Annotated in this window: 53 protein-coding genes and 1 riboswitch (1 of these 54 running past the window's edge); of the genes, 19 read left to right on the top strand and 34 right to left on the bottom strand. The window is 69.5% G+C overall.

The window, feature by feature from the left end; genetic code table 11:
* The 4 genes from NFT33_RS05305 to yajC form a co-directional block, all read right to left on the bottom strand.
* Positions 1-2,163 carry the 5' portion of a DUF1631 family protein gene (locus NFT33_RS05305; protein ID WP_251673695.1) on the bottom strand. 531 nt of this gene lie to the left of the window's left edge, so 2,163 of the gene's 2,694 nt are visible here — the first part of the coding sequence; it begins with the start codon at positions 2,161-2,163; the stop codon falls past the left edge of the window.
* A gap of 81 nt (positions 2,164-2,244) precedes the next feature.
* Positions 2,245-3,291: a protein translocase subunit SecF gene (secF, locus tag NFT33_RS05300; RefSeq protein WP_251673693.1), complete on the bottom strand. Its 1,047-nt coding sequence runs from the start codon at positions 3,289-3,291 to the stop codon at positions 2,245-2,247.
* A gap of 13 nt (positions 3,292-3,304) precedes the next feature.
* Entirely contained in the window at positions 3,305-5,209 is a 1,905-nt protein-coding gene (gene secD, locus NFT33_RS05295) for a protein translocase subunit SecD (protein WP_251673692.1), read from the bottom strand.
* Between the two features lie 51 nt (positions 5,210-5,260).
* Entirely contained in the window at positions 5,261-5,584 is a 324-nt protein-coding gene (gene yajC, locus NFT33_RS05290; protein WP_149504887.1) for a preprotein translocase subunit YajC, read from the bottom strand.
* Between the two features lie 136 nt (positions 5,585-5,720).
* On the opposite strand from yajC, the gene NFT33_RS05285 reads away from it, so the two are divergent.
* Positions 5,721-7,130, top strand: coding sequence for a bifunctional diguanylate cyclase/phosphodiesterase (locus NFT33_RS05285; RefSeq protein WP_251673690.1), 1,410 nt, complete (start codon positions 5,721-5,723; stop codon positions 7,128-7,130).
* Here NFT33_RS05285 and NFT33_RS05280 read toward each other — a convergent pair.
* The 7 genes from NFT33_RS05280 to NFT33_RS05250 form a co-directional block, all read right to left on the bottom strand.
* Entirely contained in the window at positions 7,111-8,862 is a 1,752-nt protein-coding gene (locus tag NFT33_RS05280) for a S8 family peptidase (protein ID WP_251673688.1), read from the bottom strand. The two genes, NFT33_RS05285 and NFT33_RS05280, sit on opposite strands and share 20 nt — an antisense overlap.
* A 143-nt stretch (positions 8,863-9,005) precedes the next feature.
* Positions 9,006-11,075: an ATP-dependent helicase gene (locus NFT33_RS05275; RefSeq protein WP_251673686.1), complete on the bottom strand. Its 2,070-nt coding sequence runs from the start codon at positions 11,073-11,075 to the stop codon at positions 9,006-9,008.
* A 105-nt stretch (positions 11,076-11,180) separates the two neighbouring features.
* Positions 11,181-11,624 (bottom strand): cyanase, encoded by a 444-nt coding sequence (cynS, locus tag NFT33_RS05270; protein WP_251673684.1) that lies wholly within the window; start codon positions 11,622-11,624, stop codon positions 11,181-11,183.
* A gap of 166 nt (positions 11,625-11,790) precedes the next feature.
* A complete protein-coding gene (gene gndA / locus NFT33_RS05265; protein WP_251673682.1) occupies positions 11,791-13,212 on the bottom strand; it encodes an NADP-dependent phosphogluconate dehydrogenase in 1,422 nt (473 codons plus the stop codon).
* Positions 13,213-13,435: 223 nt separating this feature from the next.
* Positions 13,436-14,428: a DUF3616 domain-containing protein gene (locus NFT33_RS05260; protein ID WP_251673680.1), complete on the bottom strand. Its 993-nt coding sequence runs from the start codon at positions 14,426-14,428 to the stop codon at positions 13,436-13,438.
* A gap of 19 nt (positions 14,429-14,447) precedes the next feature.
* Positions 14,448-14,930, bottom strand: a complete 483-nt coding sequence (locus tag NFT33_RS05255; RefSeq protein WP_251674080.1) for a GreA/GreB family elongation factor — start codon at positions 14,928-14,930, stop codon at positions 14,448-14,450.
* 300 nt (positions 14,931-15,230) lie between these two features.
* Positions 15,231-16,187, bottom strand: a complete 957-nt coding sequence (locus NFT33_RS05250) for an Abi family protein (RefSeq protein WP_473964563.1) — start codon at positions 16,185-16,187, stop codon at positions 15,231-15,233.
* Here NFT33_RS05250 and NFT33_RS05245 point away from each other — a divergent pair.
* Complete coding sequence (locus NFT33_RS05245; protein ID WP_251673675.1) at positions 16,150-17,097, top strand: IS5 family transposase; 948 nt, start codon at positions 16,150-16,152, stop codon at positions 17,095-17,097. The genes NFT33_RS05250 and NFT33_RS05245 overlap by 38 nt on opposite strands.
* A gap of 18 nt (positions 17,098-17,115) precedes the next feature.
* Here NFT33_RS05245 and NFT33_RS05240 read toward each other — a convergent pair whose 3' ends face one another.
* Entirely contained in the window at positions 17,116-17,292 is a 177-nt protein-coding gene (locus NFT33_RS05240; protein ID WP_251673674.1) for a hypothetical protein, read from the bottom strand.
* A gap of 340 nt (positions 17,293-17,632) precedes the next feature.
* On the opposite strand from NFT33_RS05240, the gene NFT33_RS05235 reads away from it, so the two are divergent.
* Complete coding sequence (locus NFT33_RS05235; protein WP_251673672.1) at positions 17,633-18,337, top strand: hypothetical protein; 705 nt, start codon at positions 17,633-17,635, stop codon at positions 18,335-18,337.
* Positions 18,315-19,262 (top strand): hypothetical protein, encoded by a 948-nt coding sequence (locus NFT33_RS05230; protein WP_251673670.1) that lies wholly within the window; start codon positions 18,315-18,317, stop codon positions 19,260-19,262. The genes NFT33_RS05235 and NFT33_RS05230 overlap by 23 nt, the downstream gene beginning before the upstream one ends.
* A gap of 51 nt (positions 19,263-19,313) precedes the next feature.
* Here the strand turns inward: NFT33_RS05230 and glmS are convergent, their stop codons facing one another.
* Positions 19,314-21,176, bottom strand: a complete 1,863-nt coding sequence (gene glmS / locus NFT33_RS05225) for a glutamine--fructose-6-phosphate transaminase (isomerizing) (RefSeq protein WP_251673668.1) — start codon at positions 21,174-21,176, stop codon at positions 19,314-19,316.
* A gap of 156 nt (positions 21,177-21,332) precedes the next feature.
* On the opposite strand from glmS, the gene NFT33_RS05220 reads away from it, so the two are divergent.
* A complete protein-coding gene (locus NFT33_RS05220) occupies positions 21,333-21,821 on the top strand; it encodes an Lrp/AsnC family transcriptional regulator (RefSeq protein ID WP_251673666.1) in 489 nt (162 codons plus the stop codon).
* Between the two features lie 20 nt (positions 21,822-21,841).
* Here the strand turns inward: NFT33_RS05220 and NFT33_RS05215 are convergent, their stop codons facing one another.
* Together NFT33_RS05215 and glmU are read right to left on the bottom strand one after the other, a co-directional pair.
* Positions 21,842-22,279 (bottom strand): hypothetical protein, encoded by a 438-nt coding sequence (locus NFT33_RS05215; protein ID WP_251673664.1) that lies wholly within the window; start codon positions 22,277-22,279, stop codon positions 21,842-21,844.
* Positions 22,276-23,664, bottom strand: coding sequence for a bifunctional UDP-N-acetylglucosamine diphosphorylase/glucosamine-1-phosphate N-acetyltransferase GlmU (gene glmU, locus NFT33_RS05210; RefSeq protein WP_251673662.1), 1,389 nt, complete (start codon positions 23,662-23,664; stop codon positions 22,276-22,278). Before glmU ends, NFT33_RS05215 begins: the two co-directional genes overlap by 4 nt.
* 130 nt (positions 23,665-23,794) lie before the next feature.
* Here glmU and NFT33_RS05205 point away from each other — a divergent pair, with 130 nt between their 5' ends.
* Positions 23,795-24,658, top strand: a complete 864-nt coding sequence (locus NFT33_RS05205) for a DUF6279 family lipoprotein (protein WP_251673660.1) — start codon at positions 23,795-23,797, stop codon at positions 24,656-24,658.
* On the opposite strand, the gene NFT33_RS05200 is transcribed toward NFT33_RS05205, so the two are convergent.
* Together NFT33_RS05200 and ttcA are read right to left on the bottom strand one after the other, a co-directional pair.
* The gene (locus NFT33_RS05200) at positions 24,639-25,301 is read right to left on the bottom strand and encodes a DUF4136 domain-containing protein (protein WP_220784757.1); all 663 of its coding nucleotides are present in this window, start codon (positions 25,299-25,301) and stop codon (positions 24,639-24,641) included. The genes NFT33_RS05205 and NFT33_RS05200 overlap by 20 nt on opposite strands.
* A gap of 16 nt (positions 25,302-25,317) precedes the next feature.
* Positions 25,318-26,334 carry a tRNA 2-thiocytidine(32) synthetase TtcA gene (gene ttcA, locus NFT33_RS05195; RefSeq protein WP_251673658.1) on the bottom strand — a complete coding sequence of 339 codons (1,017 nt, stop codon included), beginning with the start codon at positions 26,332-26,334 and terminating at the stop codon, positions 25,318-25,320.
* 122 nt (positions 26,335-26,456) lie between these two features.
* Here ttcA and ppk2 point away from each other — a divergent pair, with 122 nt between their 5' ends.
* Complete coding sequence (gene ppk2 / locus NFT33_RS05190) at positions 26,457-27,380, top strand: polyphosphate kinase 2 (RefSeq protein WP_149504904.1); 924 nt, start codon at positions 26,457-26,459, stop codon at positions 27,378-27,380.
* A 19-nt stretch (positions 27,381-27,399) separates the two neighbouring features.
* Here the strand turns inward: ppk2 and NFT33_RS05185 are convergent, their stop codons facing one another.
* Positions 27,400-27,771, bottom strand: a complete 372-nt coding sequence (locus NFT33_RS05185; protein ID WP_149504905.1) for a dihydroneopterin aldolase — start codon at positions 27,769-27,771, stop codon at positions 27,400-27,402.
* A 30-nt stretch (positions 27,772-27,801) separates the two neighbouring features.
* Between NFT33_RS05185 and NFT33_RS05180 the strand changes: the two genes are divergently transcribed.
* Both NFT33_RS05180 and NFT33_RS05175 read left to right on the top strand, forming a co-directional pair.
* Positions 27,802-28,920, top strand: coding sequence for a class I SAM-dependent methyltransferase (locus NFT33_RS05180; RefSeq protein WP_376744126.1), 1,119 nt, complete (start codon positions 27,802-27,804; stop codon positions 28,918-28,920).
* A 13-nt stretch (positions 28,921-28,933) separates the two neighbouring features.
* Complete coding sequence (locus tag NFT33_RS05175; RefSeq protein ID WP_251673656.1) at positions 28,934-29,125, top strand: DUF2905 domain-containing protein; 192 nt, start codon at positions 28,934-28,936, stop codon at positions 29,123-29,125.
* A 12-nt stretch (positions 29,126-29,137) separates the two neighbouring features.
* On the opposite strand, the gene NFT33_RS05170 is transcribed toward NFT33_RS05175, so the two are convergent.
* A complete protein-coding gene (locus tag NFT33_RS05170; RefSeq protein WP_251673654.1) occupies positions 29,138-30,370 on the bottom strand; it encodes a multifunctional CCA addition/repair protein in 1,233 nt (410 codons plus the stop codon).
* A 258-nt stretch (positions 30,371-30,628) separates the two neighbouring features.
* Here NFT33_RS05170 and NFT33_RS05165 point away from each other — a divergent pair, with 258 nt between their 5' ends.
* Entirely contained in the window at positions 30,629-31,249 is a 621-nt protein-coding gene (locus tag NFT33_RS05165; RefSeq protein ID WP_251673652.1) for a PEP-CTERM sorting domain-containing protein, read from the top strand.
* 19 nt (positions 31,250-31,268) lie between these two features.
* Here the strand turns inward: NFT33_RS05165 and NFT33_RS05160 are convergent, their stop codons facing one another.
* Both NFT33_RS05160 and NFT33_RS05155 read right to left on the bottom strand, forming a co-directional pair.
* The gene (locus tag NFT33_RS05160; protein ID WP_251673650.1) at positions 31,269-32,234 is read right to left on the bottom strand and encodes a complex I NDUFA9 subunit family protein; all 966 of its coding nucleotides are present in this window, start codon (positions 32,232-32,234) and stop codon (positions 31,269-31,271) included.
* A gap of 26 nt (positions 32,235-32,260) precedes the next feature.
* Complete coding sequence (locus NFT33_RS05155) at positions 32,261-34,309, bottom strand: lytic transglycosylase domain-containing protein (RefSeq protein WP_251673648.1); 2,049 nt, start codon at positions 34,307-34,309, stop codon at positions 32,261-32,263.
* A gap of 126 nt (positions 34,310-34,435) precedes the next feature.
* On the opposite strand from NFT33_RS05155, the gene NFT33_RS05150 reads away from it, so the two are divergent.
* Entirely contained in the window at positions 34,436-35,026 is a 591-nt protein-coding gene (locus tag NFT33_RS05150; RefSeq protein WP_251673645.1) for a 5-formyltetrahydrofolate cyclo-ligase, read from the top strand.
* 161 nt (positions 35,027-35,187) lie between these two features.
* Here NFT33_RS05150 and NFT33_RS05145 read toward each other — a convergent pair whose 3' ends face one another.
* The 6 genes from NFT33_RS05145 to NFT33_RS05120 all read right to left on the bottom strand — a co-directional run bounded on the left by NFT33_RS05145 (position 35,188) and on the right by NFT33_RS05120 (position 40,720).
* Positions 35,188-35,793, bottom strand: coding sequence for an OmpW/AlkL family protein (locus NFT33_RS05145; protein WP_251673643.1), 606 nt, complete (start codon positions 35,791-35,793; stop codon positions 35,188-35,190).
* Between the two features lie 179 nt (positions 35,794-35,972).
* Complete coding sequence (gene metF / locus NFT33_RS05140; protein ID WP_251673641.1) at positions 35,973-36,830, bottom strand: methylenetetrahydrofolate reductase [NAD(P)H]; 858 nt, start codon at positions 36,828-36,830, stop codon at positions 35,973-35,975.
* A gap of 52 nt (positions 36,831-36,882) precedes the next feature.
* Entirely contained in the window at positions 36,883-37,641 is a 759-nt protein-coding gene (locus NFT33_RS05135) for a TlyA family RNA methyltransferase (protein WP_251673639.1), read from the bottom strand.
* Between the two features lie 22 nt (positions 37,642-37,663).
* Positions 37,664-39,097 carry an adenosylhomocysteinase gene (ahcY, locus tag NFT33_RS05130; protein ID WP_251673637.1) on the bottom strand — a complete coding sequence of 478 codons (1,434 nt, stop codon included), beginning with the start codon at positions 39,095-39,097 and terminating at the stop codon, positions 37,664-37,666.
* Positions 39,098-39,246: 149 nt separating this feature from the next.
* Positions 39,247-39,333, bottom strand: a riboswitch (S-adenosyl-L-homocysteine riboswitch).
* Between the two features lie 104 nt (positions 39,334-39,437).
* Positions 39,438-40,301, bottom strand: a complete 864-nt coding sequence (locus NFT33_RS05125; RefSeq protein WP_251673635.1) for an HDOD domain-containing protein — start codon at positions 40,299-40,301, stop codon at positions 39,438-39,440.
* Positions 40,302-40,441: 140 nt separating this feature from the next.
* Positions 40,442-40,720: a hypothetical protein gene (locus NFT33_RS05120; protein ID WP_149504917.1), complete on the bottom strand. Its 279-nt coding sequence runs from the start codon at positions 40,718-40,720 to the stop codon at positions 40,442-40,444.
* 380 nt (positions 40,721-41,100) lie between these two features.
* Between NFT33_RS05120 and NFT33_RS05115 the strand changes: the two genes are divergently transcribed.
* Positions 41,101-41,862 (top strand): DUF2189 domain-containing protein, encoded by a 762-nt coding sequence (locus NFT33_RS05115; RefSeq protein WP_251673633.1) that lies wholly within the window; start codon positions 41,101-41,103, stop codon positions 41,860-41,862.
* 247 nt (positions 41,863-42,109) lie between these two features.
* The gene (locus tag NFT33_RS05110) at positions 42,110-42,319 is read left to right on the top strand and encodes a DUF2788 domain-containing protein (RefSeq protein ID WP_251673631.1); all 210 of its coding nucleotides are present in this window, start codon (positions 42,110-42,112) and stop codon (positions 42,317-42,319) included.
* A 26-nt stretch (positions 42,320-42,345) separates the two neighbouring features.
* Here NFT33_RS05110 and NFT33_RS05105 read toward each other — a convergent pair whose 3' ends face one another.
* The 7 genes from NFT33_RS05105 to NFT33_RS05075 form a co-directional block, all read right to left on the bottom strand.
* A complete protein-coding gene (locus NFT33_RS05105; RefSeq protein WP_149504920.1) occupies positions 42,346-42,630 on the bottom strand; it encodes a YbeD family protein in 285 nt (94 codons plus the stop codon).
* A gap of 17 nt (positions 42,631-42,647) precedes the next feature.
* Positions 42,648-43,799 carry a D-alanyl-D-alanine carboxypeptidase family protein gene (locus NFT33_RS05100; RefSeq protein WP_251673629.1) on the bottom strand — a complete coding sequence of 384 codons (1,152 nt, stop codon included), beginning with the start codon at positions 43,797-43,799 and terminating at the stop codon, positions 42,648-42,650.
* Positions 43,800-43,885: 86 nt separating this feature from the next.
* The gene (locus tag NFT33_RS05095) at positions 43,886-44,503 is read right to left on the bottom strand and encodes an alpha/beta hydrolase (protein WP_149504922.1); all 618 of its coding nucleotides are present in this window, start codon (positions 44,501-44,503) and stop codon (positions 43,886-43,888) included.
* Positions 44,500-44,829, bottom strand: coding sequence for a (2Fe-2S) ferredoxin domain-containing protein (locus NFT33_RS05090; RefSeq protein ID WP_251673627.1), 330 nt, complete (start codon positions 44,827-44,829; stop codon positions 44,500-44,502). The genes NFT33_RS05095 and NFT33_RS05090 overlap by 4 nt, the downstream gene beginning before the upstream one ends.
* A gap of 17 nt (positions 44,830-44,846) precedes the next feature.
* On the bottom strand, positions 44,847-46,019 hold the full coding sequence (locus NFT33_RS05085; protein WP_251673625.1) for a VanZ family protein: 1,173 nt from the start codon (positions 46,017-46,019) through the stop codon (positions 44,847-44,849).
* 12 nt (positions 46,020-46,031) lie between these two features.
* The gene (locus tag NFT33_RS05080) at positions 46,032-46,472 is read right to left on the bottom strand and encodes a CopD family protein (RefSeq protein WP_149504925.1); all 441 of its coding nucleotides are present in this window, start codon (positions 46,470-46,472) and stop codon (positions 46,032-46,034) included.
* Between the two features lie 49 nt (positions 46,473-46,521).
* Positions 46,522-47,865: a serine/threonine-protein kinase gene (locus tag NFT33_RS05075; protein ID WP_251673623.1), complete on the bottom strand. Its 1,344-nt coding sequence runs from the start codon at positions 47,863-47,865 to the stop codon at positions 46,522-46,524.
* Between the two features lie 97 nt (positions 47,866-47,962).
* On the opposite strand from NFT33_RS05075, the gene argS reads away from it, so the two are divergent.
* From argS to rpoN, 6 genes are all read left to right on the top strand, one after another.
* Positions 47,963-50,062, top strand: coding sequence for an arginine--tRNA ligase (argS, locus tag NFT33_RS05070; protein WP_251673621.1), 2,100 nt, complete (start codon positions 47,963-47,965; stop codon positions 50,060-50,062).
* Positions 50,063-50,096: 34 nt separating this feature from the next.
* Positions 50,097-50,768, top strand: a complete 672-nt coding sequence (locus tag NFT33_RS05065) for an SPOR domain-containing protein (protein WP_220784782.1) — start codon at positions 50,097-50,099, stop codon at positions 50,766-50,768.
* 60 nt (positions 50,769-50,828) lie between these two features.
* Positions 50,829-51,497 carry a thiol:disulfide interchange protein DsbA/DsbL gene (locus NFT33_RS05060; protein ID WP_251673619.1) on the top strand — a complete coding sequence of 223 codons (669 nt, stop codon included), beginning with the start codon at positions 50,829-50,831 and terminating at the stop codon, positions 51,495-51,497.
* A gap of 103 nt (positions 51,498-51,600) precedes the next feature.
* Positions 51,601-52,248, top strand: a complete 648-nt coding sequence (gene lptA / locus NFT33_RS05055) for a lipopolysaccharide transport periplasmic protein LptA (protein ID WP_251673617.1) — start codon at positions 51,601-51,603, stop codon at positions 52,246-52,248.
* The gene (gene lptB / locus NFT33_RS05050) at positions 52,245-53,000 is read left to right on the top strand and encodes an LPS export ABC transporter ATP-binding protein (RefSeq protein WP_149504930.1); all 756 of its coding nucleotides are present in this window, start codon (positions 52,245-52,247) and stop codon (positions 52,998-53,000) included. The genes lptA and lptB overlap by 4 nt, the downstream gene beginning before the upstream one ends.
* A gap of 7 nt (positions 53,001-53,007) precedes the next feature.
* A complete protein-coding gene (gene rpoN / locus NFT33_RS05045) occupies positions 53,008-54,678 on the top strand; it encodes an RNA polymerase factor sigma-54 (RefSeq protein ID WP_251673615.1) in 1,671 nt (556 codons plus the stop codon).
* Positions 54,679-54,965: the final 287 nt, after the last annotated feature.

Below are 54,965 nucleotides of genomic sequence, written 5' to 3'. Positions count from 1 at the left end.
GCCGGCCGAGCCCATGCCCTCGCGCAACCGCTTGAGCAGCGGCGGCAGCCGGCGGATCGCCTCGGCCCGCTCCTCGCGCGAGACCTTGGCGCTGGCCAGCCAGATCAGGTCGGAGGCGACCTTGCTCATCGCCCGGGTCTGCTCGCTGCTGGCGCTGGTCTTGACCGCGGTGGTCGCCAGCACGTCGGCCCAGACATGGAAGAGGAACTGGCGCACGCTGTCGTGCACCGGCACCTTGTCGAGCATCTTGCGCATCTCGATGGTGTACTGGATCGCCATCGTCTCGCGCTGCTCGATCTGCTGCGCCAGCGACACGCCCTTGCTCGCGGCGACATGCTCGGTCTTGAAATACTCCTCGATGAAGCGCTCGAACTCGGTCAGCACCGTCTGGAAGACCCGCCGGCCGGTGTCCGGATAGGCCTCGACGACCTGGACGACACGCTTGATCTCGCGCTCCATCGGCTCGCTGACACCGGCCGCACCCACCTCGAAGCCCATCACGCAGCCGCCCATGCGGTCGATCAGCTTGCGCGCCGGATGGTCGATGGTGGCGAAGAAGTCGGGCTCGGCGATCGCCACCCGCAGCACCGGCATCTGCAGCCGCGCGAACCACACCCGCACGCTGGCCGGAATGCGCTCCTCGGTCAGCAGGCTCTGGAACATCAGCGCGACGATCTCGATGGTGGCGCGCTCGACCGGCGTGGTCGCGGCCTGCTTGAGCGCGACCTTGCGGCTCTGCAGTTCCTGCAGCAGTCCCGGCGTCGACACCGCGACCGCCTGCGACAGCACCGGCACGCCCGAAGCCGCACCGGCCGCGGAGGCACCACCGTCGAAGCGGCGGCGCACCGCCTGCTCGGCATCGCTGATCGCGGCGCTCAGCCCGGGCGAGGGCTGCACATGCGGATGCGCGATGGTCGAGCTGTAGAAGTCGGGCACCTGCCGCGCGACCAGGCGATTGAGCCGGCCCAGCACCGCCTCGGCCTGCTCGATGCTGCGCAGCAGGCCCGGCGAGTGCGTCATCATGCGCGTCTCGTCATGCACATCACGCAGCGGCACCGGCACGGTGGCCGCACCGGCGGAAGACGGCGGCGACACATCCGCCATCATCGTCGGCGCGTAGAGATGGGCATCGCGGCTGTCTGGCGCCGCCGTGCCGCCAGGCTGGCCGGCACGGGCCGCGCCGCCCGACCCGCCGCCACCGACCCAGGCCGAGCCACTCGCCCCGCCCGTGACGCCGCCACCGCCACTGCCGCCAGAGACGGCACCGCTCGCGCCTCCAGCTCCGCCCCCCGAGGCGGCACCGGAGCCGCCGCCCGAACCGCCCGAAGCCCAGCGGGACGACGTCGACGACTCGGGGCGGGTCTCGTTGCGGTTCAGATGGGCAGGAGAGGGAAAGCGCTCCTGCGGCGGCTGGGACAGGCCCCCGGGCCGGGCCGCCGCGGGCGCAGCGCCCACCGCCGGATCCGGCGAGAAGCCGCCCGCGCGCGACACGCGGCCGTCGTCCTTGCTGCGGCGAATGAAATGGCGCAGATTGACCTCGGGACAGACGCCCTGCCCGATCAGCCAGCGATTGACCTCGTGATAGGCCTCATGGATGAGCGCCGCGAACTCCTCGTGCAGCATCGGCTGCAGCACCCGCCAGGCCTCGGCGCTGAAGCCGGCGGTGAACCAGCTCTCCGACACCGCACGGGCCAGCGCGTGCGGGCGCAGCACATCCAGCGCGTCGAGTTCGTCTCGGTGATCGAGCGCCGCCATCCGGTAGCGCAGATCCGAGAACTCCCAGCTGGCCTTGTCCAGCAGCGCCATCGCCATGTGCGAGACGACGATCTCCTGGTCGACCGAGGCGTCGTCGACGATCGCGAGCTCGTCGGCGCGGGTGGCATTGCGCCCCGCACCCTGCGGAGCAACCTGACGACCGGCTGCCGCCTGCTGGAGCTGCTGCCCGAAGGCGGTGGCCCAGCGGCCGGACTGCAGCGGCAGGTCCACCAGCAGATCGCGGTAGACCGCGTGATGTGCCGACGGCGTGCGGGCCTGCTCGGCGATGCGGTCACGCACCCGCTCGGTCAGCGTGCCGGCCACCCGGGGCATCAGCCGCTGGAGCTGCTCGCAATAGAGTCGCCGCGCCTGTGCGGCCAGCAGCGAGGAGGGGGTTGCGGCAGCCATGGGAGAGGTGGGGGGAGGAGGAATCGACCGTCGGAATCTGGAAAAATAGTGTGTACTACTTTACACCAGCCGGTCGATGCCTCACACGACCGCGCCGGCGTTCGGATCGTTCGGATCCTGGTCCTTCTTGGCACCTGCGCTGACCAGATCCTCGCGCCGGACACCCAGCCACATCGCGATGGCCGCCGCGACGAAGACCGACGAATAGATGCCGAAGCAGATGCCGATCGTCAGCGCCACCGCGAAGTAGTGCAGCGTCGGGCCGCCGAACAGCAGCATCGACAGCACCATCATCTGCGTCGAGCCGTGCGTGATGATGGTGCGGCTCATCGTGGTGGTGATCGCGTGGTCGATGACCTCGGGCGTGCTCATCTTGCGGAACTTGCGGAAGGCCTCGCGGATGCGGTCGAAGATCACCACCGACTCGTTGACCGAGTAGCCCAGCACCGCCAGCACCGCCGCCAGCACCGCCAGCGAGAACTCCCACTGGAAGAAGGCGAAGAAGCCCAGGATGATGATCACGTCATGCAGGTTGGCGATGATCGCGGCCACCGCGAACTTCCACTCGAAGCGGATCGCCAAGTAGATCATGATGCCGACGACCACGAAGGCCAGCGCCTTCAGGCCGTCCTCGGCCAGCTCCTTGCCGACCTGCGGGCCGACGAACTCGCTGCGGGTGAGCTTGAGCGGCTCGGTGATGCTGCCGTTGCTGCCGGCCTCGCAGACCTGGCGGCTGATGCTCTCGCCCTTGTCGGTGGTGATCTGCACCGGCTTGACCAGGCCGCCCTCGGCGGCGCACAGCTGGGCGAAGACGCGGCCGACCACCTCGTTCTGCTTGACGCCCTCGCGCAGCGGCAGGCGGATCAGCACATCGCGCGAGGTGCCGAACTTCTGCACCTGGACCTCGCCGAAGTTCATCGCCTCGACGGTGGTGCGGACCCGGGCGATGTCGGCGCTCTGGGCGTACTCGGTCTCGATGACCGTGCCGCCAGTGAACTCGATCGACAGGTGCAGCCCGCGGGTCAGCAGGAAGAACACCGCCAGCACGAACGTGGCGAAGGAGATGATGTTGAACACCAGCGCATGCCGCATGAACGGGATGTCGCGGCGCAGGCGGAAGAATTCCATGAGGTGACTCCCTTCAGGCCTTGGGCGAGGTGACGGCCGGGGCGGCGTCGGCCGGTCCCGGCTGCGCGGCCGGCTTCCAGACCTGGCCGATCGAGACGCCCTGCAGCTTCTTCTTGCGGCCGTACCAGAGGTTGACCAGACCGCGCGAGAAGAGCACCGCCGAGAACATCGAGGTGAGAATGCCCAGGCAGTGCACCACCGCGAAGCCGCGCACCGGACCCGAGCCGAAGGCCAGCAGCGCCACGCCGGCGATCAGCGTGGTCACGTTCGAGTCCAGGATGGTGCCCCAGGCGGCCTCGTAGCCCTTGTGGATCGCCATCTGCGGCGAGGCGCCGGCACGCAGCTCCTCGCGCACCCGCTCGTTGATCAGCACGTTGGCGTCGATCGCCATGCCCAGCACCAGCGCGATCGCGGCAATGCCCGGCAGCGTCAGCGTGGCCTGCATCATCGACAGGATCGCCACCAGCAGCAGCAGGTTCACGCCCAGCGCCAGCGTCGAGAACACGCCGAACAGCATGTAGTAGGCGCACATGAAGACCGCGATGGCGATGAAGCCGTACAGCACGCTGTCGAAGCCCTTGGCGATGTTCTCGGCGCCCAGGCTGGGGCCGATCAGGCGTTCCTCGATGATCTCCATCGGCGCGGCCAGCGAACCGGCACGCAGCAGCAGCGCGGTGTCGGCCGCCTCGACGGGCGTCATCGAGCCGGAGATCTGCACCCGGCCGCCACCGATCTCCGAGCGGATCACGGGGGCCGTCACGACCTCGCCCCGGCCCTTCTCGAACAGCAGGATGGCCATGCGCTTGTTGATGTTCTCGCGGGTGACGTCGCGGAAGATGCGCGCGCCGCGGGCGTCGAGCGTCAGGTGCACCGCCGGCTGCTGGTTGTCGTCGAAGCCGGCCTGCGCGTCGGTCAGGTTCTCGCCGGTCAGCACCACCTGGCGCTTGACGATGATGGGCACGCCGCCTCGCTCCAGGAAGCGCTCGGTGCCGAAGGGCACCGGGGCGCCGCCGCCCAGCGCGGCCTGCGCCTCGGGGCCGTCGTCGACCATGCGCACTTCCAGCGTGGCGGTGCGGCCGATGATGTCCTTGGCCTTGGCCACGTCCTGCACGCCGGGCAGCTGCACGACCACGCGGTCGGCGCCCTGCTGCTGGATCACCGGCTCGGCCACGCCCAGCTCGTTGATGCGGTTGTGCAGCGTATTGATGTTCTGCGTCAGCGCCTGCTGCTGGACGTTGCGGACCGCCTCGGGCTTGATGCGGCCGATCAGCCGGGGCTCGGCGGCGTCGCCGGCCTCGGTCCAGAGCATGTCGGCCTGGGCCAGCGTCAGCGCCTCGCGCGCCTTGGTCTGGGCCTCACGGTCCCGCAGGCGCACCTCGATGCTGTCGCCGCTGCGCTGGATGCCGGCGTGGCGGATCGACTTGTCGCGCAGCAGCGTGCGCACGTCGGTGGACAGCGACTCGGTCTTCTTGGTCAGCGCCGCAGCCATGTCGACCTGCATCAGGAAATGCACGCCGCCGCGCAGGTCCAGACCCAGGTACATCGGCTGTGCGCCCAGCCCGGTCAGCCATTGCGGCGAGCGCGACACCAGGTTCAGCGCGACGATGTAGGACGGATCGGCCGGATCGGGATTGAGCGCGCGAACGATCGCGTCGCGCGCCTTGAGCTGGGTGTCGGTGTCGCCGAAGCGGGCGCGCACCGAGTTGCCCTCGAGCTGGACGAAGTCGGGCTTCAGGCCGGCGGCCTGCAGGGCCTGCTCGACCCGGGGCACCAGAGCGGCATCGACCTTCAGCGTGGCCTTGCCGCTGGAGACCTGGACGGCCGGCGCCTCGCCGAAGAAGTTGGGCAGCGTGTAGAGCAGGCCCACCACCATCGCGACGGCCAGGATCAGGTACTTCCACCAGGGGTAGCGGTTCATCGTTCAGCCTGAGAGCAAGAATTCAGCAAGGAGTCGGGGCGACGGCCCGGCTTACTTGATCGAGCCCTTGGGCAGGACCTGCACCACCGCGCTGCGCTGGCACTGGACCTCGACGCCCGAGGACACTTCCAGCGACACGAAGGACTCGGCCACCTTGGTGACCCGGCCCAGCAGGCCGCCGGCGGTGACGATCTCGTCGCCCTTGGCCAGCGCGTCGATCATCGCCTTGTGCTCCTTCTGCTTCTTCATCTGGGGCCGGATCATGATGAAGTACAGCACCACGAACATCAGCACCAGCGGCAGCAGCTGCATCAGGGACGAGCCGCCTGCGGGTGCGGCGCCAGCCGCCTGGGCGTAGGCATTGGAAATGAACACGTTCGGCTCCTGCAAAGGGGAATAAGGGACAAAGCGCACGATTGTAGGGGTGTCCGGAAACCGGCCGGACCCCAGGTGACCCCACCCGCCCGGGCCGGGGGTCAAGGCGGCAAAAGCGGCAACCGATATCGACGCCATGGACCGCCCTCTTGCGCCCCCTGTCGCCGATTCCCGCCTGTCACGCGCGCTGAGCGCCAGCGCCTGCGGCACGCTGCTGCTGGTCGTGCCGGTGCGGCTCGACGAGATGGCCGCGCTGCTGGGCGCCGCCCTGCGCGAGACGGTGCTGCAGGCGGCGGCCCGGCAGCTCGAGACGGCGCTGCACACGCTGCAGCAGCCCGCCACCGGGGCCGAAGCCCTGCACCGTCGCGGCGACGGCTTCCTGGTGCTGCTGGGCGACGCCTCGCCCGATCATGTCGACACCGCGGCGCGCCTGCTGCTGGATGCGCTGGAGCAGCCGATGGAGGTCGCCGGCCAGCGCTTCTGCCTGGGCGGCTGCGCCGGCCGGGTCGACTTCGATGCGCAGAGCGGGCACGAGGTCGCCACGCTGCTGCGCCAGGCCGATCTGGCCAGCCTGGAGGCCCGCCGGCTCGGTCGCGGCCAGTGCGTCCGGCATGAGGCCGCCACCACGATGGTCGCGATGCGCCGGCTGCGCGCCGAAGACACCCTGCACCGCGGCATCGACCAGATCCGGCTCGACCTGCTGTTCGAGATCCAGGCCGACATGTGCACCGGCGCGCTGACCGGTGCGGTGGTCCTGCCACGCTGGACCCCGGCGCTGGGCGCAGGCCTCGCCGACGGCGGTCGTGGCTGGGCCGCGGTGGCCGCCGACGCCGGGCTGATGCACCGGCTGACCCTGATGCTGCTGCACGGCATCTGCCGCCAGGTGCGGCAGTGGCGCGATCAGGGGCTGGATGTGCCCAGCCTGTCGGTCGATCTGCCGGCCGGGCTCTGGCAGGACCGCGCGCTGGTGTCGATGGTGCTCGACGCGCTGGTCGACCAGGGCCTGCCCGGCGGCACGCTGACGCTGCTGATGCCTGGCGCGGCGCTGTCGGGCGACGCGGACCTGCTGCGCGGCACGCTGCGCTCGCTGCGCGCCACCGGCGTGCGGGTCGGGCTGGCGCGGCTCGGCGATGCCGGCCCGGTCTCGCTGGACACGCTCGGGCGCCTGCCGCTCGACGAGCTGACGCTCGACGCCCGGGTGCTGGAGCGCCTCGGCCAGCGTGACGGCACCCGCATGGCCGCCGCGCTGATCGGCCTGGGCCGGGCGCTGGGACTGCGGGTGGTCGCCGAGGGCGTGCGCAGCGAGGAGCAGCTCGATGTCCTGCGCGCCTGCCACTGCGACGAGTTCCAGGGCCCGCTGCTGTCGCTGCCGGTCGGCGCCACGACGATGACCCAGGTGCTGATGCATGCCCGGGTCCAGCACCGGGTGGTGCTGGACAGCTCGACCGGGACCGCCCCCGGCCCCGGCACGGCCACCGGCGCGGAATCGACCCGCGGCCCGGCTCACCGGACCGGCCGGGTCTCGATCACTGCTGCAGCAGGTTGAGCACGTACCGGCCGCTGGTGCTGCCGGTGCCGCCGCTGGCATAGACCACCCGCACCAGATAGTTGACCGCAGCGGTCGTGCCGTTGCGCACCGTGACCGTCTCCGGCTGGCCTGCCGCCCGCGTGCTCGAGGCCAGCGCGGAGGTGCCCGCGGCGTTGTACAGATAGAGCTGGTAGTTCTGCGTGCTGACCGTGTGGTTCAGCGTCGCCGACAGCGTGCGGCCCGCCGCGACGCTCACCCGGAAATAGTCGGTGTCGGTGGTCGAGGCCACCGTGCCGGCGATGCGCGCATGGGTCGCGGCGATCACGCTGGGCGTGGTGGCGGTGTTGTTCGACTCGACCTCGGTGATCGCGGTCGGCTGCGAGCCCATCGCGGTGTCGACCGCCTTCTTCGCGTCGACGATGCCGGTGCCGATCGTCGTCGTCGTGCCCGGGCTGACCGGGAAGGCACGCGCGGAACTCTTGAGCATGCTCTCGACCTGGTCGGGCGTCAGCGCGGCATTCTTCGCCAGCATCAGCGCCGCCACGCCGGCCACATGCGGCGCAGCCATCGAGGTACCGCTCTTGGGGACATAGCTGTCAGCGCCAGGCACGGTGCTGCCGGCATTGAGGGTCGACAGGATGCCCTCGCCCGGTGCGGCCACATCAACGATCGAGCCATAGTTCGAGAACGAGGTCCGCGCACCGGTGCGGGTGGTCGCACCGACGGTGATCACGCCGGCGCAGTTGGCCGGGCTGGCGTTGGACGCGTTGGTGTTCGAGTTGCCGGCAGAAATCACCAGCATCGCGCTGCGCGAGCGGGCGGAATTGATCGCGTTCTGCATCGTCGTGCCGCAGGCGCCCGAGCCGCCCAGCGACAGGTTGAGCACCCGCGCCGGATAGGCATTGGCCGGAATCCCGGACACGGTGCCGCCCGAGGCCCAGACCACGCCGGCGGCAATGTCGGAGGTGTAGCCACCGCAGGTGCCCAGCACCCGCACCGGCACGACCTGGGCCGAAGGGGCCACGCCCGCGACCCCCAGACCGTTGTTGGTGACCGCGGCGATGGTGCCGGCCACATGGGTGCCGTGCCAGCTGCTCGAACTCGAGCACCAGTCGCCCGGGTCGCGGGCATCGGCATCACGGCCATTGCCGTCGTTGGAGACTGCGGTGTCGGCGATGAAGTCGTAGCCGCCAACGATGTTGGCCGCCAGGTCGGCATGCGGCCGGTAGCCGGTGTCGATCACCGCAACCCGCACGCCCGCGCCCAGCGAGCGGTCCCAGGCGGCCGGCAGATTGATGCCGCCCACCGCCTCGTAGTAGTGCCACTGGCTGGCGAACTGGCTGTCCGACGGCACCCACTGCGGCAGCATCACCAGATCGGGCTCGACCGACAGCACCTCGGCATCCGCCGCAGCCATCTCGCTCGACAGGGTGCGGATCTGCTCCGGCGTCAGCGCGCGGCTGGCGCGAAAGACGCTGCTGCCGTCATGGCCGTCGCGCCGGAAGGCCACCGTCGCGCCGAAGCGGCTGACCACCCGCTCGGCACGCTGGCGATCACGCTCGCGGCGTTCGGGCGAGCGGGCGGCAGCGGCCGCCGAGAACGAGGTGGTGCGGTAATGCACGATGAACTGGTCGGTCATCTTCGGCGCGCTCGGAGCGGCTTCGCTGGCCTGGGCAGACACGCCGGCAGCAGCCAGCAGCACCGCAGTCATCCACCGGACGGGCGGGAAAGGCAGGACACGATACGACATGGGGTTTCTCCTCCTGAGAGTTCGCATCGTGTGCAACAGGCGCCCTGGGATTGTTTCCGCACCAGAGAGTTGCACGCACAAATTCACACTTCAACACAAACGCGAAAAATTGAACTTTCCGCCCGTTGTTTCCAGGATGCACCTCAGCCGGAAACCCCTCCCTGCGCCGCGGCCCGCGCCGCGAAGGCCGCGCGCTGCGCGGCAATCCGGTCGCGCGGGTTGACCTTGGCCACCTGCTCGTCGAGCCGCATCTCCTTGATGAAGCGGCTCGGGAAGGCGCGCCGCACCTCGCGCCCGCGCTTCTGGCGCAGCAGCGTCGTCACCAGCAGCGTGCGCCGCGCCCGGGTGATGCCCACGTACATCAGCCGGCGCTCCTCCTCCAGCCGTTCCACGGTCATCTCTTCCTCCTCGCGCTTGAAGGGCAGCGTGCCCTCGTTGATACCGACCAGCACGACGTGCGGCCACTCCAGGCCCTTGCTGGCGTGCAGCGTCGAGAGCGTGACGACGTTCTGGTCGGCCTCGCCGCGCTCGGCCAGGCTCAGGATCACGCTGATGGTCTGCGCGACGTCGAGCACGCTCTTCGTCTCGGACTGCACCTGGCCGCTGCCGTCCTCGGCGATCTCGCCGCCGCAGCGCCGCGCGATCCAGTCGATGAAGTCGAGCACGTTGGACCAGCGCGCCGCCGCGACCTTGGGGTTCTCCTCGCTGTCGAGCAGGTGCTGCTCGAAGCCCAGCTCGCCCAGCCACTCCATCAGCATCGGCCGCGCCGCCTCGGCGCCCACCGTGTGGCGGGCGCGGTATTCGAGGTCGTTCACATAGCGGCCGAACTCGTGCAGCGAGCCCACCGCCTTGGCCGAGAGCGCCGTGCCGATCGATTCCTGGAACAGCGCCTCGAACAGGCTCACCCGCCACTTGCCGGCGAAGTCGCTCAGGGCCGCCAGCGTCGTGTGGCCGATGCCGCGCTTCGGGGTGGTGATCGCGCGCAGGAAGGCCGGGTCGTCGTCCTGGTTGACCAGCAGCCGCAGCCAGGCGCACAGGTCCTTGATCTCGGCGCGGTCGAAGAAGCTCTGGCCGCCGGAGACCTTGTACGGGATCTGCGCCTTGCGCAGCGCCTCCTCCAGCTTGCGGCTCTGGTGGTTGGCGCGGTAGAGGATGGCGAAGTCGCGCCACTCGGTCGAGCCGGTGTGTTCGCCGGCAGTGTTGGCGCGGATCGCCAGGATGCGCGCCGCCGCGCGCTCGGCCTCGTGCTCCTCCTGGTCGCACTCGACCACCTTGACCGGCTCGCCCTGGCCGAACTCGCTCCAGAGCTTCTTCTGGAAGATCTTCGGATTGAGCGCGATGACGTTGTTCGCGGCGGTCAGGATCGCGCCGGTGGAGCGGTAGTTCTGCTCCAGCGGGATGACCTTCAGGTTCGGATAGTCCTGCGGCAGGCGCTTGAGGTTCTCGATGGTGGCGCCGCGCCAGCCGTAGATGCTCTGGTCGTCGTCACCCACCGCGGTGAAGATCCCCTGCTCGCCCACCAGGGCCTTGAGCAGCTCGTACTGGGTCGCGTTGGTGTCCTGGTATTCGTCGACCAGCACATGGCGCAGCGTGCGGCGCCATTTCTCGCGCGCTTCCTCGTGCTGCTGCAGCAGCTTCAGCGGCAGGCCGATCAGGTCGTCGAAGTCCACCGCCGAGTAGGCCGCCAGGCGCTCCTCGTAGAGCTTCATCACCCGGGCGGCGACGCGCTCGTCGTCGTCCTGCGCGGCGGCCTCGGCCTGCTCGCAGCTCAGGCCGTTGTTCTTCCACAGGCTGATGGTCCACTGCCAGCGCCGCGCCACCGCCGCGTCGGTGGTGCCGCCGGCGTCCTTCAGCACGCCCAGCACGTCGTCGGCATCCAGGATCGAGAACTTCGGCTTCAGGCCGAGCCTTTCGCCGTCCTCGCGCAGCATGCGCACGCCCAGGGAGTGGAAGGTGGCGATCACCAGATCCTTCGACGCCCGCGCGCCCACCAGCGAGCGCGCCCGCTCGCGCATTTCCTGCGCCGCCTTGTTGGTGAAGGTGATCGCGCCGATCTGCTTCGGGGCCAGCCCCGCCTGCAGCAGCCGGGCGATCTTGTGCGTGATCACCCGCGTCTTGCCCGAGCCCGCGCCCGCCAGCACCAGACAGGGGCTGTGCAGGTGGTGGACGGCTTCGAGCTGGGCGGGATTGAGGGTCGAGGGGGCGTCGGCCATGGCGGGGCTCCGGGCACGCAGCGGCAGGGACTGCGGGCGGCGATCATAGCCAGCCCTCCCCGACCCGGCCTGATGCGGCCTGATCCGCAGCCGATCCGCAGGCGATCAGTAGGTCTTGTACGGCAGGAACTTGCCGCTCATCGTGATGCTGACCCGGTCGCCCTTGGGGTCGGGCTCGCGCTGCAGGTCCATGCGGAAGTCGATCGCGCTCATGATGCCGTCGCCGAATTCCTCGTGGATCAGTTCCTTGAAGGTCGTGCCGTAGACGCTGACCAGCTCGTAGAAGCGATAGATCAGCGGATCGGTCGGCACCGAGGTCGGCAGCGAGCCCTTGTACGGCACCACCTGCAGCCAGCGCGCCTCGGCCTCGCTGAGGTCGAACAGGCGGGCGATGACCGCGGCCTGCCCGGCGTCGAGCGTCATCTGGCCCAGGCAGGCGGCGGTGACCCATTCTTTGCTGAGCCCCACCTCGCGGGCCACGTCGGCCCACTTCAGGCCCTTGGCCACCTTGGTGGCGATGATCTTTTCGGTCACGTCGAGTCGGCTCATGGCGCATGCCTCCATCAGGGTCGCGGTTCAGTCGGATTCAGTCGGATGCCGCCCGGGGCCGGGCGCGCCGCACCAGGGCGGTGCAGCGGCCCACGCCGTCAGACAGGCCGACGGGAACTGCAAGCGATGTGCCTGCGCGCCGCGCGCCGTTCAGGACGAACGCTGCTCAGCCCTGCACTTCCGGCCAGACGGTGTGGAAGAACTGGCCGGCCGGGCGGTCGATGCGCTCGTAGGTGTGCGCGCCGAAGAAGTCGCGCTGCGCCTGCAGCAGGTCGGCGGGCAGACGCGCGCTGCGGAAGGCGTCGAAGAAGGCCAGCGAGGCCGACATCGCCGGCACCGGCACGCCGGCCAGCATCGCCTGCGCGACCACCCGGCGCCAGGCCGGCTGCGCGCCGTTGAGCGCCGTCTCGAAGTACGGCGCCAGCATCAGGCTGGCGGGCGCCTGGCCGTCGGCATGGGCCTCGGCGATGCGGTTGAGGAACTGCGCGCGGATGATGCAGCCGCCGCGCCACAGCCGCGCGATCGCGCCCAAGTCGAGGTCCCAGCCGCGCTGCGCGCTCATCGTGCGCATCAGGTCCAGGCCCTGCGCATAGCTGACGATCTTGCTGGCGTAGAGCGCCTGGCGCAGCAGCTCGACCCACTCGGCCGCCGGCAGGTCGATGCGTGCCTCGGGGCCCTGCAGCCGGGTGCTGGCCACCAGCCGCGTGGCCTTCATCGACGACAGGATGCGCGCGTCCACCGCCGCCCCCATCGTGCTGACCACCACCGCGTTCTGCGCCGCGTTCATCAGCGTCCACTGGCCGGTGCCCTTCTGGCCGGCCTTGTCGAGGATGACGTCGACGATCGGCGCGCCGGTGTCCGGGTCGCGCTGCGCCAGGATGCGCGCGGTGATCTCGATCAGGTAGCTGCGCAGCTCGCCGCGGTTCCATTCGTCGAAGACGGCGGCCATCGCGTCGGTGTCGAGGCCGGCGGCGCGCATCAGCGCGTAGGCCTCGCAGATCAGCTGCATGTCGCCGTACTCGATGCCGTTGTGGACCATCTTGACGTAGTGGCCCGCGCCGCCCGGGCCGATGTGCGAGACGCAGGGCTCGCCGTCGACCTTCGCGCTGATCGCCTCGAACATCGGCCGCAGCGCGGTCCAGGCCTCGACCGGACCGCCGGGCATGATGGCCGGGCCCTTGCGCGCGCCCTCCTCGCCGCCGGAGACGCCGGCGCCGACGAAGCACAGGCCGCTGGCGGCCAGCTCGGCCGAGCGCCGCTCGGTGTCGGCGAACAGGCTGTTGCCGCCGTCGACCAGGATGTCGCCCGGCGACAGCAGCGGCGCGATCTTCGCGATCACGTCGTCCACCGGCGCACCGGCGTTGACCATCATCAGCACCTTGCGCGGCGCGGCCAGGCTGGCGACGAAGTCGGCCAGCGACTCGAAGCCGTGCAGCCGCCCGGTGGTGTCATCGGCCACGCTGCGCGCCACCGCCTGCGGCGAGCGGTCATGCAGGCTGACGTCGAAGCCGTGGTCGGCGAGGTTCAGGGCCAGGCTGCGGCCCATCACCCCCAGGCCGATCAAGCCGATAGGATGCTTGGTGGTCATGCGGGAGTCCGGTTCTTTTCGGGAAAACCCTCGATTTTCCATGCAGCCCGCTGTCGACCGGCTGTCAGGGGCTCCCGTGGGGCGGGACGGGCGCGCCCGGACTATCGACGGGACGGGCGGGGGACTTGATCGGCGGGCCCAGCGCGTGTCATGAACTTCCCGCCCGCCGTTTGATGGCGCTGAAAAGCTGAATCCATGAGCCGCAAACCCCACCCGAGCGACATCAGGGTTGCAGCGTGATGCTGCGGAACGCCTGCGCCGCCATCGGCCGGTCCTTGCACGCCACGCCGTTGGTCACGACGCCGCCGTCATCGCTCAGGAGCTGCAAGGTGCCTCCACCTCCCAGCGGCTCGAACAGCACCTCCGGCCTGAAGCCGACAAGCTCGCTGCTGTCGACGATCAGCGGCGCGTCGTGCTTCTGGCCCGACCAGCGGTACAGCGTGAACGCACCGGCGTCGGCAGCCGGCCCGGCAACGATCCAGTAACCACGGCCGTCCAGGGCGCGTTCGATGCTGCGAACACCACGGCCGCGCAGTTCGAGCAGGATGGGCTCGCCGAAGCGTGCCTTGCGCCCGGACGCGGCCGTCACCAGCTCCGCGGGGTTGAGCAACGGCACCAGCAGCGCCCGGCCGTTGGGCACCGGGTTGCGGAATCCGACCAGCAGGCTGCCATCGGGCATCGCCGCCAGCCCTTCGATGTTGAGCCCGCCGGGCGCTTCGGGTGCGAGCTTCGCGGCATCGCCGAGACGCAGACCCGCCAACGTCGGCGCGGCGGCCAGGTCGTCGAGCAGACCGCGGTAGGGTGTTCCTGCCGGGGTGACGCCCGGCTGCGCACCCGGATCGATGTCGGTGGCGAAGAAACGCTGCCGGTCGGGCCGCAGCTTGCCCTTGCTGTTGCGGCCGTGCGAGGCGATCCAGTAGATGCGCTGGCCGACAGCCGCCGCCGCTTCGAGATCCGACTCCTTGTTGCCGCTGGCGAGGAAGGCGGCAAGCGGCGCCTCGCCCACGGGCTCCGGCCGGCCGCGCCGGTAGACGCGCAAGGTGTTGTCCTCGTCGCCCGCGACGACAAAATGATCGGCGTCCAGGGCGACGGCAGCCGACGCGTCGCATGGACCGCGGTAGCTCATGGCCGCGGAGGCGGATGCGCCCGGCGCGGAACCGGCGAACAGCGTCAGCGCAAGGGCCGACAACATCGAAACGGCGTGGGGCAATGGCATGCTGATCCTTGCTTGCGGTTCAAAGCACCCGCAGCACCTCGAACTGGAGTCGCTTGGGGGCGACCTGTATCGACACCTCATCCCCCTCGCATCTGCCCAGCAGGGCCCTGCCCAACGGGGCATCGGTGCTGATGACCTGGACGATCTGAGCGCCGCTGACCAGCTGCATGCTGCCGCCATCGGGGCCGAGAAAGAGCCGCTGCTGCCTGTCTTCGGCGTCGACCAGGCAGACCAGCGCACCGAGCTGGATGCCTTTGCCGGCGTCGTAGGGCAGCGGGCGGAACTGGCGCCAGCGGGCCAGTGCCTGGCGGATGGCTGCGGCGCGACGGGCTTGGCCGGTGGCCAGGTAGGCGGCTTCGAGCCCCAGGGTGTCGTACTTGTTCTCGGCGATGTTTTCTTCGTGGGTCGCCGTTTCATGGGCCTCCCGCACGGCCTCTTCGGCCTGCAGCAGGTCTTCGGAGAGCCGTTGCAGAACCTGCTGCTGCAGCAAGAATTTATCCATGGGTGCGGTGGGCGTCTCGAACAAGCGGGGGGCTGGCCTGGATTATGGAGGGCTCCACCAGCCTTCGACGGGTCTGTTCATGGCACATCAGTCCTCAGCTCCCTGGCAAAGCGCGCAGCCCGCACGAAGGTGAAATAGCGACCTCTTCGCGGGCGTGATGCCGGGTTTGGCAGCCCGAATGGCGCTGGACGGGCCGGGACTCGGCTGGCTACAATGGCTGCAACACGGCCCCTGTCGGTTGATGCGCTTCGGTGCAAAGACTGCTCAGGGGTTTTTTCATGGCTGGCCCGATCCCAAGGGTCACCAAGGGCGTGTCTGCCAGCCGGGATCCACGCCCATGCCGTGCAGATTGAGTCCCAGGTGATCTAGCGCGGGGAAGTCCTCCTCCAGCAGTCGCTTGAACCGCTGGCCCCACTGCGATGCTGGATGGATGATCTTCAGCAGATGGTGCGCGATGCAGAAAAGCTGGAACGGGCGTGCCCGCAGTTGGGCATCTGTGTGAAAGGCGGTCAGCGCGGGGACTTCTGCCGGAGGCGGCAGCTTCGGCTGATCCACCACGTTGCGGTTCCACAGCCGGCTGTGGTGGGCGCAGACATTGCGCAGGTAGTTCAGGCTGCGCAGCCATGTCGCGAAGATGCGGCCGTTGCTCACGCCGTAGCACTTGGCGATGTGGTCCTGGTCGGCTTCCTTCAATCCCCCGTAGAGACGCGAGAGCGCCCCGAAGTCCCAGACCTCGCAGGCCACCCAGATCGCCAGCGGCAGGCCATAGCGGCTGCGATTGTGCTCGATGAATTTTTCCTTCGAGCGGTTGATCAGCCGGGCTTGATGGGCCAGCCAGTCGTGGTGCGTGGTCAGTCCGGTCTTGGGGTCGAGGGCGGCGCTGAAGCTGTGATGGAAGAGATCCGGTTTCAGGTAGGCGAACCGGTCTTGGCGGCCCAGGTGATGCGACACATCCACGCGCAGCGCCACCTCGATGCGCTCCAGCGCATCCAGCACGAGCAGGCGCAGCTTCTTGTCGAAGATGTACAGATCGACAGCGTTCTGGAAAGTGGCGACGGGCTTGAAGGTGTCCAGCACGAACGATTCCGTGCGCACCTTGGCGGGCTTGCGGCCTGTGGCCGGATCGAGCGGGCAGCAGATGCCCGAACGTTCGCGCATCGCGTACCAGTAGCCGGCTCTGTTGCACAAAGCCCGTCGTCGCTGCTCGTAGACTGAGCCCGTGAGCAAAGCCAAGAAGCGCCGGACGACGTACCGCACGAAGAACTGGAAGACCTACAACGCGGCGCTGAAGGCGCGAGGTGCGCTGACGCTGTGGCTGGACCGTGACATGCAGTGGCTGGCCAAGCCGTCGGGCAAGCGCGGTCGCCAGCAGACCTTCTCGGACGCGGCGATCCAGTTCTGCCTGAGCATCAAGGGCCTGTTCAGGCTGGCCCTGCGGCAAACGCTGGGGCTGGTGGAGAGCTTGCTGCGGCTGGCGGGGCTGGACTGGCCGGTGCCGGACTACAGCACGGTGTGTCGGCGCCAGAAGACGCTGCAGGTTCAGATCGGCTATCGGTCCAGCGCGCAGCCCTTGCAGCTGCTGGTCGACAGTACCGGGATCCAGTTCCTGGGCGAAGGCGAATGGAAACGCAGGAAGCACGGGGCCGAGTACCGGCGCGAGTGGCGCAAGGTGCATCTGGGCATCGACGCGCAGACGCTGGAGATCCGGGCGGTCGAGGTCACCAGCAACACGATTGGCGACGCGCCGATGATGCCGGAGCTGCTGGCACAGATTCCGCCCGAAGAGGCGATCGCCAGCGTTACCGCGGACGGCGCCTACGACACGCGAGCCTGCCGGGACGCGATTGCCCTGCGCGGGGCGCAGGCGGTGATTCCTCCGCGCAAGAACGCCAGCCTGTGGCGCGGGCCCAGTCCGGGCACCGAGTCTCGCAACGAAGCGGTGCGTGCGTGCAGCCGGCTGGGCAGACGGATCTGGAAGACCTGGAGCGGCTACCACCGGCGCAGCCTGGCGGAGACCAAGATGCACTGCCTCAAGCGCCTGGGCGAGCGGGTCACGGCGCGCACCTTCGAGCGTCAGGTGGTGGAGCTGCATGTGCGCGTGGCCCTGCTCAACCGCTTCGGTCAGATCGGCCGGGCGCAGACCGTGCCGGTGGCCGCCGTGGCATGAGTCCGTCTGGGGTAGGGGTCATGGCGTCTGCGGGCCGCTTTGTGCAACAGAGCCCCAGTAGCCGCTGAGCCGGTAATAGCCGATGCGCTCCAGGCATTCCAGCGCCTTGGGCCGGTCGGTCACGATCAGGCCGCGCCGGTGCAACTCGTCGAGCTGATCTTCGTAGCTGCGCCAGGGTTTGCTGTAGAGGGTCATCCGATCACCAGAAAGCGCGAAAAACTGGCAGTGTGGCGCAACGACTGCGACAGGTCATCTGCTGGTGGGGCGGTGTCGCCGCGCACTCGCATCGGTACACTGACTTCACGATGGACACCGCCTTCACCAAGGATCCATGTCGAACAACGACACGCCCACAGACGGCCTATCCGACGAATCCACGGATCGGGTGCCATGTCTCGACCGTCCATGGACCGAGCGGTGCCGCCCGAAATCGGCCTGACAACCGTGAATTCAGCATGCGTGCACTGCGGCGCAATGCATGCTTGACGCAAGCAGTTGCACTGAAATGCAACAGATATCGTTACAGTCAATATTCATGAATAAACCCGCTTCTCCTGCCGTTGACGATGGGGCTCAAAAAGGCGTACTCGGCGAATTATGGAGTTTTCTAAATCGGGATATCCGCACATTCAAATGGTGGCAGCGAAACACGCCGGACACCATAGCTCAGGATTTGTCACCACCAGAACCCATGCGGGGAACAGGGCCAGCACCAGAAATAATTTCCGAGGTAAATCCCAAGCTGATTGAGGCTTTGCGAATACGGCGCGAAATACTCGACTGGCGAGATGACTTTCATTTCCAAGTAACCGAGAAGGCACTGCAAGCCAAGAAGGCGCTGGAGAACCGGGTCGAGCATGAATTTGCCAACATGGGCTTCTTGCGGCTTCGGTTGTTCACCAAGCCTTCGAGCGAGGTACTTGAGGACCACATTGAATCTTGTGTCAAGTCAGAGATGCAAAGGTTCTCTCGAATCGAGGAAACCGTACTGCGTCAACGTCTGGCAACCTGGCTCCCCCATCGTCACGAATCAGTCAGCATCTGGATCATGTGGCCCAAGCTCGAATTGGACACCCGACTCGCCTTGGAATTCAAAGATGGCAACCGAGCTCAGATCATGACGGCACTGGACGAGATAATCCTTGGCGAGAACGGGCTTGCTGATAGATACCGCCGGTGGGCCAACCAATACGCAAGTCAAATTCTGGAGATGCAGCATGCTCAGTCAGATTCCATTTGATCTACCGGCCCAGTTCCTTCAAGGCATAGCGAACGGGGATATTGTTCGGTACGGCGCCATACTCAAGGATGCAGAAACGGGGCGGATCGTCGGCCATCTACAGGAAAGTGGCATCGCGCAATCACTGCTGTCCCAGACAATTTCTTCAGCGACGTCGCCACTGTCGTTCATTTCGTCGATCACAAACACCGGGTCAAGCATTTATACCGCCGCCCAAGTCCACCAGCTGAAAGCGATGATGGAGACGCTGCAGGCAATGCAAGTGGCGACTTTGGGCGTGTCGCTGATCGGCGTTGGCGTGAGCGTTGCCGGATTCCTTTACATGCGCAAGCGACTCAACAGTCTCGACAGTCGCGTCGACAAACTGATCGATGCCGTGAAGATGGGTTTCGAGAACCAAGAAAAGGCAGGTTTCAGGCAACAGATGTCGCGTACGAAATCCTTGGTACAACGGGCTGAGCTGGCAAAATCAATGCTGGATCCGGCCAAGGAATACAAAGAAGTCGCCGCACAACTGGCTGATCAGGCGGCATTCTTCGAGGGCGAGATCGCGTTCCAGATCTCAGCCAGAGGCCCGATCAAGCACAACACATTCTGGCTGCTGGCGCAACTCTGGATGCTTTGCAACAGCGTGCGTATCGACTGCCTGATCCGAGCCAACGAACTCCACAATGCGCAACACGTTTCTGAGCGGATTGCTGGCGAATATCAAGGCCTGTTTGAGCGGATAGGACCTGCGTCTTTCGATACCCATCATTCCGAAGGGAAAGCCACCATCACGATTCTGAGAGACGTGACGGATGCCGCCCACAGCAAACCATTCTTGCTTGATTACCTGAGGGTCCGCCGCATCGACGGCCCGACCTACCTCGACAGGCTGGATCGCGAGAAGGAGCAACCGATGCTCATTTTGTCTGCCACCTGACAAAAAGGGCCCGAAGGCCCTTTTTCATTTCCGAGGCTTAACTCCGCTTCCTCACTCCACCGTCACCGACTTCGCCAGATTGCGCGGCTTGTCCACATCCGTCCCGCGAGCGCAGGCGGTGTGATACGCCAGCATCTGCAGCGGCACGACGTGCAGGATCGGGCTGAGCGCGCCGTAGTGCTCCGGCATGCGGATGACGTGCACGCCCGGCTCGTTCTCGATGCGCGTGTCGGCGTCGGCGAAGACGAACAGCTCGCCGCCGCGCGCGCGCACTTCCTGCATGTTGCTCTTGAGCTTTTCCAGCAGCTGGTCGTTCGGCGCGACCGTGACCACCGGCATCGAGGCGTCGACCAGCGCCAGCGGGCCGTGCTTGAGCTCGCCTGCGGGATAGGCCTCGGCGTGGATGTAGCTGATTTCCTTGAGCTTGAGCGCGCCTTCCAGCGCGATCGGGTAGTGGCGGCCGCGGCCCAGGAACAGCGCGTTCTGCTTGGGCGTGAACAGCTCGGCCCAGGCGATGATCTGCGGCTCCAGCGCCAGCACCGACTGCACGGCGGCCGGCAGGTGGCGCAGGTTGCGCAGGCCGGCTTCCAGGCCGGTCTCGGGGATGGAGCCACGCTGCTTGGCCAGCACCAGCGTCAGCAGGAACAGCGCGACCAGCTGCGTCGTGAAGGCCTTGGTCGAGGCCACGCCGATCTCGGCGCCGGCGTGCGTGATGAAGGCCAGCTTGCACTCGCGCACCATCGCGCTGGTGCCGACGTTGCAGACGGTCAGCGTGTGCTCCATGCCCAGCGAGCGCGCGTGCTTGAGCGCGGCCAGCGTGTCGGCGGTCTCGCCGCTCTGGCTGATGGTGACCACCAGCGTCTTCGGGTCGGGCACGCTCTCGCGGTAGCGGTACTCGCTGGCGATCTCGACCGCGCACGGGATCTTGGCGATCGACTCCAGCCAGTACTTGGCGGTCAGGCCGCTGTAGGAGCTGGTGCCGCAGGCCAGGATCAGCACCTTGTCGATCTGCGAGAACACCTCGGCGGCGCCGTCGCCGAACAGGTCCGGCGTGATCGCCTCGATGCCCTCGAGCGTGTCGGCGATGGCGCGCGGCTGCTCGAAGATCTCCTTCTGCATGTAGTGGCGGTACGGGCCCAGCTCGGCCGCGCCGCTGTGGGCGTTGACCGTCTTGACCGGACGCTCGACGCGCACGCGCGCGCCGCCTTCGCCGCGGGCGGTGATCCAGTACTTGCCCTGCTGCAGGTCGACCGCATCGCCCTCTTCCAGATAGATGATCTGGTCGGTCACGCCGGCCAGCGCCATCGCGTCGGAGGCGAGGAAGGTCTCGCCCTGGCCCACGCCCAGCACCAGCGGCGAGCCCTCGCGGGCGCCGACGACGCGCTGCGGCTCGTCCTGGCAGAAGACCGCGATCGCGTAGGCGCCCTTCAGGCGCGGCAGCGCGGCCTCGACCGCGGCGAACAGGTCGCCGTCGTACAGCGAGTCGACCAGGTGCGCGATGACCTCGGTGTCGGTCTGGCTGAGGAACTCGTAGCCACGGCCCCTGAGTTCGGCGCGCAGCTCGTCGTGGTTCTCGATGATGCCGTTGTGCACCAGCGCGATGCGGCCGGCACGCGCGCTCTTGGCCTCCAGGCCCGGGCCATGCGAGAAATGCGGGTGGGCGTTGTGCACCGCCGGCGCACCATGCGTGGCCCAGCGGGTGTGCGCGATGCCGATCAGGCCCTCGACGCCTTCCTGCGCGACCTGGGCATCCAGCTCGGCCACCCGCGAGGTGCTGCGGGTGCGGCGCAGGCCGCCGCCCTGATGCACCGCGACGCCGCAGGAGTCATAGCCGCGGTACTCGAGCCGCTGCAGACCCTGGATCAGGATGGGAACGATGTTGCGCTGACTGACCGCGCCGACGATGCCGCACATGGGTGGTTTCCCTTGGGAAGTGGAAGCAGGCCCGCATGGTAGGCAGAGATTCGTGAAATGAATGAGCAAAAAATTATCTTTTTTGCCCGAAAACATCCCATTGCAAATGCAACGCAATAAGATGCCACTCAAAAGCATTTCTTGAGGATTTTTTTCATGTCGACCCTCATCCCGGTGGACGCCATCGACCTGAAGCTGCTCGACGAGCTGCAGCGTGACGCCTCACGCTCGAACCAGGCGATCGCCGAGGCGGTCCATGTCTCGCCCGCGACCAGCCTGCGCCGCGTCAAGCGGCTGACCGATGCGGGCGTCATCGAGCGCACGGTGGCCATCCTGTCGCCCGAGGCGCTCGGCCACGGCCTGACCGCGATCGTCGAGATCACGCTCGACCGCCAGGCCATCGACCGCATCGAGGCCTTCGAGGCCCGGGCGGTGGCCGAGCCCGGCGTGCAGCAGTGCTACCGCACCCAGGGCGGCCCGGACTTCGTGCTGATCGCGCAGGTCGCCGACATGCCGGCCTACCAGGCGCTGGCGCAGCGCCTGTTCACCAGCGACGTGAACGTGCGCAATGTGCGCTGCTTCTTCAGCGTGCACCGCGCCAAGAGCGGCCTGCAGATCACGCTGCCCGCGAAGCCGCGCGACTGAAAGCGCCGATCAGCGCCTGATCAGCGCCCGCGCAGCCGCGTCAGCCAGCCCTGCGGCGGGCGGGCGGCGCGCTCGCGCGCCAGCCAGGCGTCGTAGACCGCACGCCGGGCCGGATCGCTCAGCACCGCATGCGCCAGCCGGCGGTCGTCGGCGCGCCGCTGCGCGGAGCGGGCCTCGTCGGCCGCGCCCGCACTGGCGGCCTGCGGCTTGAGACGCTCGGCAGGAGGAAGCGGCGGCAGCAGATCGGCCGAGACCCGGTGCCAGGCGATCTCGATCTCCGCCTCGGTGCAGTCCTCGGCCAGACCGAGGCGCTGATAGTGGGTCGGCTCGAACGGCAGGCCGGCACCGGTGGCGATCGCCGCAGCCGGCGCGCTGGAGGGCGCCGCAGCCGGCACGGTCGCCTTGCCGGTCAGGCTGTGCCACAGCCCGCTCAGTCCGCTGCCGGCCGACGGATTCACTTCTTCGCCTTGATCGGGCGGGCCCAGCCGCCGATGCCGATCTGCTTGCCGCGCGCGACCGCCAGCTCGCCGGCGCCGACGTTCTTCGTGATCGTCGAGCCGCCGCCGACGGTGGCACCGGCGCCGACGGTGATCGGCGCGACCAGCACGCAGTTCGAGCCGATGTGAACATCGCTCTCGATGACGGTGCGGTGCTTGTTGGCGCCGTCGTAGTTGGCGGTGATGCTGCCGGCGCCGTAGTTGACGCGCTCGCCCACGGTGGCGTCGCCCAGGTAGGCCAGGTGATTGGCCTTGGCGCCGTCGGCCAGCGTCGAGTTCTTGACCTCGACGAAGTTGCCGATGTGCACCTCGCGGCCCAGCCTGGCGCCCGGGCGCAGCCGCGCGAACGGCCCGACCAGCGCGCCCTCGCCGACCTCGGCGCCAGCGGCCTCGCCGTCGATGCAGGTGAAGGGGTGGATGACCGCGCCGGCGGCGATGCGGGCGTTGCGGATCACGCAGTTGGCGCCGATCTGCACATCGTCGCCCAGCTCGACCGTGCCCTCGAAGACGCAGTTGACATCGATGGCGACATCGCGGCCGGTGCGCAGCGTGCCGCGCAGGTCGAAGCGCGCCGGGTCCATCAGCCGCACGCCGGCCTCCATCAGCCGCTCGGCCTGCTCGCGCTGGAAGCGGCGCTCCAGGTCGGCGAGCTGCACCGGGCTGTTGACGCCCAGCACCTCGGTCTCGCCGGTGGCCTGGGTCGCGACGACCGGCACGCCGTCGGCCACCGCCATCGCGACGATGTCGGTCAGGTAGTACTCCTTCTGGGCGTTGTCGTTGCTCAGCCGGGCCAGCCAGCGCTTCAGGTGCGCGGTGGGCGCGGCCATCATGCCGGTGTAGCCCTCGCGGATCTGGCGCTGCGCCTCGGTGGCGTCCTTGTGCTCGACGATGGCGCGCACCGCCTCGCCTTCGCGCACGATGCGGCCGTAGCCGGTCGGATCGGCCAGCACGACCGTCAGCAGCACCAGACGCTCGCCAGCGCAGGCCTGGATCAGCGCCTTGGCGGTTTCCGCCTTGACCAGCGGCACGTCGCCGTTCAGGATCAGCGTGGTACCCGACTCGGGCAGCTCCGGCACCGCCTGCTGCACCGCGTGGCCGGTGCCAAGCTGCGGCTCCTGACGCACGAAGGCCAGCGGCGCCTCAGGCAGCGCGCGGCGCATCGCCTGCTCGACCTGTTCGGCCCCGTGACCGGTCACGGTGATCAGCCGCTCCGCCCCCAGACCGATGCCGGTCTCGAGGACATGCTGCAATAGGGGCCGACCGGCAAGCGGGTGCAGCACCTTCGGGCGGGCAGACTTCATCCGCGTGCCCTTGCCAGCGGCCATGATCACAACATCGAGCGACATGCGCAGATCCTCTCTCAAGCGTGTTCCGTGTGTTCCGGACGGTGTGGAATCGCGGATTATCCGGATTGGCATGGCACTGGCACGACTTCCGCGCCTTAAGTGCGTCAAGTGGTCGCGACTCCTGCCGGTTTTGGCGCTGACGATGCTGCTGGGCGCCTGCAGCAGCGTCGGTCTGGCCTACCGGCAGGCCGACACGCTGGCCTGGTGGTGGCTGGACCGGCGCCTCGACTTCGACGACGCGCAGGCGCCGCGGGTGCGCCAGGCGCTGACGCAGTGGCTGGACTGGCATCGCCGCCACCCGCTGGCGCTGGCCGAGGATGTCGCGCTGATCGAGGAGATCGCGCGCGAGGCCGGCGCCGACACCCGGCCGGAGCGGCTGTGCCGCTGGTGGCAGCAGCTGCGCGAGCGCCAGCAGCTGCATCTGCAGACGCTGGCCGGCGGCGCGATGGCCGATGTGCTGGCCGGGCTGAGCGAGGCGCAGCTGCGCCACCTGCAGCAGGCGCTCGACGAGGACAACCGCGACTGGCGCGAGCGCTTCGTGCGCGGCGATGCCGACCAGCGCCAGCGCGCCTCGCGCGAGCGGCTGATCGACCGCGCCGAGACCTTCTACGGCCGGCTGGATGCGGCGCAGCGCCGGCTGGTCGCCGAAAGGCTGCGCGCCTCGCCCTGGGATGCGGCGCGCTGGCAGCTCGAGCGCGAGCGCCAGCAGCGCGACCTGATCGAGACCCTGCAGGCGCTGCGCACGCTGCAGGCGCCGGAGCGCGAGCGCCGCACCGCGCTGCTGCAGGCCTGGGCCCGGCGCACGCTCGAGCCGGACGATCCGCAGGCGCGCCAGTACCGCGAACAGCTGCAGCGCTTCCAGTGCGAGCTGATCGCCGAGCTGCACAACCGCACCGACGCCAGCCAGCGCCGCGAGGCCGCCACACGGCTGCAGGGCTGGGCCCGCGACCTGCGCGCGGCCGGCGCCGCCACCGCTACGGCAGCTGGATCGTGACGCGGCGCGTGCCCGGCGGCAGGTCCGGAAAGCCCTGCAGGCCGGCCTCGAACATCAGCGGCAGCAGATCGGGGCTGGTGTGGCGCGCCTCATGCTCGATGCGGATCTCGACCAGACGCTCGCGGCTGGCGCGGTCGACCAGCAGCATCAGCAGCTGCTGGCGCTCGTGCACATCCTGCCAGCCGAAGCCGGCCCCGAAGCCCACGCCCGAGCCGATCACGACCGAGCCGTGAATGCGGCGGTCCGGTGGCGGCGGCGCGCGGCGCACCGGCGCGAAGGGCCCCGGCCAGGGATCGGCAAACGGCGACAGCACCCGGCTGAAGCGGCTGTCGAGCTGCACCAGCACATCGGCCTGGGCCGGCGTGGCCGCGGCCACGAAGCCGACCCGCTCCAGCGCCTGCGCCGCCGCCTGCTCCAGCCGCTGCTGCGCGGCAGGATCGGCCTGCTGCGAGGGCAGCCGGTCGAAGGCATAGGCGCCGGCCCGGCGGCCGCTCGGCCACGCGCCGAAGCTCGCCACATCGACGACGCTCTGCTTCAGCAGCGCGCAGCCGGGCAGCAGCGCGGCCAGCGGCGCCAGCGCACCCAGCGCCAGCAGGCGTCGGCGTCCGGGCCGGGCGCCCGCGTCGTTCGAAGGGGCAGACATCGGCAGTCTCCTCGGATCAGTCCTGAGCGGGCAGGAAGGGCGACGACGGGCTCAGCGTGCGGCGCAGCGCCTCCAGCGAGATCGCGGCCTCGGCCGGCAGTCCCGCCTCGGCGGCGGCCGGCGTCGCGCAGGCGTCGTCGTCCTCGTCATCGTCATGGTCGAAGGCCTTGTCGCCCATCGGGTCGGCCACGCCGGTCGGGCGGATGGTCTCGAAGGGAAAGAGCTTGCGGTCCATCAGGTGCGACGGGACCACATGGCTGAAGGCGCGGTGCATGTTGTCGATGCGGCCCGGGAACTTCTGGTCCCACTCGCGCAGCATCTTCTTCACCTGCACGCGCTGCAGGTTCTCCTGGCTGCCGCACAGCGTGCACGGGATGATCGGGAACTGGCGGTGCGCGGCCCAGCGCTCGATGTCGGTCTCGGCGACATAGGCCAGCGGGCGGATCACGGTGTGGCGGCCGTCGTCGCTGACCAGCTTCGGCGGCATGCCCTTCAGGCGGCCCTGGAAGAACAGGTTCAGGAAGACGGTGCCGAGGAAGTCGTCGCGGTGGTGGCCCAGCGCGATCTTGTTGGCGCCCAGCTCGCCGGCGACCCGGTACAGGATGCCGCGGCGCAGCCGCGAGCACAGGCTGCACATCGTGTCGCCCTCGGGAATCACGCGCTTGACCACCGAGTAGGTGTCCTGGTTCTCGATGTGGAAGTCGACGCCGCGGCTCTTCAGGTAGGCCGGCAGCACCTCGGCCGGGAAGCCAGGCTGCTTCTGGTCGAGGTTGACCGCGACGATCGAGAAGTTGATCGGCGCGCGCTGCTGCAGGTTCAGCAGGATGTCGAGCAGCGAGTAGCTGTCCTTGCCGCCCGAGAGGCAGACCATGACGCGGTCGCCCTCCTCGATCATGTTGTAGTCGGTGATCGCCTGGCCGACCTGGCGGTGCAGGCGCTTGGACAGCTTGTTGATCTCGTGGGCGGCGCGGCGCTCGGCCTCGGTGGGCGGCGCGGCCGAGGTCGGGACGGAGGTGGATTCGGAGGTCTGCATGATGGGCGGAATTGTCGGTCCAAGCGCATCACCCCGGACAGGCCGATGGCGAGCGGCTGTCACAGGCCCGCCACGGCGGCGCGCTAGCGTGCTGCGCATCCTTCCCCCGACGAGCCCGACCGATGAGCCAGACCCCGACCGATGACGAGCTGATGCGCCGCCTGCACCGCGACCTGCGCGACGATCTGGACGAGGAGATCGAGCTGGAGTTCGAGGACCGCCATCTCGACGCGCTGGCCGCTGCCGAGGGCCGGCCGAGCACCGATGGCGACGCGCAGTCGCGCCAGCTCTACTTCCGCGAGCTGCTGCGCCTGCAGGCCGAGCTGGTGCGGCTGCAGGACTGGGTGGTGGCGACGAAGCACAAGGTCGTCATCCTGTTCGAGGGCCGTGACGCCGCCGGCAAGGGCGGCGTGATCAAGCGCATCACCCAGCGCCTGAATCCGCGTGTCTGCCGGGTCGCCGCACTGCCGGCGCCCAACGACCGCGAGCGCACCCAGTGGTATTTCCAGCGCTATGTCTCGCACCTGCCCGCCGGCGGCGAGATCGTGCTGTTCGACCGCTCCTGGTACAACCGCGCCGGCGTCGAGCGCGTCATGGGCTTCTGCACCGACGACCAGTACGAGGAGTTCTTCCGCTCCGCGCCGGAGTTCGAGCGCATGCTGGTGCGCTCCGGCATCCAGGTCATCAAGTACTGGTTCTCGATCTCGGACGACGAGCAGCGCGTGCGCTTCCTGGCGCGCATCCACGACCCGCTGAAGCAGTGGAAGCTCAGCCCGATGGACCTGGAATCGCGCCGGCGCTGGGAGGACTACACCAAGGCCAAGGAGGTGATGCTCGAGCGCACCCACATTCCGGAGGCGCCGTGGTGGATCGTGGCCGCCGACGACAAGAAGCGCGCGCGCCTGAACTGCATCCACCATCTGCTCGGCCAGATGCCCTACCAGGAGGTCGAGCAGCCGCTGATCGCGCTGCCCGAGCGCGAGCACCACGAGGACTACACCCGCAATCCGGTCGCGCCGGAGCTGTTCGTGCCCGAGGTCTACTGAGCGGGCCGGGCGCAGCGGCTCACCACTGCCCGGTCTCGATGCGGATCGCGACCTCGCAGTCGTCGAAGATCTCCAGCTTGGCGATCTTCACCCGCACGCCCAGCACGCCGGGCAGGTCCATCAGCCGCGCGGCGACCTTGCCGATCAGGCTCTCGAGCAGGTTGACATGCCGGGCGGTGCATTCCTCGATGACGATGGAGCGCACCCGGCGGTAGTCGAGCACATGGGTGAGATCGTCGTCGCGCGGATGCAGCGGCTGGCTGCCGAGGTTGAGCTCGACATCGACCGCGATCGGCTGGGGCGCCTCCTTCTCGTGCTCGAGCACGCCCAGGTTGGCGTCGAAGCGCAGGCCGGTGAGCGTCAGGATCTGGGTGCCGCGGGTGGTGGACATGGAAAAGGCTCGAGTTCCTACAATCGGCGGGTGAATGCCGCCTCTTCCCCCAGTGTAGCCAGCGACGCGCTGGCCCTCCTCATCGCCGACGAGATCCGCCAGAACGGCGGCTGGATCGGCTTCGAGCGCTTCATGGCGCTGGCGCTGTACCAGCCGGGCCTGGGCTACTACAGCGGCGGCGACCGCCAGTTCGGCGCCCTGCCCGCCTCGGGCAGCGACTTCGTGACCGCGCCGGAGCTCTCCGGGCTGTTCGGCCGCGCGGTGGCACGCCAGCTCGCGCAGGCGCTCGATGCCACCGGCACCGCCGAGCTGTGGGAATTCGGCGCCGGCTCCGGCGCGCTGGCCGCGCAGCTGCTGGGGGCGCTGGGCGACCGGATCCGCCGCTACACCATCGTCGACCTCTCGGGCACGCTGCGCGAGCGCCAGCGCCAGACCTGCGCCGCGCGGGTGCCGCAGCATCTCGACAAACTGCACTGGGCCGATGCGCTGCCCGAGCGCTTCGAGGGCGTGGTCGTCGGCAACGAGGTGCTCGACGCGATGCCGGTCATGCTGCTGCACTGGGACGGCGCGCAGTGGCTGGAGCGCGGCGTGACGCTGGACGCGCAGGGCGGCTTCGCCTGGGCCGACCGGCCGACGGCGGAACGCCCGCCGGTGGAGGGCCCCTTCCTGCCCGGCACCGTCACCGAGCTGCCGCGCCAGGCCAGCGGCTTCATCCGCACGCTGGCGGCGCAGCTCGCGCGCGGCGCGGCTTTCTTTGTCGACTATGGCTTCCCGGAGCACGAGTTCTATCACCCGCAGCGCACCGGCGGCACGCTGATGTGCCACCGCGGCCACCAGGCCGACGCCGATCCGCTGGTCGATGTCGGCCGCAAGGACCTGACCGCGCATGTGGACTTCACCGCGGTGGCGCTGGCCGGACAGGACGCCGGGCTGGAGGTGCTGGGCTACACCTCGCAGGCGCGCTTTCTCTTCAACTGCGGCCTGCTCGCCGACCTGGAGGGCGCCGACCTGCGCGAGCGCGCGATGGCGCAGAAGCTCGTCACCGAGCACGAGATGGGCGAGCTGTTCAAGGTGGTCGGCTTCGTGACGCCGGCCGAGGTCTTCGACCCGATCGGCTTCGCCGCGGGCGACCGCAGCCACACGCTCTGATCGGAGCCCACCGATGCGCTGGCTGATCGTCTTCGTGCTGACCTGCCTGGTCTGGAACGGCCTGCAGCCCTGGCTGGAGCGCATCGGCCTGGGCCGGGTGCCGGGCGACTTCAGCGTGCGCGTCGGCCGGCGCACCTGGCATTTCCCGCTCGGCTCGAGCGTGCTGATCACGCTGGTCGGGCTGGCGCTGGCGCGCTGGCTCTGATCCGGCGCCGGATCAGCCGGGCTCCGCCACCGCGGCCGCCACCGCCGCGATGCGCGCCTGCTGCAGCGCCTGGCCGATCGCCGGGCCCTTCAGGCCGCGCGCCAGCGCCTCAGCGCTGACCGCGCCGGAGTCGACCGCCCGCGCCGCGGCCAGCGCGCCGCGCAGCCGGTCGGCCTGCGGATAGGGCCGCTCCTCGAAGCCGAGCCGGCCGCGTGCGTCGCACTCGCAGGCCTGCAGCGCCTGCTCGAAGCGCTCGGGCCGGCGCCAGGCGTCGCAGCGGTCGAAGAGCCGCACCAGCGCCTCCGCACCGAAGCCGGCGCTGGCGTGCAGATTGCCGTGCTCGCGCGCGACCAGCTCGGCCAGCTCGCGGCACTCGACCGGCACGCGCAGCCGCGCCGCCAGCGGCCCGAGCAGCTTCACGCTGCGGCCCTCGTGGCCGAGGTGGCGCGGCAGGATGTCGGCCGGCGTCGTGGCCTTGCCCAGGTCGTGCGTCAGGCAGGCGAAGCGCACCGGCAGCGCGGTGCCCAGCCGCTCGGCCATGTCGAGCACCATCATCAGGTGCACGCCGGTGTCGATCTCCGGGTGGTAGTCGGCGCGCTGCGGCACGCCGAACAGCGCATCCACCTCCGGCAGCAGCCGCGCCAGCGCGCCGCAGTCGCGCAGCACCTCGATCATGCGCGAGGGCCGCGCCTCCATCAGCCCGCGCGACAGCTCCTGCCAGACCCGCTCCGGGACCAGCGCGTCGACCTCGCCGGCCTCGACCATCGCGCGGCACAGCGCCAGCGTCTCGGGCGCGACCGAGAAGTCGGCGAAGCGCGCCGCGAAGCGCGCCAGCCGCAGGATGCGCACCGGATCCTCGGCAAAGGCCGGCCCGACATGGCGCAGCACCCGCGCCGCGAGGTCGGCCTGGCCGCCCCAAGGGTCGACCAGCGTTCCGTCTTCGGCCTGCGCCATCGCGTTGATCGTCAGGTCGCGGCGCGAGAGGTCGTCCTCCAGCGTCACCTCCGGCCCGGTGCGGAAGACGAAGCCGTGGTAGCCGGGGCCGGTCTTGCGCTCGGTGCGCGCCAGCGCATATTCCTCATGGGTGCGCGGATGCAGGAAGACCGGGAAGTCGCGCCCGACCGGCAGGTAGCCGGCCGCGCCCATGACCTCGGGCGTGGCTCCGACCACCACCCAGTCCCGATCGCCCGACGGGCGGCCCAGCAGGCGGTCGCGCACCGCCCCTCCAACCAGAAACACTTTCATGGGACCATTCTCGCTGCCGCCGCCATCCGAGGCGAGACCCGAGGCGATGCGCGAATTGATCATTTGAAGCGGGTCAGAACGCGGGATTTCCATACCCGGGAGTGCAGGGTGTATCAAGCATCACACAAGGCGCACCCATGACCCGGGGATGGTACGAAGCTGTAGCGAGATGCTTCAATAATCACCAAACACTTCGCCGTACCAATTGTGAGCGTCAGTCGATTGCCGGGTCGGCGCAGCGTGATGGGAGAAGCAGTCATGTCCGCAACCTCGAAACCGCAGCGCTGGCGCACCGCCCTGGCCGGTGCGGCGCTGGCCTGCGCCGGCGCCGCCGCGCAGGCGGCCTACACCGAGCAGGAAGCCCTGGGCGGCGATCCGAACGACGCGATCTCGATCCCGCAGGATCTGGGCACGCTGACCAACGGCGGCCTGCTGCAGGTCGACGGCTCGCGCCTGACCACCACCGGTGGCGGCAGTTCCTCCGACTTCTACAGCTTCACGCTGGCCGAGCAGATGTGGGTCACCTTCACGCTGACCCCGGACAGCGCCAGCGCCATGCCGGTGCTGGGCCTGTTCCAGGGCAGCTCGGTGGCCACCGGCACGCTGGCCTCGGCGACCGATGACGACGCCGGCGACAGCGTCAGCCGTCTGACCTTCAACATGAAGCTGTCGGCCGGCACCTACTACACCGCGGTCATGGGCTACCGCGCGCACTGGTGGGACTTCGACGGCGGCGGCGATGCCGGCTGGGACTACCGCCTGAAGCTGAGCGGCTGGACGCCGGCTGCACCGGTGCCGGAAGCCTCGACGCTGGCGATGATGATGGCCGGCCTGGGCCTGCTCGGCCTGGCCAGCCGCCGGCGCCGCAGCGCGGCCTGATCCGGCCCGGCCCTCGGCCTCAGCGCCGGGCCGAGCGGCGCCGGTCGGCGTCCGTCAGGCCGGCCTGCAGGATCGGCGCCATCACCGCGCCCACGCCGGCGGGCCGGATGCCCAGCGACTCCAGCCCAGGCAGCCGGCCAGTGGCGACATTGGGCACCTTCATCGAGTCGATGTTGTCACCCGACATCAGCGGCTCGCCCGGCAGCAGGCCGAGCGCGGCCGCCTGCAGCCGGCCCGCCCAGTCGGGCAGCGGCAGCACCGCACGCTCATGACCGCTCCAGCGCCCGGACAGGCGCACCAGCTGCGCCAGCGTGCAGACCTCCGGGCCGGCGCACTCGATCACCTGGCCGACCGTCGCCCGGTCGAGCAGGCAGCGCACCAGGGCCGCAGCCACATCCTCGACCCAGACCGGCTGGAAACGCGCGCAGGCCCCGGCCAGCGCCATCACCGGCGCCAGCGCCTGCAGCCGCGCGAACAGGCGGATGAAGCGGTCGTCGGCGCCGAAGATCACGCTCGGACGCAGGATCGTCAGCTCCAGGCCGGCCGCGCTGCGCAGCACCTGCTCGCCGGCGGCCTTGCTGCGCAGATAGCGCGACGGGGCCGACTGCGGATCGCCCTCGGGCACGCCCAGCGCGCTGACATGGACGAGCCGCGGCACGCCCGCACGCAGGCAGGCCGCGGCGATGCGCTGCGGCAGCACGACATGCGCCGCCTCGAACTGCGCGGCGCTGCCGTGCAGGATGGCCACCAGATTGACCACCGCATCGGCGCCCTGCATCAGGCGCTCGAGCGTGGCCGGATCATGCACGTCGGCGGCGATGCGCTGCACCGTCGGCAGCGTCGCGAGCGCGACGCCCCGGCTCGGGCGGCGGCTCGGCACGACGATGGCGCAGCCGGCGGCGGCCGGCTCGGCCGCCCAGCGGGCCGCCAGCGAGCGGCCGACAAAACCGGTTCCGCCCAGGATCAGCAGCTTGCGAAAGGCCATGGTGAAGAATCCTCGGAAAGCATCGGTCAGGGCAGCTGGCGGTTCTCCGCCGGCGCCTCGGTCGGACGCGGGCCGATGGCCGGCTGCAGGCGCGGCTTGAGCGTGACCTGCGCGCGCCCGGCCATCAGCGCGCCGTAGTAGCTGGCGTTCGACAGCACCTTCTTCACATAGTCGCGGGTTTCGGTGAAGGGAATGTTCTCGGCCCAGGCGGCCACTTCCATGACCGGGCCTTCGCGCCAGCGTCGCGGCCGGTTCGGGCCGGCGTTGTAGCCGGCCGCCGCCAGCGCCTGCGAGCCGCCGAAGTCGTCGAGCACCAGCTTCAGGTAGCCGGTGCCGAGCTTCAGGTTGGTCGACTTGTCGGCGATCTGCGCATCGGTGTAGGGCATGCCCAGGCGGCGGGCGGTCCAGCGCGCGGTGGCCGGCATGACCTGCATCAGGCCGGAGGCACCGGCGCCGGAGCGCGCATCGGTCACGAAGCGCGACTCCTGGCGGATCAGGCCGTAGACATAGGCCGGATCGACCCCGACCTCGCGGGCGGCGGCCAGCACATCCTCGCGGAAGGGCGTGGGAAAGCGCTGCGCCATGTCGACTTCCTGGCGGGTGCGCTCGCTGGTGTTGATGCAGCGGTCCCAGACCGCGTTGTCGCAGGCGTGCTGCGCGGCGGCCAGCAGCTGGCGGTCGCTCATGTCGCGCAGCGAGAAGTTCCACTCGCGCACGCCTTCGCTGCGCAGGCCCAGGCCGATCATCGCCAGCGCCCGGTCCAGGCCGGGATGGCGCACCGCCTGCGCCCGCTCCGCGGCGGACAGCGGTGCCGGGCGGGCGGGAAGCTGCTGCGGCCGGCCCAGATCCTCGGCGGCGAGCTTGCCGTAGAAGCTGTACTGGCCGGCGATGCGCTCGAGCAGCGCGGCCGCGCCCGGCTGGGCGGTGGCCTGCAGCGCACGCGCCTTCCAGTAGATCCAGGCATCGTCGGCCTGCGCGGTGCGGCTCATCGCGTCGATCGCCTCGAGGATGCGGCTCCAGCGGCCCGCATCCTCGCTGCGCAGCGCGGCGCGCACCCGCCAGGCCAGAGCGTCGTCATTCCACTCGACCTCGCGCTCGGCCAGACCGGCACGGCGGAACCAGCCGTCGGCCTCGGGCATCAGCTTCATCGCCGCCTGGCGCGCGACCGCACCCCAGGCCCAGGACTGCGCCTCGGCCGGCAGCTGCGCCTGCCAGCGCGCCTGCAGCTCGGTGGCGGCCAGCGCCGGATCGGTCGCGGCCAGCCGCGCCAGCGCCATCAGCGTCAGCTCCAGACCCGGACGGGTGCCGACATCGGCGCGCCGGGCCAGGAAGCGCTGCGGCTGCTCGAGAATCTCGCCGAGCGCCGAGCTGTCCTGATCGAGCAGGCTCAGCGCCTGACGCGCGGCGGCCGTGCGCTTGGCCTCGGCCGCCTGGCGGGCCTTGAGCCAGACGTCGGCCGGGCTGAACTGGCGAGCCTCCAGCAGCGCGGCCACCAGCAGCGTGCAGCCGTCGCCACCGTCGCGCTGCGCGAACCAGGCGCTGCGGGCCGCCGCGCGCACATCCTCGCCGGCCTGGTGACGCAGCAGCAGCGCATAGCAGCTCACCTCGCGGTCGTCGTTCATCCGGAAACGCGGATGATCGACGGCGAAGTTGCGCCAGTCGCGCCGCCGGCCCAGCTCGAGCAGCCAGTCGTTGCGCAGCCGGTCTTCCACATAGCTGCCCGGCCAGCGGGCATAGAAGGCCTCCAGCTCGGGCTGCGCGGCCTCGGCCAGGCGCAGGTTCAGATCCCAGTAGTCGGCCCACATCGCCAAGGGATGGCCCGCCTCGACCAGCACGTCGCGGTGCGCACGCAGCCGGGCTCGGTCACGCTTGCGCCAGGCCTCACGCGCCTGCGCCAGGCGCTCGTCGAGCTGGCGCATCGGCGCGGTGCGGGTCGACAGGGAGGTCTCGACGATGCCGGCGGCGTCGACGCTCTGGGCAGAACAGGATTGCGGCAGCAGCGGCAGGCTGACCGCGGCCAGCAGCGCCAGGATCGCGCCCGCCGGGCCGCGGCGGGAAAGGGTCGGTCGTGTCATGGGGGCCGGGTCGGCAGGAAGGAAATCCAGTGTAGGCCAGGCCCCAAACACGAGGCCCGTGCCGGGTTGCCGCGGTGCGTCAAAGCCACGCACAATCAGACGATCCTCCTGCCGCCTTCAAGCACCATGCCGACCTTCAAGCTGCCCGATCCGCCCCGCGACAAGGCCGTGCTGCGCAAGCAGCTCCAGGCCGAGCGCATGTCGATGAGCGACCGCCACCAGCGCTCGGTGCATCTGCAGGAGGTGCTGATGGTCTGGCTGCTGACCCGGCGCGAGCGCACCATCGGCGCGTTCTGGTCGATCAAGGGCGAGTTCGACGCGCTGCCGGCGCTCTACCGCTGGAGCGAATCCGACCCCTCGCGCCGCATCGGCCTGCCGGTCATCGACAAGAAGACACGCCAGCTGCGCTTTCATGTCTGGTACCCGGGCTGCCCGATGGAGGAGGATGCCTACGGCATTCTCAAGCCCAAGGACACCGAGGAGTTCCACCCCGAGCTGCTGCTGGTGCCCTGCGTCGGCTTCGGGCCGAAGGGCGTGCGCCTGGGCTACGGCGGCGGCTTCTACGACCGCACGCTGGCCTCGCTCGACCCGATGCCCTACACCGCCGGCATCGGCTACGGCCACGGCTTCATTCCCTGGCTCGCGGCCGAACCGCACGACGTGCCGCTCGACGCGATGCTGACCGAGGAAGGCACGGTCTGGCAGCGCGACGCCTGAGCCTGCACCGAACGGACACCGAACGGACAAAGGCGCCCCGGAAAGGGGAGCGGCCGTGGCAGTTGCCTGCCACGGCCGCGGTCTCTCTCCCCGACGCTCTCCCCCCGGGCGCTTGAGGCCGCCCGGTCACCCCGCAATCGGATCCCGATCCGGGTCCGGGATCAGAACTTGTAGCCAACGCCCACGCCGACCAGCACCGGATCGACCTTGATCTTGCCCAGCGTGGTGCCGGCAGCGCTCAGGTCGGTGCGGATCCAGACCTTCTTGACGTCCAGGTTGACCGACCAGTTCTTGTCGATGGCGAAGTCGGTGCCGATCTGCAGCGCGCCGCCGAAGCTGTTCTTGTCGATCGACAGGCCGCTCGGCAGGCTGACGTTCGAGAAGCGGGTGTAGTTCAGGCCGGCGCCGACATAGGGCTTGAGCGCGCCCAGGCCCAGGTCGGTGAAGTGGTACTGCAGCGTCAGGGTCGGCGGCAGGTGCTTGAGCGTGCCGATCTTGGTGCCACCCGCCTTGACATCCTGCTTCTGCGGATAGGTCAGGATCAGCTCGGCGGCCAGGTTCGGCGAGATGAAGTAGGTGAAGTCGACTTCCGGCAGCACCTTGCTGTTGATGCCGACGTCGAGGCCGGGAATGCTGTCCTTGTTGGCCGGATCCAGATGGACCACGCGGGCACGCATCACCAGATCGCCAGCCGCGTTCTGGGCCGAGGCGAGCGGCGTGGCGACGAGGGCGGCAACGGCAGCGAGGGCGAGGCAGGTCTTGTTCATGGCGGGCTCCTGAGGGAATTCGGTTTCCGGCACCTCCTTGGCACCGGGCATGAATCCATTGGAGCCTGACGCGCCGCCTGTCGACTTGCGGCGGCTCAAGTCGCTGCCTGCGTGCGCCTCAGGGCGCAGCCGGCTTGACCTGCGTCAGAGGTGCGCCTGCAAGCTGTCGCTTTTGCGCATCACGCGTGCGGCAGCAGCTCGAGCCGGCGGCAGATCTCCAGCACCGTCGCGCTGGCGTTCATCGTGTAGAAGTGCAGCGCCGGCACGCCGGCGCAGCGCAGCTGCTCGCACAGGTCGGTCACCACGTCCAGGCCGAAGGCGCGGATCGAGGCGCTGTCGTCGCCGAAGCTCTGCAGGCGCAGGCGGATCCAGCGCGGCACTTCCGCGCCGCAGCTGTCGGCGAAGCGCAGGATGCCGCTGGAGTTGGTGATCGGCATGATGCCGGGCACCACCGGAATGTCCGCGCCCAGCGCCTGCGCCTCCTCGACGAAGCGGAAATAGGCATCCGAGTTGAAGAAGAACTGCGTGATCGCCGAGTCGGCACCGGCGCGGGCCTTGGCCGCGAAGGCCTGCAGGTCGGCCTGCGGCGACTTCGCCTGCGGATGCATCTCGGGATAGGCCGCCACCTCGATGTGGAAGTGGTCGCCGGTCTCGGCGCGGATGAAGCTCACCAGGTCGCTGGCGTGGCGGAACTCGCCCATCGGGCCGAAGCCGCTGGGCAGGTCGCCGCGCAGCGCGACGATGCGCTTCAGACCCATCGCCTTGAACTGCGCCAGGCGCTCGCGCACCGACTCGCGCGTCGCGCCGACGCAGGTGAAGTGCGAAGCCGCCTCGCGGCCCTCGTCGAGAATGGCCTGGACGGCGCCGATCGTGCCGTCCTGCGTGCTGCCGCCGGCGCCGTAGGTCACCGAGCAGAACTGCGGCTCCAGCACATAGAGCTCGCGGCGCACCTGCGCCAGCCTGGCCGTGCCCTCGGGCGTCTTCGGCGGAAAGAACTCGAGACTCAGCGGCAGCGAGGCCGCGGGGGTCGTCGTCATGGGAGAAGTCTCCAGCGGGAGAAGAGGTCGTCGGCGCGACGCCACCGGCCGGTCAGCCGGCGCGACGCGCGTGCATCAGGAATTCGCGGTTGCCGTCGCCGCCGGTCACCGGGCTGTCGAGCCAGGCCGCCACCGCCAGGCCGCAGCCGGCCGCGGCCTCGCGCAGCTTGGGCTCGACCCGCGCCAGCGCGGCTGTGTCCTTCACCAGTCCGCCCTTGCCGATGTCGCCGGGCTGCAGCTCGAACTGCGGCTTGACCAGCATCAGCAGATCGCCGGCCGGAGCCAGCAACGGCGCCAGCGCCGGCAGCACCAGCGCGAGCGAGATGAAGGACAGGTCGCCGGTGATGAAGCCGAAGCCCTCGGCCGGGCACGCCGCGCCCAGATCGGCCGCCACCAGATGGCGCGCGTTGACGCCCTCCAGCGCGGTGACGCGGGCGTCGCCACGCAGCCGCGGGTGCAGCTGGCCGTGGCCGACATCGAGGCCGACCACCCGCGCGGCGCCGCGCGCCAGCAGCACGTCGGTGAAGCCGCCGGTGCTCTGGCCGACGTCGAGCGCGACCCGGCCGGCCACCGCCAGTCCGGTCGCCGCCAGCGCGCCGTCGAGCTTCAGGCCCCCGCGCGACACCCAGCGCAGCTCGGCGTCGTCGGTGACCTCGATCTCGCAGCCCTCGGGCAGCTCGTCGCCGGCCTTGCGCGGCACGCTCCAGCCCCGGGCCCCGAGCCAGCGCACGGCGCCCTGGGCGATCAGCCGCTGCGCGGCCGAGCGCGTCGGCGCCAGGCCGCGGCTCACCAGCATCTGGTCGGCACGCATCTCGGCAAGCGCTCCGGGCCGATCAGTAGCGGTAGGTGTCGGGCTTGTAGGGGCCCTGCACCGGCACGCCGATGTAGGCGGCCTGCTCCTCGGTCAGCGTGGTGAGCTGGGCGTTCAGCGTGGTCAGCTGCAGGCGGGCGACCTTCTCGTCGAGGTGCTTGGGCAGCACGTAGACCTTGCCGATGTCGTAGGCGTCCTTGTGCGCGTACAGCTCGATCTGCGCCAGCGTCTGGTTGGCGAAGCTCGACGACATCACGTAGCTCGGATGGCCCGTGCCGCAGCCCAGGTTCACCAGGCGGCCGCGCGCCAGCAGGATGATGCGCTTGCCGTCCTCGAAGACGACATGGTCGACCTGCGGCTTGATCTCCTCGAAGCGGCACTTCTCTTCCAGACGGGCGACCTGGATCTCGTTGTCGAAGTGGCCGATGTTGCAGACGATGGCGTTGTTCTTCATCGCCGCCATGTGCTCGTAGGTGATGACGTCGCGGTTGCCGGTGGTCGTCACGAAGATGTCGGCCTGTGCGGCCGCCCATTCCATCGTCACGACGCGGTAGCCTTCCATCGCCGCCTGCAGCGCGTTGATCGGGTCGATCTCGGTGACCCAGACCTGGGCGGAGAGCGCACGCAGCGCCTGGGCCGAGCCCTTGCCCACGTCGCCGTAGCCGCAGACCACGGCGATCTTGCCGGCGATCATCACGTCGGTGGCGCGCTTGATGCCGTCGACCAGCGACTCGCGGCAGCCGTAGAGGTTGTCGAACTTCGACTTGGTGACCGAGTCGTTGACGTTGATCGCGCGGAACATCAGCTGGCCCTTGGCCGACATCTCGTTCAGGCGGTGCACGCCGGTGGTGGTCTCCTCGGTCACGCCGAGGATCTGCGCGCTCTTGCGGCTGTACCAGGTCGGGTCGACCGCCAGCTTGGCCCGGATCGAGGCGAACAGCTCGCGCTCTTCCTCGCTGCCCGGATTGGCGATGACCGACGCGTCCTTCTCGGCCTTCTTGCCCAGGTGCATCAGCAGCGTCGCATCGCCGCCGTCGTCCAGGATCATGTTCGGGCCTTCGCCCTCGGTGCCGGCCGGACCGAAGTCGAAGATGCGGTGGGTGTAGTCCCAGTAGTCCTTCAGCGTCTCGCCCTTGTAGGCGAAGACCGGCGTGCCGCGGGCCACCAGCGCGGCAGCGGCGTGGTCCTGGGTCGAGTAGATGTTGCACGAAGCCCAGCGGACCTGCGCGCCCAGCGCCTGCAGCGTCTCGACCAGCACGCCGGTCTGGATGGTCATGTGCAGCGAGCCGGTGATGCGCGCGCCCTTGAGCGGCTGGCTCTCGGCGAATTCGCGGCGGATCGCCATCAGCGCGGGCATCTCGCCCTCGGCGATGGTCAGCTCCTTGCGGCCCCAGTCGGCCAGCGAGAGATCGGCGATGTGGAAGTCGCGGAAGACGGATTCGACGGCAGCGTTCATGTCAGCAAGCTCCAGAAGTTCCAGAAGTGGAACCGTCCGGCCCGCGCGGTCGTCGTCGGCAGGAAGGCCGGCGGGCGCGGCACCAGGCACGATTGACGTGCGATGCGCGCAGCTCACCCCGGAATTCCCGGCCGCGTCGGATGCGGTCGGACGGGTGAGCGCCGTTGCCTGTGGGAAGGGGTCCGAGCCTGGGGCGGTCGTCTGAATCGACCGGCCTTGCAACGCTCCTCGGACACGAAGCCCGCATTGTAGCGACGCCCGATCGAGCACCGTGGCGAGGATCAGCCCCTGCGGTGGCCGGGTGATCCGCCGATCAGGTCAAGTCCCGACTTCATTCAGGTCAGAGCAGGGCCTGGATGGCCAGACGTTCGGCCGCGGGTGTCGACAGCGCCAGCCATTGCGCCAGCTCCTCGAGTTCCTCCAGGGCCAGCCCGGCCGGTGGGTCAAGCTCGGCTCGGCGCGCCAGCGTGGCCGACAGCGCCAGCAGCCGGCGCTGCGGACGCAGCAGCGCCAGACTGCCACGCTCGGGATCGTGCTCGTCCTCATGCGGACGCGGCAGCAGATGGCACAGCAGCGTCGACAGCCGGGCGTGGCTCATCAGGGCCTGCTGCAGCTCGACCAGCGTGCCGCCGAGCAGCTCGCGCTGGCGGTCCTCGTCGGGATCGCGTCCGAGCCGACGCGCCACCTCCGGCGCCCGCCACCACAGCAGCACCTCGGCGAGGTTGTGCATCACCGCCGCGCCCTGCATCGCCTCGGCATGCGGATCGCCATGCTGCAGCTCGAACTCGGTGACCACCCGCGCGGTGCGCCAGGCACGCTCGAGCAGGCGCATCGCCTCGTCGAGCCGCTGCGGGTCGGCACCGGTACGCAGTTCCTCCTCCAGCACCCGCAGGCCCGCGGGAGGAAAGGCGCGGAAGAAAGGACCGATGCCCATCAGCACGACCGCCGCCGTGACGGTCTGGACCTCGGTGACCTGATGCTCGCCGCGATGCCGGCCGGCGTGGGACAGCACCCGCATCGTCATCAGCGGATCACCTCGCACCGCGTCGGCGATCATGTGCGCGTCGACATTGCCGCAACGCTCCTCGAGCAGCGCCAGCTCGGTCAGCTGCTCGGCGGTATCGGCCAGGATCGGCGCCGGCACGGCACAGAGAAAGGCACCCCAGGCATCGGGGTCGGTCGGAAGGGGGGGCGGCGGGCTCATGTCCGGCTCCTCGGCAGGCGGATGTGACGGCACAGAATGTCCTGGCCGATGTTATGAGCACCGCGTATGCGCCAATCCCCCGATCAGGCGCACAGAATGGCCACGATCAGCCGTTCAGCCGACAGTCCAGGAATCCGCCCTCAGTTGCGCGGCGAATCCGGCAGCAGGCAGATCAGATCGCCATGGCGATAGAGCGCCTCGAAACGCCGGCCGTCGAGATCGATCGAGCGGACCTCGAGCGCAACACCTTCGCTGGCACAGGCCTCGTGCGCCGCACGGTCACGGTCCAGGTCGGCCACGAGCCGGGCGCGACGCGATCGCATCAGGCTCAGCCAGGAGCGCAGGGCGTGGAAGCGTGGCGCAGCGGCGGGGCGGGTCGAGGGGGCCGACGAGGCAGCCAGAGAGAGCGAGGTGTTCATGGCGGTGGCAAGCTCGAAAAAACGGTCAGGTATCGCGAGGAGGAGAGAGGCTCGGAACGGTCATTCGGCAAATCGACGGGCCAGTGGATGAGGGTTTCATCGCATTCACGAGAGTTTCCGAATTACTGCGACATGTCCGGCGGAAATGTCTTGACAGTCGAGATCATGCTAGGCCACGCGCGCCGCAGCCGGAAAGCCCCCCAAAGATGGAATCGGGTATCAGTCGGATACCCGGTAATTTTTCAGGTTCCGGATCAAGGAGAAACCCTCGGATCGACCAGGCCTGCTGCCTCGATGAAACCCCATGCCCCCACGAATCGCACCCGACCTAGGAACAGCACGGGTATCAGGGTGATGTCGACAGGCCTAGGATGGGCCGCATGAACGCTCACGCCGTTACCGCCCTGCCGGTGCGCATCCTCCGGCCCCTGCAGCCGATGACCTGGCTGGAACGTGCATGGCACGACATCCGGCTGACGCCCGGGGTCGGGTTCGGGCATGGCGCCGTCATGGCCTGCTTCGGTGTGCTGGTCATGCTGGGCGCACGCGAGAGGTTCTGGCTGCTGGCCGGATCGATGTCAGGATTCCTGCTGGTCGCACCGATCATGGCGACCGGCCTGTATGCGGTCAGCCGCGCACTCGAGCGGGGCGAGACCGCGGGCTGGTCCACGGTCTTCACGATCTGGCGCTCGCTGGATCGGCGTCTGGTCGGCTTCGGGCTGCTGCTGGCCGCCGCAGGCACCGGCTGGGTGATGACCTCGGCCGCACTGATCACCCTGATGGCACCGCAGCCTGTCCTGACGCCTGTCGACTTCGTGCACCAGGTGGTGCTCAACCGGGAATCCTGGCTGTTCGAGATCTGGCTGGCGCTGGGCGGACTGCTGGCGGCGCCGGTGTTCGCCTCGAGCGTGACCGCGATCCCGATGCTGGTCGACCGTCAGGTCAGCGTCAGCGACGCGGTGCTGGCGAGCTGGCGCACCGTGCTGGAGAACCCGGTGCCGATGGGCGTCTGGGCGGTGCTGGTGATGGGATTCACGCTGCTCGGCATGGGATCGCTGATGCTGGGCCTGGTCTTCGTGATGCCGATGCTGGGCCATGCCAGCTGGCATGCCTACCGCGACCTGCTGCCGGCCGAGGGCTGAGCCGAAGCAGCGCCTGACCCCGGGCCAGCCGACGCGCCAGCGCAGCAGCGTAGACACCCGCGTGTCTCTCCGACGACACGCCACAGGGGCACGTGTCACGGTCGCCGGGAAAGAACTTGATCGCCATCAATCGGCAGGCCTGAGCTGCAAAAGGGCATGACGGCCCGACCGGCGCCAGCGCGTATCATGCCGGCGCCTTGCCGCACCCGACGCGCCCCACCCTCTTTCGCCCCCCGCCCGCCTGCCCATGTTCGGCTACACCGAGGAACAGCTCGCCCAGTTCGGTCTGACCATCGGTGTCAGCGCCTTCATTCTCTACATGCTCTTCATCGTGCTGCAGCTCGCGCGCGAGTCGAAAGCCGGCAAGTTCGGAACCTTCATCCTGTTCGTCGTGCTGGCCTTCGGCATGCTGGGCTTCGTGGCGAAGAACATCATCGCCTGGGCGATGGGGATCTGAGCGCAGATCCCCCTCAGATCACGACCTCAGATCACCATCTTGACCATCGGATGGGTGGTCAGCGTGCGGTAGAGCTCGTCGAGCTGCTCGCGGCTGGTGGCGTTGATGGTGATCGTCAGGCCAAGGTAGTTGCCCTTGGCGCTGGGGCGGTGCTCGATCGTCGCCGGATCGAAGCCGGGATCAAACTGCAGAGCCACCTGCGCGATCGCGGCCGCGAAGCCCTCGACATGCAGGCCCATGACCTTGATCGGGAAGGCGCAGGGATACTCGATCAGCGACTGCTCGGGCGGAATGACGGGCGGGGTGTGCATCTCGGGTTCTCCTTGCTTCAACGCAGCCACAGGCGCAGCTGGTCCCAGGCGCGCCCGAACATGCCGGCCTGAGCGACCGGCTCGAGCACGGTGACCGGCACCTCGGCCAGCACGCGCGTGCCCGACAGCACCTTCAGTGTGCCGACCTGCTGGCCCTGGCTGAGCGGCGCGATCAGCGGATCGGTGCGCACCAGCTGGGTCTTGACCTGGGCAGCCTCCCCGCGCGGCACGGCCACGCTCACCGGCACCTGGGTGCCGATCTTGGCAGTGGCGGCCGCGCCCTTCCAGACCTCGGCCGAGGTGATGACCTGGCGGGCATCGTAGACCTTGACCGCATCCCAGCTGCTGTAGCCCCAGTTCAGCAGCTTCTGGCTCTCGACCGCACGCGATTCCTTCGACGAGGCCCCGACGACGACGCTCAGCAGCCGGCGCGGCCCGTTGGGCAGGTCGCGCTTGGCGGTGGCGATCAGGCAGTAGCCAGCCGCATCGGTGTAGCCGGTCTTCAGGCCGTCGACGCTCGGATCGCGCCACAGCAGCAGGTTGCGGTTCTGCTGCGTGATCTTGTTGAAGGTGAATTCCTTGATCGAGTAGAACTTGACCTCGCCGGGGAAGTCCTGCAGCAGCCGGGTGGCGATGATGCCCAGCTCGCGCACCGTGCTGACATGGCCCGGGGCCGGCAGACCCTCGGGATTCCTGAACTGCGACACCTTCAGGCCGAAGGCCTGGGCCTGGCGGTTCATCATCGCGACGAAGTTCTCGACCGAACCGCCGACCGCCTCGGCCAGCAGCACGGTGGCGTCGTTGCCGCTCTGCACGATCATGCCCTTGATGAGGTCCTCGACCTTCACCTTGTTGCCGACCTGGATGTACATGCGCGACGCATCGGTCATGCCGGTGCGCCAGGCGCGCTCGGACACGGTCAGCTCCTGGTCGAGCGCGAGCTTCTTGTCGCGCAGCGCCTGGAAGACCAGGTAGGCGGTCATCAGCTTGGTCAGCGAAGCGGGCTCGACGGTCACGTCGGCATCGCGCGCGGCCAGCGGCTGGTTGGCGCTCAGGTCGAGCAGCACATAGGCGCGGGCGGCGATCTCGGGCGGCTGGGGCAGCGCCTGGGCGAACACGGTCTGCGGCAGCAGCGCGGCCAGCGCGAGAGAGGCAAGGAGTCGTTTCATCGGAGCGGTCGGATTCGTTCAGGCGTGTTGGAACACGCGGGCGGCCGGCCGGTTCCCCGGCACGGCGGCGGAGGGGCGCAGGCCGGTCAGCGCCAGCTGCGCACGATCAGGTCACGCAGCTGCGTGAGCTGGCCGTGGAAGAAATGGCCGGTGCCGGGCATGACGATGACCGGCAGCTGCTGCGGCCGCGCCCAGTCCATCGTCGCCGACAGCGGCACCACATCGTCGGCCTCGCCGTGGATCACCACGGTGTCGGGCGGCACGTCGGCGGGGAGCGCACGCTGCGTCGACGGGCCGACCAGCAGCAGGCGCGAGGCGCGCGCGTCGCCCTCCAGCTGCGCCGCCGCCAGCGTGGTGACATAGGCGCCGAAGGAGAAGCCGCCCAGCGCCAGCGGGCGTCCGGGCAGGCGGTGCGCGGCGATCACCGCAAGCAGATCCTCGCTCTCGCCGCGGCCCTCGTCGTGCGTGCCCTCGCTGGCACCGACGCCGCGGAAGTTGTGGCGCACCGTGCGCCAGCCCATCTGCAGGAAGGCGCGGACCATGGTCTGCACCACCTTGTTGTCCATCGTACCGCCGAACAGCGGGTGCGGATGCGACAACACCACCACGCCGACCGGCGCCTCGCGATCGGCCGGGTGGTCGATCGCGATCTCGATCGTGCCGACCGGACCGGCGATCCGGGCGCGTTCGGTCTGCGCGTTCATCGGCCGACGTCCGCAGGCACGACCAGACGCTCGACGACCTGGCCGTTCTTCAGGTGCGACTCGACGATCTCGTCGATGTCGCTGCGGTCGACGAAGGTGTACCAGGTCGCGTCCGGGTAGACCACCGCGACCGGGCCGCCGGCGCAGCGGTCCAGGCAGCCCGCCTTGTTGACGCGCACCTTGCCCGGCCCGGCCAGACCGGCGGCCTTGACCTGCTTCTTGCAGTGGTCGAAGGCTGCCTGGGCATCGTGGTCGGCGCAGCAGGACTCGCCGTTGTCACGCTGGTTCAGGCAGAAGAAGATGTGGCGTTGGAAGTAGCTGCTCATGGCACGGATTGTAGGAGTCACCCCGATCGCGACGGACTCGCGGGGGCTCGGATGCGGTGGGGATCGGCCACCTGGATCAGCAGAAACAGCAGCGCCGCGAAGGGCCAGAGCCAGCCGATCCACTGCGCCAGCCCGTGGAAGCGGATGAAGCGCCCGCGCTCCCAGCCGGTCAGGCTCAGCGAGAAATAGGGATCGGTGCCGGCCTGCGTCACCAGCATGATCAGCAGCGTCAGCGCCACCAGACCCAGCGCGGCGACCAGCCGGCGCGGCGCGAAGGCCAGGCCCAGCCCCAGGCCCAGCCCGACCAGCAGGCCCGGCAGCACCGGCGGCGTCAGCCAGGACATCGCGTGCTCGGGCCCGAAGTTCAGCAGCGTCGACAGCGCGGTCGCGCCGACGCCGGCCAGCAGCAGCAGCGCCAGCGTCAGGATGCGGTGGCGCACCCGCCGCAGCATCACGAAGCTGACCACGCAGGGCGCCAGCAGCCCGAGCGCGATCACCGAGACCTCGGTGCCGGGCTCGAGTGCGCCGACCGGATCGGGCAGCGGAATCCAGCGGTGCAGCGGCGTGTCGGCCAGCCAGGCATCCAGCGCGACCAGCAGCCGCTCCAGCGCCTGGCCGGTGGCCAGCGGCACCGGTGGCGGAAAGAGCAGCCCGATCGGCCAGGACAGCAGCAGCGCCAGCCCCAGCGTGCCGTGGGGCACGAAGATCACGTCGCGCAGGCGCTGCCAGTGCGCCAGCACGCCCAGGCGCAGCAGCAGCACCGCCACCAGCGCGCCGACCAGCGTGCCGGCGCTGTTGAGCAGCCAGTCGTGGCGCGAGGGCACACGCAGCGGCAGCAGGTTCTGCGTCCACTCCATCAGCAGCGACAGCAGCGAGCCGAACAGCAGCGCCTGCAGCAGCGTGCGCAGTGGCCGCAGGCCGGCGCGCAGCCAGGCCAGCGCCAGCAGCAGCCCGAGCGGCAGATAGCCGGCAAAGTTGGCCCAGAGATCGAAGCGGTTGTGGCGCTGCACCGGCAGCCACAGCAGCTCGTGCGGCAGCTGGCCCGGCAGCAGCACCGGCCAGCGCCATGGCCCGAAGGGGTGCAGGCTGGCATAGACGATCAGCCCGGCCCACAGCCAGGCCAGCGGCCAGGAGGAGGAACGGTGCGCAGGAGGCGGCGCAGGCGATGGCGGCAGCGCGGCGGTCGTCATCGCCCCGGACGGTCAGAAGGGCTTGAAGACGACCAGCGCGACGATCGCGGCGAACAGCAGCACCGAAATCTCGTTGTAGACACGGAACCAGACATGGCTGCGGCGGTTGTCGGCGCGCTCGAAGCCGCGCAGCAGCCGCGCGTTCATGTGGTGGAAGCCGATGACCGCCACCACCAGCGTCAGCTTGGCATGCACCCAGCCGTTGCCGGGGCCGCGCCAGAAGGGCCAGCCCAGCCACAGCGCCAGGCCGGTCACCAGCGCGATCACCATCAGCACGGTGGCGAAGCGCTGCAGCTTGCGCCCCATCAGCAGCAGGCGCTCGCGCTCGGCATGGCTGTCGGGCGCGACCATCGCCAGGTTGACCAGGATGCGCGGCAGGTAGAACAGCCCCGCGAACCAGCTGGCCACGAGGATGATGTGCAGGGTCTTGGTCCCCAGGTAGAGCGTGTCCATGGGGCGATGATACGGCCGGGACAGCGCCCCTGGCCGAGGCAGGTCACTGCTACAGGATGCGGCGCGGGTGGGCCAGCGCCTCGTGCGCGGCATGCAGCCGGCGCACCAGCACCCGGATGAAGGCCTCGTCGAACAGATGCCGGGTGGCCGGGCTCAGCCGGGCCAGGGTGTCGGGCGTGAACGAGATCGTCGTGGCGCTGTCGGTCACGATCACGTCGGTGCTGTGCACCCGCAGCTCCGGATTGGGCGCCAGATAGGCCATCTCGCCAACCGAGGTGCCCGAGCCCAGCAGCGCCACGCGCCGGCCGTCGCGCCAGACCTCCAGCGTGCCGGTGGCGATGATGTGGAAGGTGCGGCCCTCCTCGCCGCGGCGGTACAGCGCCTGGCCGGCGGGCAGGCGCTCCCAGCGCGCGCGGTGCACCACCTCCCACAGCGCGATGTCGCCGAAGCGGGTGAAGAAGTCCAGCGTGCGCAGCAGCGTGAAGCGCTCGGAGTCGAGCACGCCCTGCACCGCGCCGCGCGGCACATGCTGCATCGCGATCAGGCCGGAGAGCGCCTCGCCGAGCGCCTCCCACGAGGGATGGCGGTCGTCGGCGCGCTTGGCCAGGCAGCGGCGCACCACCCGGTCGAGCGCCGGCGAGACCCCGGTGCGCACGCCCACCAGCGAGGGTGGCTCGACATGGCAGATCTGGTGCATCAGGCTGGCCTGGCTGGAGGCCTCGAAGGGCGCGTGGCCGGCGATCAGGTGGTAGAGCACCGCGCCCAGGCCGTAGATGTCGGCCCGCGCGTCGAGCTCGGCGCCGTCGAGCTGCTCCGGCGACATGTAGGCCAGCGAGCCGACGCGGTGGACCTGCGTCTCGTCCGAGCGCAGGTTCAGCGCGCTGCCGAAGTCGGTCAGCTTGATGTCGCGCACCTCGCGGTCGCTGCCCACGGTCAGGATGTTGGCCGGCTTGACGTCGCGGTGGATCAGCCCCTGGCGGTAGCAGTAGCCCAGCGCCATCGCGCACTTGAAGCCGATTTCGACGATCTGGTCGAGCGGCAGCAGGTGGTCGGGCGCGCAGAAGGCCCGCAGCGTCGTGCCGGGCACGTACTCCATCACCACGCAGGGCGCACGCGGGTCGGGCACCGCATCCAGGATGTCGACCACGTTCGGATGGTGCAGCCGCCCGGCCAGCGCCGCCTCCGAGGCGAAGAAGCGCGCAAAGACATGCGCGTCGGCCGCGTCGCCCAGCACGCTGGCGCGCACCCGCTTGACCGCGACCTGGCGATCGTTGAACTCGTCGTGGCAGAGGAAGACCTCGCTGGTCGTGCCCTCGCCAAGACGGCGGATCACGCGGTACTTGCCGATGCGCTGCGGCGGGTCGGAGAGGTCCGGGGCGGAGAGATCGATCATCGGCGGCGGGCTCGGACAGGGTGGGCGATCTTTTCACCGGCCCCTGCCCGACACAAGTGCGGATTGCTCGGCCGACCCGACCCGTAGAATCCGCCCCATGATTCAAGCCAAAGAGCAACTCCTCGCCGCCCTCGGCGACGCGCTGGCCGAGATCGCGCCGGGTGCGGCGATCGAGCCCGCCTTCGAAAGCCCGAAGCAGGCCGCCCACGGCGACCTCGCCTGCACCGCCGCGATGCAGCTGGCCCGACCGCAGAAGAAGAACCCGCGCGAGCTGGCCGGCGCGCTGATCGCCGCGCTGCAGACCCGCCCGGCGGTGCAGCAGTGGGTCGAGGCGCTGGAGATCGCCGGCCCCGGCTTCATCAACATCCGCCTCAAGCCCGCCGCGCGCCAGCAGGTGGTCGCGCAGGTGCTGGCCGAAGGTGACGCCTTCGGCCGCGTGCCGTCCAACGGCCGCCAGGTGTTGGTCGAGTTCGTCTCGGCCAACCCGACCGGGCCGCTGCACGTCGGCCACGGCCGCCAGGGCGTGCTGGGCGACGTGCTGTGCAATCTCTACGCCTCACAGGGTTGGGAGGTGGAGCGCGAGTTCTACTACAACGACGCGGGCGTGCAGATCGCCACGCTGGCGAACTCGACCCAGTGCCGCCTGAAGGGCCTGAAGCCCGGCGACGCCGGGTGGCCCGAGTCGGCCTACAACGGCGACTACATCGCCGACATCGCCGAGGCGTTCAAGGCCAAGGCCACCGTCAAGGCCGACGACCGCGAGTTCACCGCCTCGGGCGACCCGGACGACCTCGACTCGATCCGCCAGTTCGCCGTCGCTTACCTGCGCCACGAGCAGGACCTGGACCTGCAGGCCTTCGGCGTGCAGTTCAAGAACTATTTCCTGGAAAGCAGCCTGTACACCGACGGCAAGGTCGAGGACGCCGTGGCACGCCTGACCGCTGCCGGCAAGACCTACGAGCAAGACGGCGCGCTGTGGCTGAAGTCCACCGACTACGGCGACGACAAGGACCGCGTGATGCGCAAGTCCGACGGCGGCTACACTTACTTCGTGCCCGACGTCGCTTACCACATCAACAAGTGGGAACGCGGCTTCGACAAGGTCGTCAACGTGCAGGGCTCGGACCACCACGGCACGATCGCGCGGGTGCGCGCCGGCCTGCAGGCGGCCGGCGTGGGCGTGCCGCAGGGCTGGCCCGACTACGTGCTGCACAAGATGGTCACCGTCATGAAGGGCGGCGAGGAGGTGAAGATCTCCAAGCGCGCGGGCTCCTATGTCACGCTGCGCGACCTGATCGAGTGGACCAGCCGCGACGCGGTGCGCTTCTTCCTCATCAGCCGCAAGGCCGACACCGAGTTCGTCTTCGACGTCGACCTGGCGCTCAAGGCCAACGACGAGAACCCGGTGTTCTACGTCCAGTACGCCCACGCGCGCATCTGCTCGGTGCAGCGTCAGTGGATCGAAGAGATGGCCGGGTGGCCGCAGGTTCGGGCAGAGCACCGCCGCTTAATGAAGGCCGTGCTCACCAATCTTGCAGAGGCGATATGTGACCACAGCGCAGAGCCTTTGAGACAAGAGGTATTAGGTGCATTGATCACCTTGCTGGCAAACGCAAGTAGCATCGAGGAAGAGAATCTACCTGTGTTCCCAGAGCGCCAGGCTCGGGTTCGATATGCCGTTGAAAATAAGGAATTCGATTTCCTTGAAAGGCAAATTGAGACCCTTCCCCTTGAATCCGTTCATGTTAGAAAGCATCTCCATAAGCTGTCGCTCGAATTGAGGGCTGATAATAACCCCAGGCAATACGCCAGTCTGGGCGGACAGATCGCACAGCATCTTGCTCAAGAAGCGATGAACCACGATGTGGCGGAACGGCTTTATGACCAGCTCGCGTTGGCTAATCTGGCTCGAGCTGACTTGTCACTGCTAACTGCACCGACTGAGTTCGTGCTAATGAACAAGCTGGCCGAGTACCCCGATATGTTGGCACGCGCCGCAGAAGGCCTAGCGCCGCACGATGTGGTGTTCTATCTGCGCGATATTGCGGCAGCCTATCACAGCTACTATGCGGCGGAGCGATTCCTCGTCGAGGATGCTGCGCTAGCGCTGGCGCGCATGGCGCTGCTGCAGGCCACCGCCCAGGTGCTGCGCAACGCGCTGGCGGTGCTGGGCGTGAACGCGCCCAAGAGCATGTGAGCCGCCCGGCGGCGCGATGACGAGAACAACGGTGATGGCATCGAAAGCGAAGACTCAGCGCGGCGGCTTCGGCGTCGGCGTGGTGGTGGGCCTGCTGGGCGGTCTGGTGCTGGCGCTGGGGGTGGCGGTCTTCGTCACCAAGGCGCCGGTGCCGTTCGTCGACAAGGTGCCGGGCCGCACCGCGGAGCAGGATGCCGCCGAGGCGGAGAAGAACCGCCAGTGGGATCCGAACGCGCCGCTGCACGGCCGTCCGCCCGGCCGCCCCGCCGAGCCGCCGCCCGCCGCACCGCCGGCCCAGGAGCCCGACCCGATCGGCGCGATCGCCGAGCGCCAGAGCCGCCCGCCCGAGGCCGCCAGCGCCCCGCCGCCGGCCCGCCCGGCCTCGAAGCCGCCCGCACGGGCCGAAGCCAGCGCCTCGGCACCGACCCCGGCAGGTGGCGAGACGTCAGCCAAGACCGGGGCTGATCCGTTCACCTACTTCGTGCAGGTCGGTGCGTATGGCAGCGCCGACGAGGCCGAGCAGCAGCGCGCGCGGCTGGCGATGAACGGGCTCAAGGCCCGCATCACCGAGCGCGAGCAGAACGGCCGCGTGATGCACCGTGTCCGCCTGGGCCCCTACGACAGCCGGGAGGATGCGGAACGCATGCGCGACCAGCTCTCGGCCTCGGGCCAGGGCGATGCCGCGCTGGTGCGCGTGCCGCGCTGAACCTTCGGCCCCGGATCGGGTCCGAACGGCCTGCACAGAACCATCGAAAGGAACCATCGAATGAAGCGTCGCGAGTTCGTCGCCGGAAGCAGTGCCGCGCTGGCACTGGGCGGTCTGGTCAGCGCACCGGCCTCGGCCCAGGCCGGTTTCCAGGAAGGCCGCCACTATGTGCGGCTGCAGCAGCCGGTGCCGGTCTCCGCTCCCGCCGGCAGGATCGAGGTGCTCGAGTTCTTCTGGTACGGCTGCCCGCACTGCAACGCCTTCGAGCCGACGCTCGAGGCCTGGGTCAAGAAGCTGCCGGCCGATGTCGCCTTCCGCCGCGTGCATGTCGCCTTCCGTCCGAGCTTCGAGCCGCTGCAGCGGCTCTACGCCACGCTGGAGAACATGAACCTGGTCGAGGCGCTGCACCGCAAGGTCTTCTACGCGGTCCACCAGCAGGGCGCACGGCTGGACAAGCCCGAGGCGATCACTGAATTCGTCGTCGCCAACGGCGTCGATCGCACCAAGTTCACCGAGATGTACAACTCCTTCGGCGTGCAGAGCAAGGTGCGACAGGGCAAGCAGCTCTCCGAGGCCTACAAGATCGACGGCGTGCCGGCCCTGGGCATTCACGGCCGCTTCTACACCTCGCCGGCGCTGGCCGGCGGCGAAGGCGCCTCCGAGATCCAGGGCCAGACCCGCGCGCTGGCGCTGACCGACCAGCTCGTCGCCAGCCTGCGCAAGGGCTGAGGCCCGGCGGACCTGGAACCGGCCGCCTGCTGCGGCCGCCCGCCCGGTGACACCGGGCGGATCGAAGGCTACAATGCAATTTTCATGCCTTCGATTGCCACTGATGGCTGCTGTCGCTGTTCCGTGCTGGTTTTCACACCGCTGCCTGCGTCCGGCCCCGGCCCTGCTGGCGGCAGCCCTGCTGATGATCGCCAGCATCGCGCCCGCCCGGGCCGAGCGCGCTGACAGCTCGCAGCCGCTGGCCTTCGATGCCGGTCGCATGGTGCTCGACGGCAAGCGCAAGGTCCGGGTGCTCAGCGGCGGGGTCGAGATCAGCCGCGGCACGCTGCTGCTGAAGGCGGCCCAGGTCGAATTGAAGGAAACCCCGCAGGGCGGCCAGTTCGCGATCGCCACCGCGGCCGACGGCCAGCTCGTCACCTTCCGCCAGAAGCGCGAGGGCGTCGACGAGACGGTCGAGGGCCAGTCGCGCCGCATCGAGTACGACAGCGTCAGCGAGACGGTGCGCTTCATCGGCCAGGCCCAGGTGCGGGTGCTGCGCGCCGGCGCACCAGCCGACCAGGTCAGCGGCCAGACCATCGTCTACGACCACGGCCGCGATGTCTTCGAGGTGCAGGGCGGCACGCCGGCCAGCGCGCAGCCCGCGGCGCCCGGCGCCGCCAGCGGCCGGGTGCGTGGCGTGCTGACGCCCCGGCCGGCCGGCGCGGCCTCGCGCCCGGCCGGTGCCGACGCTGCGGCGGAGGGCTCACGTTGAGCGCCCCGCCCCGCCAGCGCCTCGAGGCCGAGGGCCTGCAGAAGCGCTACGGCGCGCGCCTGGTCGTCAAGGATGTGCATCTGGCGGTGCACAGCGGCGAGGTCGTCGGCCTGCTCGGACCGAACGGCGCCGGCAAGACCACCAGCTTCTACATGCTCGTCGGCCTGGTCCGGGCCGATGCCGGCCAGATCCGCATCGACGGCGAGCGGGTCGAGCAGCTGCCGATCCACCAGCGCGCCCGTCTCGGCCTGTCCTACCTGCCCCAGGAGGCCTCGATCTTCCGCCGCCTGACGGTCGAGGAGAACATTCGTGCGGTGCTGGAGCTGCAGCAGGATGCCGACGGCCGGCCGCTGGGCCGCCGGGCCATCGACGAGCAGCTCGGCGCGCTGCTGGCCGACCTGTCGATCGAGCGGCTGCGCGACAGCCCGGCGCCGGCGCTGTCCGGCGGCGAGCGCCGGCGCGTCGAGATCGCGCGGGCGCTGGCCACGCAGCCGCGCTTCATCCTGCTCGACGAGCCCTTCGCCGGGGTCGATCCGATCGCGGTGATCGAGATCCAGCGCATCATCGGCTTCCTGAAGGCGCGGCAGATCGGCGTGCTGATCACCGACCACAACGTGCGCGAGACGCTGGGCATCTGCGACCGCGCCTACATCATCAGCGAGGGCCGCGTGCTGGCCGAAGGGGAGCCGGCGGCGATCGTCGAGAACCCACAGGTCCGCAAGGTCTACCTCGGCGAACACTTCCGGATGTGACCGCCCCATGAAACCTTCCCTCCAGGTCCGCCTGTCGCAGCATCTGGCGCTCACGCCGCAGCTCCAGCAGTCGATCCGGCTGCTGCAGCTCTCGACGCTGGAGCTGCATCAGGAAGTCGAGCAGATGCTCGAACAGAACCCCTTCCTCGAAGCCGACGAGGACAGCGGCGGCGGCCCGGAGGCGGTCACCGTCGAGGGCGGCACCAGCACGGCCGCCGAGCGCGAGGACTGGAGCGCGCCCGGCACCGACTCCGCAGGCGAGGTGCCGGCCGACACCGGCAGCAGCGGCGACGGCGAGGGCGCCGGCGTCGACCAGCTCGACTTCGACGGCGGCGACGCCGGCAGCGACTGGGACAGCGGCCAGGACGACTACCAGAGCCTGTCGGATGTCGGCGGCACCCGCAACGGCGCACCCGACGACGAGGACAGCGACTGGAGCGAGCGCTCCAGCGTCGCCGAGAGCCTGCCCGACCACCTGCGCAGCCAGCTGCGCGGCATGCGCCTGGCGCCCGAGGACCAGCTGCTGGTCGAGGCGCTGATCGACTCGCTGACCGAGGACGGCTATCTGGCCGATCCGCTCGAGGAGATCGCCGAGCGCCTGGCCGTGGGCCTGGAGCTGGGCGAGGCGCTCGGGCGCGATGTCGCGCCGGGCGAGGTCACCGCGGTCGACCTCGACCAGGCCGAGCTGCCCGAGGCCCCGACGCCGGAGGAGGCGCAGGCCGCCGCCGAGCTGCGCGAAGAGCTGCTCGGCCGGCTGCGCTGCGCGCTGGGCTGGCTGCAGAACCTCGAGCCCTGCGGCGTGGGCGCGCGCGATCTGGGCGAATGCCTGGTGCTGCAGCTGCGCGAGCATGACGCCACCGAAGCGCGCCGGGTCGCGATCCTGATCTGCCAGGGCCATCTGGAGCTGCTGGCGCGGCGCGACATGAAGAAGCTGGTGGCCGCCACCGGCGCCGACGAGGACGACATCCGCGACGCGCAGTCGCTGATCGTCACGCTCGAGCCCAAGCCGGGCCGGCGCTTCGCGCGCGCCGAGGCCAACATCGTCGTGCCCGACGTCATCGTGCAGAAGGCCGGCCGCGGCTGGCGGGTCGTGCTCAATCCGGACGTGATGCCCCGGCTGCGCATCAACGACATGTACGCACAGGCGCTGCGCCAGCACCGCGGCCAGCGCGGGGCCGACGACGCCGGCAGCGGCGCGACGCTCTCGGCGCGGCTCCAGGAGGCGCGCTGGTTCGTCAAGAACATCCTGCAGCGCTTCGACACCATCCAGCGGGTCAGCCAGGCGATCGTCGAGCGCCAGAAGGGCTTCTTCACCCACGGCGAGATCGCGATGAAGCCGCTGGTGCTGCGCGAGATCGCCGACGAGCTGGGCCTGCACGAGTCGACCATCAGCCGCGTGACCACCGCCAAGTACATGGCCACGCCCTTCGGCACCTTCGAGCTGAAGTACTTCTTCGGCTCGAGCCTGAACACCGAGGCCGGCGGCAACGCCTCCAGCACCGCGGTGCGCGCGCTGATCAAGCAGTTCGTCGCCGCGGAGGACCAGAAGAAGCCGCTCTCCGACAGCCAGCTCAGCACGATGCTGGAGGAGCAGGGCATCCAGGTCGCGCGCCGCACGGTCGCGAAATACCGCGAGGCGCTGAAGATCGCGCCGGCCAACCTGCGCAAGGCGATCTGAGCGATCCGGTACCGCGTCCGGGATGCCCGGGCTCGGGCGCGGGCTGGCGCACCACCAAGGTGCACCCCCGCCATGCCCGGCCGCCGCGGCGTGAAATGAATCCGGGATGACCCCGAGTGGCGCTGGTGCAGGCGCCCACCGCCGGGGCGGTTTTTCCGGATTTCCGCCGGCACGCCGCGTGCAAAGGCCATCGGGCACTCAGGAGCATCCCTTTCAAGGTGACCGCCCAGCAGCCTTGAGGACACGAGCGGTGGAGAAATGAGACCGGGCGGTACGACCATCGACCC

Origin of the sequence: Sphaerotilus sp. FB-3, assembly GCF_023706025.1 — a bacterium.
GTDB lineage: Bacteria > Pseudomonadota > Gammaproteobacteria > Burkholderiales > Burkholderiaceae_C > Sphaerotilus > Sphaerotilus sulfidivorans.
This window is presented reverse-complemented; position numbering and strand designations above follow the sequence as displayed.

What these genes read in the sequence shown, in the direction of transcription:
- secF (WP_251673693.1), bottom strand. Translation starts at nt 3,291, where the DNA reads ATGGAATTCTTCCGCCTGCGCCGCGACATCCCGTTCATGCGGCATGCG.
- secD (WP_251673692.1), bottom strand. Translation starts at nt 5,209, where the DNA reads ATGAACCGCTACCCCTGGTGGAAGTACCTGATCCTGGCCGTCGCGATG.
- NFT33_RS05285 (WP_251673690.1), top strand. Translation starts at nt 5,721, where the DNA reads ATGGACCGCCCTCTTGCGCCCCCTGTCGCCGATTCCCGCCTGTCACGC.
- NFT33_RS05280 (WP_251673688.1), bottom strand. Translation starts at nt 8,862, where the DNA reads ATGTCGTATCGTGTCCTGCCTTTCCCGCCCGTCCGGTGGATGACTGCG.
- NFT33_RS05275 (WP_251673686.1), bottom strand. Translation starts at nt 11,075, where the DNA reads ATGGCCGACGCCCCCTCGACCCTCAATCCCGCCCAGCTCGAAGCCGTC.
- cynS (WP_251673684.1), bottom strand. Translation starts at nt 11,624, where the DNA reads ATGAGCCGACTCGACGTGACCGAAAAGATCATCGCCACCAAGGTGGCC.
- gndA (WP_251673682.1), bottom strand. Translation starts at nt 13,212, where the DNA reads ATGACCACCAAGCATCCTATCGGCTTGATCGGCCTGGGGGTGATGGGC.
- NFT33_RS05260 (WP_251673680.1), bottom strand. Translation starts at nt 14,428, where the DNA reads ATGCCATTGCCCCACGCCGTTTCGATGTTGTCGGCCCTTGCGCTGACG.
- NFT33_RS05255 (WP_251674080.1), bottom strand. Translation starts at nt 14,930, where the DNA reads ATGGATAAATTCTTGCTGCAGCAGCAGGTTCTGCAACGGCTCTCCGAA.
- NFT33_RS05240 (WP_251673674.1), bottom strand. Translation starts at nt 17,292, where the DNA reads ATGACCCTCTACAGCAAACCCTGGCGCAGCTACGAAGATCAGCTCGAC.
- NFT33_RS05235 (WP_251673672.1), top strand. Translation starts at nt 17,633, where the DNA reads ATGAATAAACCCGCTTCTCCTGCCGTTGACGATGGGGCTCAAAAAGGC.
- NFT33_RS05230 (WP_251673670.1), top strand. Translation starts at nt 18,315, where the DNA reads ATGCTCAGTCAGATTCCATTTGATCTACCGGCCCAGTTCCTTCAAGGC.
- glmS (WP_251673668.1), bottom strand. Translation starts at nt 21,176, where the DNA reads ATGTGCGGCATCGTCGGCGCGGTCAGTCAGCGCAACATCGTTCCCATC.
- NFT33_RS05220 (WP_251673666.1), top strand. Translation starts at nt 21,333, where the DNA reads ATGTCGACCCTCATCCCGGTGGACGCCATCGACCTGAAGCTGCTCGAC.
- glmU (WP_251673662.1), bottom strand. Translation starts at nt 23,664, where the DNA reads ATGTCGCTCGATGTTGTGATCATGGCCGCTGGCAAGGGCACGCGGATG.
- NFT33_RS05200 (WP_220784757.1), bottom strand. Translation starts at nt 25,301, where the DNA reads ATGTCTGCCCCTTCGAACGACGCGGGCGCCCGGCCCGGACGCCGACGC.
- ttcA (WP_251673658.1), bottom strand. Translation starts at nt 26,334, where the DNA reads ATGCAGACCTCCGAATCCACCTCCGTCCCGACCTCGGCCGCGCCGCCC.
- ppk2 (WP_149504904.1), top strand. Translation starts at nt 26,457, where the DNA reads ATGAGCCAGACCCCGACCGATGACGAGCTGATGCGCCGCCTGCACCGC.
- NFT33_RS05185 (WP_149504905.1), bottom strand. Translation starts at nt 27,771, where the DNA reads ATGTCCACCACCCGCGGCACCCAGATCCTGACGCTCACCGGCCTGCGC.
- NFT33_RS05175 (WP_251673656.1), top strand. Translation starts at nt 28,934, where the DNA reads ATGCGCTGGCTGATCGTCTTCGTGCTGACCTGCCTGGTCTGGAACGGC.
- NFT33_RS05170 (WP_251673654.1), bottom strand. Translation starts at nt 30,370, where the DNA reads ATGAAAGTGTTTCTGGTTGGAGGGGCGGTGCGCGACCGCCTGCTGGGC.
- NFT33_RS05165 (WP_251673652.1), top strand. Translation starts at nt 30,629, where the DNA reads ATGTCCGCAACCTCGAAACCGCAGCGCTGGCGCACCGCCCTGGCCGGT.
- NFT33_RS05160 (WP_251673650.1), bottom strand. Translation starts at nt 32,234, where the DNA reads ATGGCCTTTCGCAAGCTGCTGATCCTGGGCGGAACCGGTTTTGTCGGC.
- NFT33_RS05155 (WP_251673648.1), bottom strand. Translation starts at nt 34,309, where the DNA reads ATGACACGACCGACCCTTTCCCGCCGCGGCCCGGCGGGCGCGATCCTG.
- NFT33_RS05150 (WP_251673645.1), top strand. Translation starts at nt 34,436, where the DNA reads ATGCCGACCTTCAAGCTGCCCGATCCGCCCCGCGACAAGGCCGTGCTG.
- NFT33_RS05145 (WP_251673643.1), bottom strand. Translation starts at nt 35,793, where the DNA reads ATGAACAAGACCTGCCTCGCCCTCGCTGCCGTTGCCGCCCTCGTCGCC.
- metF (WP_251673641.1), bottom strand. Translation starts at nt 36,830, where the DNA reads ATGACGACGACCCCCGCGGCCTCGCTGCCGCTGAGTCTCGAGTTCTTT.
- NFT33_RS05135 (WP_251673639.1), bottom strand. Translation starts at nt 37,641, where the DNA reads ATGCGTGCCGACCAGATGCTGGTGAGCCGCGGCCTGGCGCCGACGCGC.
- ahcY (WP_251673637.1), bottom strand. Translation starts at nt 39,097, where the DNA reads ATGAACGCTGCCGTCGAATCCGTCTTCCGCGACTTCCACATCGCCGAT.
- NFT33_RS05125 (WP_251673635.1), bottom strand. Translation starts at nt 40,301, where the DNA reads ATGAGCCCGCCGCCCCCCCTTCCGACCGACCCCGATGCCTGGGGTGCC.
- NFT33_RS05120 (WP_149504917.1), bottom strand. Translation starts at nt 40,720, where the DNA reads ATGAACACCTCGCTCTCTCTGGCTGCCTCGTCGGCCCCCTCGACCCGC.
- NFT33_RS05115 (WP_251673633.1), top strand. Translation starts at nt 41,101, where the DNA reads ATGAACGCTCACGCCGTTACCGCCCTGCCGGTGCGCATCCTCCGGCCC.
- NFT33_RS05110 (WP_251673631.1), top strand. Translation starts at nt 42,110, where the DNA reads ATGTTCGGCTACACCGAGGAACAGCTCGCCCAGTTCGGTCTGACCATC.
- NFT33_RS05105 (WP_149504920.1), bottom strand. Translation starts at nt 42,630, where the DNA reads ATGCACACCCCGCCCGTCATTCCGCCCGAGCAGTCGCTGATCGAGTAT.
- NFT33_RS05100 (WP_251673629.1), bottom strand. Translation starts at nt 43,799, where the DNA reads ATGAAACGACTCCTTGCCTCTCTCGCGCTGGCCGCGCTGCTGCCGCAG.
- NFT33_RS05095 (WP_149504922.1), bottom strand. Translation starts at nt 44,503, where the DNA reads ATGAACGCGCAGACCGAACGCGCCCGGATCGCCGGTCCGGTCGGCACG.
- NFT33_RS05090 (WP_251673627.1), bottom strand. Translation starts at nt 44,829, where the DNA reads ATGAGCAGCTACTTCCAACGCCACATCTTCTTCTGCCTGAACCAGCGT.
- NFT33_RS05085 (WP_251673625.1), bottom strand. Translation starts at nt 46,019, where the DNA reads ATGACGACCGCCGCGCTGCCGCCATCGCCTGCGCCGCCTCCTGCGCAC.
- NFT33_RS05080 (WP_149504925.1), bottom strand. Translation starts at nt 46,472, where the DNA reads ATGGACACGCTCTACCTGGGGACCAAGACCCTGCACATCATCCTCGTG.
- NFT33_RS05075 (WP_251673623.1), bottom strand. Translation starts at nt 47,865, where the DNA reads ATGATCGATCTCTCCGCCCCGGACCTCTCCGACCCGCCGCAGCGCATC.
- argS (WP_251673621.1), top strand. Translation starts at nt 47,963, where the DNA reads ATGATTCAAGCCAAAGAGCAACTCCTCGCCGCCCTCGGCGACGCGCTG.
- NFT33_RS05065 (WP_220784782.1), top strand. Translation starts at nt 50,097, where the DNA reads ATGGCATCGAAAGCGAAGACTCAGCGCGGCGGCTTCGGCGTCGGCGTG.
- NFT33_RS05060 (WP_251673619.1), top strand. Translation starts at nt 50,829, where the DNA reads ATGAAGCGTCGCGAGTTCGTCGCCGGAAGCAGTGCCGCGCTGGCACTG.
- lptA (WP_251673617.1), top strand. Translation starts at nt 51,601, where the DNA reads ATGGCTGCTGTCGCTGTTCCGTGCTGGTTTTCACACCGCTGCCTGCGT.
- rpoN (WP_251673615.1), top strand. Translation starts at nt 53,008, where the DNA reads ATGAAACCTTCCCTCCAGGTCCGCCTGTCGCAGCATCTGGCGCTCACG.